Genomic DNA, 57,671 nt, shown 5'->3' on the forward strand with positions numbered 1-57,671 from the left:
AGTTGTGGGTGGATAAAAACCCGCTGGATCCTGATCCTGAAGACGGGATACTCAGGTATTGCGGGAATCTTGAGAAAATTCCTGAACTGGGAAATAAAGAATATAACCTGAGGTTGTTATTTTACAACAATACCCTGACAGGACAGATATCTGAAAGAAATGGACCGCTTTTTTACATAAAAGCGATAGTCGACCCCCGGTTCGGAACGCCGTTGTACTATGTTTATTCAACAGCTGATGAAAAGCCAACAGGAGCACACATGGATAATGATCAATTTGTCGTGCTACCATCTGGCGAATCAAAAAATGTTAACGATTTATCTCCGGAAGAGATTAAATTGGTCATAAACGAACGGATTAAGCGAGATAAGCTGGCGGGTAACAGACCAGACAAAACTCCGGTAACGGAAACCCCGTTATCACCGGGTATTGTTCTCCTTGCGGTGGGAATTGTTGCTGCCGGATTGCGTTTGAAGAAATCCGGATAATTGTTAAAATGCTGGAATGAACCAAATAAAAAATATACCTCTCATAATATTGATTTTACTCGTCGTAGTTTTACCGGTATCAGGTATACATGAAACCGTGACTGCATCTGACACTCTATCGGAATCCAGCATTCCAACAACTCCAATCTGGTCAGACTTGATCGGGACTGAAAATATCCTGGTTTCCTGTTCACACGATGGCCGGTATGTTGTCGCGGGATCGAATAACGGTTTTTTCCGGATGTATAAACGGACGGGGGAAATACTCTGGACTTATGGAAATTCCAGTACATCCGTCACATCGGTTTCAATTGCCGGCACAGGAGAATATGCTGCTGCTGTATTCTACCACCCATATCCTGATATTGGAGAAACCGTTTATTTCAACCGGAATGGAACCGTATTCTGGAAACTTCCCCAGATTTCACAACTACGAAATACTATTGCGATGTCGGAGAATGGATCAGTTGTCGTAGTATCCATCGATAAGACGCTCAACCGGCTTAATTCAAGCAGGGCAATACTATCCAGCACTGCGATGCCAAAAGATATCTGCCGGATTGCGATTTCAGATAACGGAACTGCCAGTGCAGTTGCATCCAATTCCCATTGTCCCTGGCGGGGCGCATTGGGGAGTATTTCGGGTGTGGATTCGGATGGAAAGGTTTCGTACAGTTATCCTATAGATTTGTCATTTATCGATATCGGGATGTCGGGTAACGGTGAAACGATTGCCGGAATTGATGAGAACAAGCTCTATGTATTTGACAAAAAGGGCACATTGTTGTGGAATTATTCCAGCAGTCCGTGGTTCAGATCGGTTGCTGTTTCATCAGATGGGGAATACATTTCAGCAGGCTCTCAATATTATGTCCGGTTATTCAACAGGAGCGGGGCACTTCTCTGGAATTATTATGACGATAAAGGCTGGGTCAATGCAGTTTCCCTCCCGGAAGGTGGTAACTTTGTGCTTGCCGGCTCTTCGAACAAATTATTGTTATTCGATAAAACAGGAGCACTGCTCTGGCACTATACTACTCCATCCGATGTAATGAGCGTCATATCCTCAAGGGACGGGAATTATTTCGCGGCAGGCACGAAAGATCATGTGTATTTCTTTAACCGATGGGGTAATACAACGATTATTGAAGAACCAAAAAATGCAGATGCCGGAATGTCCAAAACTGAATCCACAAAGGATCAGCCAAATGCAACCCTTACGATCCAACCCGCTCCGCTTTCCGGAATCCTGCCGATCATTGCAATCAGTAGTGCAGGAGTCTTTTTGGCTTCGATTAATAAAAGAAAAAGAGAGTGACTTCAGGAAGATGAAGGGGGACTTCATTTTTTACGGATTGGATTCGAAGAGAATTCAAACAGTTTTCGGTGGGATTGGTGGCGGAGTATTTCGGGAGGCCGGTGGTTTCGGTGTCGAGGAAGAGGAGCATTTGATTTTGAATTTGGTGGAGAGGGTATTTGGGGTTGGTGGTTTGGGATACCCGGCACGAGCTGATTATTGAGAGTCAGGGGGGACCGGAGACAGGAGAACCAAAAAACCACTAGTAAAAAACCTGTCTCGTCAATGCATTAATAATAAGAACAGACCAACCACAATCATATTGGAATGATATGGACACACTCGTACTCCTCCGTCAGCATGAACCGGAACTGAAGAAACGGTTCGGCGTTGCGAAGATTGGTATCTTCGGCTCATTCATCCGAGGAGAGGAGCGGCCGGAGAGCGATGTAGATGTACTTGTCACGTTTCGGACCGGAAAGAAGACCTTCGACAATTATATGGGATGCAAATTCTATCTGGAAGATCTCTTCGGGCGGAAAGTCGATCTTGTCATGAAGGGGTCGATAAAAAAGCGGCTGAAACCCTATATTCTCGGAGAGGTGGTCTATGCGTAGATCACATCTTCATTTTCTCGATGATATCAAAGAAGCCGCGGGAAAGATTCAGGACTATACGAAAGGAATGTCGTATGAACAGTTTCTCGCGGATCACCGCACCCAGGATGCCGTGATCAGGAATTTTGAAGTCATCGGTGAGGCTATAAAGAACCTGCCCGATGACGTTAAGGCCCGTTACCCTGCAGTCGAGTGGAAGCAGGTAGCCGGGTTGCGGGACGTAATTGCCCATGGCTACTTTCACATAGATTTTGAAGTTATCTGGGAGATAGTCACGGACATGATTCCGGGTTTTAAGAAAGATATTGCAAAGATCCTGCGGGAAGAAACCCGGCGTGAAAAAGAAGCTCAGACGTGATATTTTTTCACCAGGCGTTCCTTTGTCATCCGCACGAGGCCCCGGGTGCTATTTTATTTCAAGAGTTACCCTCGCTGTGAAGCATTCGGGTTCCGGGAATTTTTGTGGAGAGAGGTCATGGCTCACTAATGAGATCCGTTTTACTTTTTCAACCGGATCGCGGCTGAAATTTTTTGGAACGGAACGCTGAAAAAACTTTTAATCGCGATCATTTTGAAATGAAAAAATTTTCAGCACGAAAACGATAGCGGCTGGAAAAATATCAATCAAAGCCCGGTTGATCCAGCTGATGCAAAAGAACAAGCCCGGGGTTATGCAGAGAATCGGAAAGCATCATTCGTTCTCCTATCCAACGGAAGAGAGCACTAGCCTGGAATTATGCGAGATCTGAGCAACGTGATACAGACCGTATTCAGCGCCTTTCATCTCGAAATAATCTGATCCGCACAAGAAAAAAGAATCTTCAATCTCCCCTGCCCATCCATTCACTGCAATGTCCGGCAACGTGTCCGGTTATTCCGGGCTCCATTCCGCACGCAGGGTATTTTCCGGATCGGCGAACCGGATTTCGGCGCCGTACTGGTCCCCGCTGATCACGATCCCGTTGAGAAAGTCGATCGTGGTCAGGGTTGTGCCACAGGCACTGGCAAGGACCGGCAGGGTGGTGACATCGTGAGCAACCACAACCAGCAGATCGGTATCCTCAACGCCCGGGAATGATACGAGTTTCCGGAGTAATCCGTTGCTGTACCGGTGCGGGTTGTGGAGGGTATGTTCGGGAATCTCCCCGCTGAGCCATTGCCGTATCAGGGTGTGCCAGCCCAACTCTTCCCAGAGTGCACTGAAATTGCCGGGATCAACAATAACACTCTCAACGTCCGGGAGAATTCCGAGATCCCGTGTATTGTCCGGAGAGGAAAATCCCCGCCGGATAGATTCGGCAGTCATACAACAGCGCCGGGGGGCGGTGTACCCGAGGAGGAGGGGTTTGTCCGGGACGATGTTTCTGAGTTTCCTGCCGAATTCCTCTGCTTGGACGATCCCTTCCGGCGTTATTGGAACGTCCTCGTGCAGGCCGTCAGGGATACACCGGAGCGATTCCCGTACCGAATGCCGGATCAGGGGTCCTGCCGGTCCCCTGGTGTTTTTTTAAAAGTTCCAGGATATAATCGCCGTGATTCATTTCACACTACAGATAACCGCCGTGATCGTACTAATGATTGATGGTTCATGCCGGATTTTTGTTGTGAGGAAAAGGGATCGTCACGCTCTTTGCCGCACAGTGCCCGGAATCTCCGGCCCGGGATCTCCTTATGGGGGTTGTACAGGAGATGGGGCTTATTGGGGGTCGCCATCTTCTTTCCCGGATGGGCCGGGTTCCGTAGAGCGGGGAGGTTGGGCATCCGGGGATGACGGGGAGGTGAGGTCGTATTTGGGCGCATTTGTACAAGCGATCGCAGATTTCCATGGGGTTTAGGCCGGTGACAGGGAATTCTTATGAAATTGACAGGTATTTCACAAAGAATATAATCACACACTCCATGCTATTACTGAGATAGTATGGAATTTCTCCTAAAATCTGGTGATCGACAGATGAAACTTGCTGTCCTGATCGATGCAGACAACGCCCAGCCTGCTGCAATCCAGGGTCTTCTCGAAGAAATCGCCAAATACGGGATTGCCAGTGTGAAACGGATCTATGGGGACTGGACTTCGCAATCAATGACGGGTTGGAAAGATAAACTTCTTACTTATTCGATCCAGCCCATACAACAATTTCCCTACACTACCGGAAAAAATGCCACTGATTCAGCAATGATCATTGATGCAATGGATTTACTTCATACCGGAAAATTTGATGGATTTTGTTTAGTGTCCAGTGATAGTGACTTCACCCGACTGGCAACACGTATCCGGGAGGCAGGCCTCGTTGTTTATGGATTTGGTGAAGATAAGACACCAGAACCATTCCGACGGGCATGTGATCTTTTTATTCTTACTGAAAACCTTCGTCTGCCCAGTGAAGAATTAGCCGATGAGAAGGAAGAGGATGTCCAAGTCCACACCATCGAACGAAAATCCACGAACCAGTTGAAGGGGGATACCCATCTTGTTATGCTTCTCCGTAGAGCGGTTGACGATTCCGCTGATGATTCCGGATGGGCCAACCTTGCTACGGTCGGTGCCACGATCCTGAAAAAACAAAGCGATTTTGATTCCCGGTCATATGGGTATAAAAAGATCTACGAGCTCATCAGGAAAGTTGATCTTTTTGAGATCGAGGAGAGACAAAAAGAGGATTCTCCCTCAAAAATAATCTTTGTAAAAAACAGAAAAAAGCAAAGTGTTGTAAAGAAATGATCTGATTTTTAATGATACTGTCGCATCTTATCACCGTAGGTGGGGTAGAGCCCGTCTTCTCCAATCCGGGTTCAGAATGGCCTTGTATCAGTTATTTTGGTGGAAACCCGACCGGCCTGTTTCGGCCTTTTTTTGGGGGAGTTTTCCGGGAAATTGCGCTCTTGTCCCGGTCTGGCCAACGGACGATTTTGCGCTGAGAAAAACCGGCCTGTTTAGAACCTGTTTCCTTTGAGGACAGGGAGCTGCTGCGATGTTCTGGTCGCGGGAGGGTGGAGTTGAAGAAACCCGGGTTTTAAAGATCCCTGTCAGGGCAGAGGTTTATCGGCCAGATCTCTCCATCCCTTCGTTTCCCGGGCATTTCGGAGCAGTATACCCCGCAAATCAACACTTCTCAGACGGGAGATGAAGAATCGTGAACATCTGCCGGACCCCCTGTTATGCAAAAAACTCCAGGAGTTTTGTATCAAACATGGGGTTGTCGGATCCCAATACGGGCCCATATAGGGCTTCGTTCCGGAAAAATGGTGAATCGGAGCCTGGATAGGACCCGGATTCGGGATGGTCAAAACCCGGAAAAAATGGGTTTTAGGGAAGGGGATTATGGAGGGTTTTACGGCGCAGGTGACGGGGATTACGGTGCCCGGTTTTAGTACGGGCCGGGAAATTTTTACGGAAAAAAGTTTGGGGAAATTTTCCGGGATTTTTTTCAAAAAAATTTGAAAAAAAATATTCCATCTCCTGCTTGAAAAAAATTACCCAAGGGCAAAGGGTTGATTAAAATTTTTTTAGTAAGGTCCGGCTAAAATTTTCGCGCAAGGTCTGATTGAAAATGAATGTGAACGAACCGGGAATCCGGAAGATGATTGCATCCGGATAGCCATTGTTTTTGCTGGAGAGGTTTCACGCGAGCAAGTGTGTACGGAAAGAGCGTTTGAGAAATTGTATGCGGGGAGTGGTGGGGTCGGATGAAAATTTTTTATCGCGATCAGGGAAAAACCAAAAAAAAGAAAAAGTAAGTTATTTCATCACAGTCCACAACCGGAACATATGGTTGAACTGGATCCCTTCTTCCATCAAATAAATTCATGGTCCTTCACCAAACACCGGGTCTGGAACCGGTGCAAACGCCAATATTATTTTGAATACATTGCCCCGTATGTTAAATCCCAGCCGGTTGTTGATCCGGAAAAAATCCGGTGGCTCAAGAACTTCACTTCCAAATTTGTTGTCCAGGGCCAGCTTATTCACGATATCATCGATAAGCAGATTCAACTCCATATCGACAATAAGCCGATGAACCTGGTCGAAGCGATGAATGAATTCTCGAAAAAAGTTTCGCTCTACAAAAATATTGGCGGCGAGACCTTCACTGAATACCACAACGGCGACAAGATTCCTGATTCATTCTATGCTACCATCAATGAGAATGGAAAGACTTGCCTGCAAACTTTCTTCAGGATGTGGATGGGTTACCAGAACCAGGAATGCCTCCGGCACGAAGAGTTCGATCATTTCAAGATCGGCGATGTAGGTGTAACCGTCAAAGTTGATTTTGTCGGGAAAATGCCGGACGGCATGCTTGTACTCACCGACTGGAAAACCGGCAGGGACGATGATGAGAACGAGACAGAACTCCAGATGGCAACGTATGTGCTCTGGGCGATGCAGTATTACCGGAAAAGTCCTGATGAGATCCGCACGGAACTTGTGTTCCTGAAGACCGGCGAGACGAAACCATATGCCTTTTTCTGGGAACAGGTATCCGACGTACAGGAAATGATCCCACGGGAATTTACGGAGATGAACGCGAGTTACGAGTACCCTGATTTCTCTGCAAAGCCTTCACCACGCGAGTGTATGAGTTGTAAGTTTGCGGAGGTTTGTCCGGATGCGGCGATTGGGAGAAAATGACGGGACACTATTACAATGTCAGGGATCGGGGTTAGTCCGGGCCGGCATACCGGAAAATTATTTCACGGGTAACGGATTCCAGACACTGATCCGTGAGATGTTTCCAAAATCCCTGTCATACGTTGCAAGAGTCGTGATGGCATGCTCATCCATGCAGGCAAGATGAAGGGCGTCATTGCTCAACAGCCCGTATTCCTGCATGAGGAGAAGCGATCGCGCAAATGTTGTATCAGAGATCCCGCAGATGTCCAGATTTCTGATATTCATGATATCTTCGGTCAGCTCCCACACCATCTTTGCATCGCGCACCACTGCAGGATTCTTTTTCAAGTAACTGACGGCTGATTCAGGACTGATCCTACATTCACTCACCACATAGGCAATGAGAAGACGATGGAGGACTTCGTTCAGGACAATTACTGAGGTCGTTCCGTGAAAAGTGCCGCTTTCAACCTGTGAAAGAAAATAAGCACTTGGTTTAGATTCCCGGGTATTCCCAAGAATTGTATGCAGGAAGATATTGGCATCGATAAATACGGTAGTGCCACCAGGCATTTATGCCGGCTCCAGGGACGGATCGGAGATGATCCTGCGGACGAGCTCAGGATCTATATGCGTAAATTTTCCCTGCATCCGCTCAACGGGTGATGTGGATCCGGTCTCCTTTCCGGTGGCACTCTTCCGGAGTTTCTGCCGGGGCGCTGCCACCGGTGATTTAAGGTCAGCAGGCATTTTCGCATGTACGGTCATAGCGTTACGGATCTATATGCGCCCGGTAAATATTAATCATGCGATGCCGGGATATTGAAGGTTACAGTACGGGGCATTGCGAAAGAGACGTGCCAGGAAATGAGATTGGCTACACAGCGTGTAGCGGATTGAGCAGGAGAAATCTGGATTGTGCACGCATTGAGTGCAGAATTGTTGGTGAATTCGTTGTGACGGTGCGAATCCCGGGATCTGGTTGTTGCATAGGAAAAACAATGAAGACTGGCCACTCAAACCGGTCTTTCCCATTCTATCATTCCTACCCGATAATTCCCCTCTTCCGTAATTCAAAATAACATTTTGCACAGGCTTCCACATCTGCGCCGGCATTATGACTATCGGTGAATTCCTTTTGAAATAATTGTATATGCAGCTCGTTCAGGGTCGGCCACTTGTATCCATATCCACTGGCCTTGGGAATCTTGCACCACGAGACGATCTCCCGGGGTTTCATCGTGCAGACGGTTTGTTTCTTCATAAGATTCGTTTCCAGTCTGCACCGCACGAATTCCGTGTGGACGATCGGCAGATCGAAATCGAGATTGTGGGCGATGACTTTCGATGTCTTCTCAACATCGGCATTGAATTGCGGGAGTACTTTATGCAGTGACACACCTTCCGTCTTAGCCCGCTCTGTCGTGATGTTATGAATCCTGGCAGAGTCCATCGGGATGGTGAAGTCCGTCGGGTAAATGATGAAACTGTTCTGGCTCTGGCGGTTGCCTTCTTTGTCGTAGAGCGACCAGGCCAGTTGGACTACTCTCGGCCATTTTTCTGTCGGGTCGGTGGCGGAGTATTTCGGGAGGCCGGTGGTTTCGGTGTCGAGGAAGAGGAGCATCAGAAGTATTCTGGTGTGGGGCTATTTGGGGTTAGCGAATTGAATCGAGTTAATTATCAATGAGTTAGTATATTCTCATTATTAAATTGTCAAATAGGAAATATCATGGGGCTTATCAAGGAACTCAATGGGTTTGTAGCGAATATCACTTACGATGATGCACTATCTTCTCTTTTAAAAGGAGTGATGGACGCTCAACTTACTGAAGAGCCAGCTCCAAGGAACTATTACTATATCACTCATGTAACTAATCCGGCTCAAGCTTACTTTTCAAGAATTCATCCGGATATTAAAAAACCTCAAGAGATCGCTAGAAAACTCGCATATGGAAAACAGTTGCATAATTTTGCTGGCCTCTGGTTTAAGAATCTCCCGGATTTCTGTGCAGAAGAAGGCCTACTTGACAGTGCATGGGTAAATATTCCAGGTGTTCGGGGTAAAATTGATCACCGGCTTGGTGATTCACTCCTTGAATTTAAAACAAAAGACACTATTCCTAATACTTCCGAGGAGATAATTTCAACTTATCCGCAGGATCTTGAACAAATTGCATTTTATTCTGTAATTCACCCATCAAGTCCAAAAAATAACTACCTTGTTTTTATGAAAAATTCAAAGCCTTATGAGATTAAAGCGTTTAAAATTGATATCAAGGACAAAGGAACGATAAAATCAATTTTACTCTCCCGAATAAATCTTCTCGATGAAGCCTTTGAAAATCAGGATCCCTCAAAGTTAGGTCGATGCCGGTACTTCGACACTGGTTGCCAGTATCACCTTCAAAGTCTCTGTTCATGTTCTGAACTTGCCCCACTAAATACGAAGCCTCTTCAAAAATCTGTGGAAATTACTTACGACGAAAACTTCACTAAACAATTGATTAAAGTTAGGGAAGAGTCGGGAATTCCTAATGTTTTTTGTCTCACAACCAGGGATATGCTTGTTCCAAGGAAACATTACATGGAGACCGTATCTGGCATGGAATCCCCATTCGATAACGAAGAAGTGTATGAATATAAAGCCTGTTTGTGGGCATCGGTTGGAAATCTAAAAAGGCATCATGGAATTGATTTGGATAAAGCTGAGAGACAATCGGTAGCTGAATCATTGCGCGATCCTCGAGCCCGAATTGGATTCCGCTGGTTAAAAATAAAAAGTTCTGTACATCGTGATGGGGAAATCGTACCCTATATCGAAAATGTCAGCATGAGAGATGAAATGAAATACACAAAGCCATCTCAGTACCATCTGGCAGAATTAGGAATAATTTGTGCACTTCACGGAAAGAATAAAGGACTGATAATCAGAGTTTTTCCAAAATTAAACAAGCTCGTTCTTGTTTACCAAATAACTTATAAAAATCAAGAGGAGATGTACCGAAAAGTAAAATCAATGATTGATCTCACGGAGAAATCTGAAGAAAATGAAGAGATATTAGCTTTGCCTCCATGCCCACCATTTATGAATGATAATGGAAAATGCCCATTAATGGCACAGTGTAATATCAAAGGTGTAAAGGGCTGCAGATAATTTCGTTGTTATTGAGGAAGAGCTAATGGGAATATTTGACTTTTTCAAGAGAAAAGAACCGAACGTTGAAAATAATAATCAAATTCTCCTGATAAACAAGATAAATAATCAACAAAATCCATCACAATCACTTGTCCCGTTTTTAGGTAAATTTCTCATTCCTGAAAATATTCGCCAATTACTGTGGTTTGGGGACGGGAAATATAAAAATTACAGCCCAGAGAATGATCAAAAAATATTATTTGAAAATGAGTTGTTCCGGGTAACTTTTTCTTTTCAAACCGAACCCAGTTTAATTTTCACTGGATTGCCAGTTGATTATAATACAAATGCAGATAACGTCGAGAAGTTAGGTTACTATCCATCTTATGGACAACTCAATCCCAGACAGCGATTTATTTACCTTAAGTGGCTCTGTGATATCACGAAACCGGTGGATATCGGGTACGTTTTTATCTATTATTATGGATTGGAACGACATTTAGTCTCAGGAAAGTATTCTGATGCAGTAAATACAATTTTAACTCTTCGTCAACATCACAAACATCCCTCGTTTCTTTCATATTCTGCAAATGCGCTCGTATTGTCAGCCATATTGTATAAGGATAAAGACACGCTGATCAAAGTTTTGGATCTCATTGACGATATCAGTTATTGTAGTAATGTTAGTATCCTTGGAAAATTCTTGATGCATTTGGATTTGACAGCAGGTGAAATTATCTCAATTAGTACAGTGGTTGGTTTCACCAATAAAAAATACATCAAAGATTACCCGGATCTTTTCCAGAAAACACTTGAATCAAACCTGATGAAGGAATTCGGAAAAAATTCATACCCAATCTATCAATTAAAAATGCAATACCCTTCGCAACATATCATGTCATTTGCGAATATTTCTTTTGATCAGGATATCCGTTCTCCAATATTACCTGATCTGATGCACAGTCCCGAATTTTCATCATCAATTCATACTCTCTTAACAACAACACATAGTGATGTGAAACAATCCCTTATGGAAATGCGGAAGTCGGGATCAGCCCCGCAACCAAAATCTGCTGAACCAGACAATGCAGGTCCGAAACCCGAATGTCCATATTGTCATAATTTGTTAGACAAAATACCCCCATCAAAGAAAAAATGCCCATCGTGTAATAAAATAATTATTGTTCGAACTGATCCTGTGGAGAAAAAGAAAATTTTGTTACGGGAGGATCAGATTGAAGAGTTTGAAAAGAGATTGCAGGAGATCCGAAATCATAAAACCATCCAACGAATTCTCTCTTATCTTAATGCTGATTCAACACAATTCGATCAGACAAAAGAAAATCTAAAATTAAAATCCGGTAAGGAGCCAACGGACAATGAAGTCGTATTGAAAATAATTAATCAAATCGGATATCGTCACTTTAAAAATCTCGATATGGGTTTATTTAGAAATACAATTCTTTACAGAGGAGATGTTTTCAAATCTTCCGGGGATTTACATAATGCCTTAATCTCATATCTCGAATTATGTTACATTGACCTGAACGGCCCTAATAACTGCGGGAGTTCAAAGAATTATCCCGAAATATTAAAAGAATATCCTCCATTTAATCCCAATAATTCTGTCGATGCGTTTCTCGCTCCTGGGATTTTAGATTATATTAACAAGATATCTGAGGAGTTGAATCTCACAAAAGATCAAGTCAAAGAATTATTTTTTACCCACAATTTGAAAGTAGAAACGGCTAGGAAATTACCCCTTTCCGTTCAGGATGCATGGGTCAAACTAGAATCCGCAATTCTCCTTGAATAATTTTTACATATCCTAATACAAAAAAGGGGATGGGATTAATATCACATCTTAATTTACGATTAACATCATCTCATTATAATGACGTTCATCATCGATTTTCATCAATTCTAAAATATCATTCAATACTTGAGGGGTTTCATCCAAGTATGATAAATCTCCCTCTGTATCTGCACGAATATGATCACTATGAGAATTTGCATCAGTATATCGCATAATTCGAGTTTTTTTCTCTTTACTAATTTTTGATTTTTCAAATTGATTCCCAAAATTCCCAACTTGGGTTGGATACCTAAAAGCAAAAAAGGATTCTAGCAACCTTCGCGAGATGTTAGGGAGAAGATAATAATTCTTTAATTCCTGTTTTGGTGAAATTGCATGATAATGAACGAGACTAAATAGGTAATGATATTCTGAAGTATATTTTTTCAGGAGATCGTCAAGGGGATGAAGCTCGGCTATTCTGCAATTATCGACAAAAGTATTTTTTATCATATACATACTGGATTTCTCAGATCTTGATTTGTGTGTCAACAACCAATTTTTTACTTCCTTAAAGAAGGAATAGTTGTGAGTGAGAACGATTAGTTGTTGAGCACATTCTGTCCGATTTTTTAGAAAACTAAAAGCATTGTATAAGGAATTTGAATCAAGACTTGAAATGGGATCGTCGATAATGATTGTACTATTTTCAAAATCAAAATCTTTGTCACGGAGAGTTTTTAGGAAGTATATGAAAGAAACAGCCGTTTTCTCCCCTTCACTCAATGCTTCCGCAACCACTCCATTTCGCAATATCTGATATCCTTCACCTTCGAGATCAAATCTGATTTCCTCGTGACCGAGATAATTTCTGAGGTCTGTATTGATTTCCTCGGCAGGAGTACGATGTTCAATAATTTTCTTTTCTAACTCAACAATTTGATTAGTAGTTGAACTGTATTGCACCTTATTTTTTTGATCTTCTTCTCTAGTAGTTTCAAGGGTTATCAACATCTCAAAATAGTCGTCCAGTCTTTCTGCCACAAGATGGTCTTCGAGTGTTTGTCTGGCATTCAGTATTGCAGTAGTAAAATTTTCAGTCTTGGAATTGTGCATATTGATTATAGAATTAATCTCTTCAATAGTATCAGAGAGTTTAATTGCGGGAAGTGGGTATTGCATCTCCATTCGAACAAACGGATTCTTTCTTTTTTCATCAAGATCATTAATTAATGAATCAATGAATGTGGTATAATCGGAGAGTTCTTGTGTCAATTTTTGTTTATTCTTTTCAAAATCTGATGTTATTTCATCATAGAAATCAGATTTACTTGGCAACAGAATTGTCGAGTTCTGCTTTATTAATGTAAATTTGGAAATTAATTGATCAATCTTCTGGAGAAATTTCTCATATTCATCATTGAAATGACCGTCCAATTGTTCAATGAGATCCGAGGGCAATTCCCGTTCGCAGAAAGGACACGCCTCAAGATTCTTGTCTTTAATTATCAATAAACCCTGAGCAACCCAGGTATTTAATTTACTATCTCGGTTCAATCGTTCGATAACTTTTGCGGTGACCGTCGTTGTTAAAATAATTCTTGATTCCGATTCTAAATCAGTTAATCGGGGGATATCTAATCGTATTGAAGAAATTTTTTCTCTTGATTTCGAATTTGTGATCAATTTCAATTTATCAACATCATCGGGTGGTAAAATCTTTTTACTGAAGTCTTCTTTCTCCAAAAGACTGCATCGCGTTTTGAAGTTACTTTTATCGTAATTATTATACTTATTTTCTCCAGCAGAATGCAGGAAATCTTTAATTTCTTTTGCTTTTGTCGAACAATATTTTTCAATTCTCTGTGATTGTTGACTTAAAGCGATCTCATCTTTCTCAATAGTGTCAAAAAGTTTGTATTGTTGTTTTTTCAATGATTCCAGAGTTTTTTTAGTTGCAATATCTTCACGACCCAGATAAAAGATTGGTGAAATTTCTCCCGTCGCTGTGAAAATATTTTCTTTCACGAAATCCTGATTGAAAACTTTTAGACTTAATGTTACTTCAGAAATATTCTTTTCGGTTATGGTTCCGTTTTCAGTAACGATATTGAACGCTCCACAATCGGGAGACATTTCGCATAGTTCAATTTGACGTAAAAAATTTGAAAGGGTGGTTTTTCCAGATCCATTCCAACCGTAAATTAAATTGTATTTGTTGAAGTCATCCAAATTTTTATTATTCCATACAAAATTTTGAAAAATATGGAAGCTTTGGATGGATTTTATTCGTTTAATCATTATTTTCTCAAAATTACTTATTGTGACTGGATACCTTAATATTTCCCAATTTATCTTACAGGATTCAATCAATCACTCATTTTTTGTTAGCGAAAATTTCCCAGTCTCCGTAAAATATAAGGCCCCTACAACATTCCCCCCAACGATCTGTTGACCCGCCACAACATAAATCACAATCGAATTCTCGTATTTTTTTGTGAATACAGCATATTCCTCCGGTAGAACTGCCTCGCTCTTGTAATCGATCACAACCCAGCTCCCATCATCCATCTCACACAGCCGGTCAATCTTCCCCGTCACCGGCCGCCCGTCAATCATAACAACAAACGGTACCTCACAATAAGACCGCTTCACCCGCTTCATCAGATCCGAATTTAAAAACGCCATCAGGATCTCCTCGCACTGCCGGACATGCTCCTCCGAGTACTCGCCATATTCCCGGAGAACCGTTGCAGCATCCCGGCCCCGCAGCACCTCATGAATGATCGTGCCCTTCTTCGTCCCTTCAACGTCCGGTAAATACTTCGATACAACCTTCTCCCGGATCGTTACCGGCTCCGTCTCGCTCGCCTTCTCTAAATCAGAAACCGAGATTGGCTTCACGATCTCCGGTCCGACAGAATATTCCTGTGGAGTCCAGGTCCCAACCTTCCCCGCACATTCCACCGGCACAACAACCAGCGAAGGTTCGACCCGCCCGGTCTCGGCCGCGATCGATTCCGGATCTGAGACAATCGCAAGCCGAAGACCATCCGGCAACACAAGTCCCCCGGTCGCAATCGCATCCCCGGTCACGCCAAGCGCAGTGAAGATCCACTCAATCCGGGACCGGGCGAGATCGTATGACAACCCAACACCTTCCGGCATCGTCCCGCTCATGAACAGATGATCCCTCGCCCGGGTCAGAGCCACGTACAATAAACGCTTCCGCTCGGCCCGTTCCTTCTGCCGCTGCTGTTCACGCAGAGTCAAAAGAACAGCACTCTCGGTCATCTCGTAATTGTCATCCGGGTTCGGGACCTTCACGCCAACCATGAGGGGATTGTCACCGATCATGATCGGGGGGAATTTCTCACGGAAGCCATTACCCATATCCGGCACGAAGACAATGGGGAACTCCAGGCCCTTGGCCGCATGAACCGTCATGATGTTGACGGCATTCTCCGCAAGGGTATCGAGTGGCGCCTCACCCTCCCGTTCGTCCTCGTCCATTGCCATCCGGAGATCAGCTGTGAAGTCCGCGAGTGCGTATCCTTTCGGATCCTCTTCGCGAACACGGGCCATCGCAACAAGTTTCTCGATGTTGGCAAGGATCTGTTCGCCGGCCGGGAGCGCTGCATACACAGTGTAGACCCCGGACTCAGCAAGAATCCTGCGGAGCAATGCGACCAGCCCAACATGACCGGCGTACTGTTGCCACGAGATTAGAAGATTGCGTGCGTGTGATGCAGTCCCGGGCCCGGTCTTCTCCGCGTAAACTCCAAGCTTGTCCCAGAAAGTAATCCCGCGTTCCTGCGCAATGCGGAAGAGTTCCGTATCCGGAAGGCCGAAGTACGGGGACCGCAGGATACCGGCAAGGCTGACATTGTCGTGCCGGTGTTCAAGGAACGAGAGGATGTTGCAGAGATCGTATACTTCCTGCCGGTGGTAGAAACCGGTCCCCCCGTGGACATAGAAGGGGATCCCATACTCGCCCAAAGCTGAAAGGTAGTAGGAAAGATTGGTCCGCGCTTCAAGCAGGATCGCGATATCCCCGTACCGGGCCGGGCGTTCGATAAACGTATGATCCGGCTGCTCTTCGTACACAAAAAGCGGCTGCACATTGACGATAGTGTAGATCCGTCTCGCCACAATATCGGCCTCGTTCCGTTTCGTGCTGGCTGCATCATTACCTTTTGGAGGCAGGAGCAGCTCAACCGAGCCGTGATGATCAAAACGGCCCTGGGATATTTTCACCGGCTCGTACCCGAACTCCCACGGTTTCTCAGCCGAGGCCAGCAGCCGGGAGAAGATGAGATTCGAAAGACCGATCACTTCCTTCGTGCTCCGGAAGCTGATGTCGAGGTCTACCACCCGGCCCTTGCAGCCTGCAGTGATAATCTCCTGCGCCTCCTTGAACCGGGTCACGTCCGCGTCGCGGAAGAGATAGATTGACTGCTTGGGATCGCCGACAATGAAGAGACAATCCGTTTTCGGGGACGGCATCCCGATGATGGCGAGGATGATATCGAACTGCGACAGGTCTGTGTCCTGGAACTCATCAACAAGGATATACCGGAACCGGGGCATGAAGTGTTTTGTCACAAGTCCGCTCTGTTCAAGGAATAATTTCCGTGCATGGAGTATCAGGTCGGAGAAGTCGAGTCCGCCGAGTATTGCCTTCCCGCTGCCGACAAGCTCTGCATACCGGGAAAAGACAAGGGACAACGACTTCAGAAACTCTATCGATCCGGTGATGACCGGATCAGATGCGTTAACCGTCATCCGGAACAGGGAGTATTTCCGATCCAGGATCTCTGAAAGATCTTTCCGGGATTGTTTGAACTCATCGAGATCATCAGGCTTCCAGACCTTCTTGCTCCCGACATTGCCGGGTTTCTTCCTGGCAAGTTCGAGCGCTGCCTGACAGAATTCCCGTGAGTCTGCGGGTTTTTCAAGCACATAGAGCAGCGGCCGGATCTCATGAAGGAATACAGCCGCCTTGTCATTCACCCTGTCATATATGGATGCAAGATCGAGCAGTGTGTGGATTCGGGATGAGAACGAAGGATCCTTCCGCAGCAATGCAATCTCTTCATCGCGGAATTTTTCAACCTCGATCTTCCAGACATCGAGCACAAGGTTCTCATCTTTACCAAGAGCTGTGAAGAAACTGGCATATCGTTCCCGTTTTCCGTACATTGCAGAGAGTATCGTCTTCAGGTTGTACTGATCGGTGATGGAGAGTACATGGACTAGCGCGTCATTGACCGGTCCCTCCTGCCGGGTATGGATCAGGTTCTCGTATGCTATGCTGTGGATGCGGGAGACCTGTTGTTCATCCAGAACAGCAAAGCCGGGTTCCAGGCCAGCCTCAATCGGGAACTCCCGTAGCACCTGCGCACAAAATGAATGGAAGGTCTGGACCGGCGCGATCATAAAATCTTCCGCAGCCCTCTCCCACTGCGGGCCTTCCTGTTTGAGAATCTCGGTCCGGATCCTCTCCTTCATCTCAGCTGCTGCCTTATCGGTAAACGTGAGGGTAAGGATCTGCGGCACGCTCACTCCCTGTGTTTTCAGGAGGTCGATGTATTTCTGGACAAGGACGTAGGTTTTACCGGTTCCGGCACCGGCTGTTACCACCATGCTCTTGTCATGCAGGGTAATTGCCTCACCCTGTCGGGGTGTCGCGCCCATATCAGGTCTCCTCCCCGGTCTCTAAGATTCGATAGGGATCGAAACGGCAGATCCGTTTGAAGTCGCAATACTCATTCGGGCATTTCTCTTCCGGGGGGAGTGGGAACCGTCCGTTCCGTATCCCGTCAATGTACGCGAACGCACATTCACGGGAGTGTTGGATCGTACCCGGGAAATCCACGGACGGACGGAGCCGGGAGATCATCAGGTCTTTTGATGATGAGTCTGCAAGGACAATATTCCGCTCGACTTCGCGCCGGATTTTGTAATATCCTCCGCCAATCCCGTGCAAACCGGTGATCTGCTCGAAGGCAAGCAGGTAAAGCGGCAGTTGAAGGGCAGTTCCCGCCACGATATCCTTTGCCTTGGGATGCGATGCTCCGGATTTATAATCATAAATGAGGAACTGCCCCTCCGGAGTAACATCAATCCGGTCTATCCGGCCCCGGATGCGCAGTTTCTCCGTGCCATCCGGTGACGCGAGTTCAACCGGTTCCAGTGACGATGCGGGATCATCCAAAGCATCAGTTTCCATTCCGAAAGAGAACTCGAAACGAGAAGGCACAAGTGGCGAGTCGGATTCCTGCGTTTCGCTCTCAAGGAATCGTTCGAAATAGCCGGGACCGGTATTCCGGTTCCCAAGCATCAGGATCCTTGTCGCATCCCAGAGCGGGCTCTGGAATGAATACTTCTCCAGTTCGGCACTTGCCAGATGGATAATCATTTCAGTTGCATCCGCAAGCGATGACAGAGTGATCTTCGTATTGCCGGCAGCACGCCATTCCCGGTAAAATGTGCTCAGGACATTGTGAATGGCTGTCCCACGATCGCTTGCTGAGAGGTTAGGTTCCACTTCCGGCAGGGCCTCAAGACCGATCACCCGGTTCAGGAAATACGCAAAGGGGCAGGTTGCATAGGTCTCAAGGCTTGTAGGGGACCAGACGTGATCAGCACCATATTGTTCTGCAAGAGCAGCACTGATCGATTCATCCTTGGAAAGAATCCCGTCATATGCTGAATCGCATTCGGCTCTCCGGTAGAACCGTTCCATATTGATATGTTCGGTAAGATCGCTGATGTTCAGAGAATCCGGAATCAGGTTGAGAACGGTACAGACTTTCTCATCGCGAATCCCTTTCCCTGCATCAATCGCCGTAGTCCTTCTGGATGCAACAGGATTTTCTGTCGAAGCAGGCCATGGGCAGTCTCCGGTTCGCATCCGGACCCGTTCGAAAAATGCCGATGTGAGCAGGAGCTTCTCACCATCGGCAAGCGGGGCGCTCAGATAAATTGTGGACTTTGCAGAAAGCAACGCTGCAATGAAATAATATTGTACCTCCCGAAGGATCTCGGAGAGAGAACGGGTTCCCATCCGGACATTTTCCAGTGAATTTGTAAAGGGAAGCCGGGTTGTCAGACTGGGAAAAACTCCCTCCGTAAGACCTCCAATAAATACGACCGGGAATTTCATATGCTCACATTCACGGATACCAAGGAGAGTAACACCATCGTCGTCCTGTCGGGCAGTATCGTCGGGTTCCTCAGAGATAGAAGAGAGCAGCCGGGAAAAATCTTGTGAAGATATTGGCTCATCCGCCGGCAACCATGCGATATGCTCCAGGCCCTGAAGACGCGTAAGGAATTTTTTCCTGTTTCGGATCTCCCGCTCCTCAAGGAGTTTATCCGGTGCACCGAACATGTATGGGATATCCCATGACTCAAGGAATTTCTGGTAAGCGAGGATGTGATCCCGGAGTATTTTCTTTTCGGAAAGCGAATCCAAGTCACGAATAAGAATCTGCATTCCCTCTCGTACTCGATTCACTGTGTGCAGAGATATTCCCCGGAAATTCTTCGCCCGATCAGGATCCTCCATCTGCTGATGGAGCCAGTCCAGTTGTTTCATCCAGGGAGGATGAGGCCCGTCTATTCCGGCATACCGGGAAACGAGATCAATTTCTTTTGCATCAAGACCGGACGATCCACCGGGTACTGGGCCTTTATGAAAGAACGGGCTCCCAATGAACCGGACAACATCCTCACGCACATACCCGCTGGAGGCGAGGCTGGCGATTCCGATAAGGAACTGGACAATCTGTGCCCGTGAAAACCGGGGGCCGACCGCCGCGTTCCACGGGATCCCAAAATCGGAGAATACCTCTTCGATAAGTGAGAGATCCCCCCGAAGATCCGGGAACGCTACTGCAATATCGGAAAGAGGTATCCCCCCCGAATTCAGCCGGCAGATTTCTGCTGCAATCTTGTATACTTCAGCATAACGTGTTGGGAATGTCTCCACGTTGAAGAAATCTCCTGCTGCAAAGATTCCGCTCTCGGAAAACAGTCCGCTGATTTGATATGCTGCTGAGGAGGCATCAGATGAAGGGGGGATTCCGGGCCGGTTTCCTTCAGCAGACCGGGTCCTGAAAATATTCCGATCTATACCGTCCGGTATGAAAATGAAAACTCTCCCGACATGGACCTGTATTGTCTCGAAGAGATCCTTTTCGAGCGGCAGAGGCTCATGGAACCCATAGATGAAAACCGTGCCGAGCAGGGATGATTCGGAATGGTTCAGGAAATCAATAGCCCATTCAAGGATTGTGTTCCCGTCATAAAGGTCTAGTTTTCTGAGCCGACTCCGGTATTCGGTAATGATGGTATCGAGCTGATCGCTCTTCTCGCTTTCAAGATCCAAAAGACATTCAGGGAACGGTACCTTCCGGGTCAGTGTTACATTCATGAAGGTCATGAGATCGTCAACCGTTCCGGAAGACGCACGATCACGGGATTTGAAAAGAGGGACTTCAATTTCAGGATCTTCGAGAATCTGTGTGAGCAGGAGTTTTGCTTCCCCTTTTGACACGAACCTTTCTGTGGTGCGATTCTCTTCGAAAAGGATCTTGCAGAATCCCTCCAATGTACAAATCCGGGAGGGAATGAAGGGAACATTATTCGCTGTCAGGTACCCGGTGACGTGAAGAACCAGTCGCTGGGTGGGAAGCAGAAGCCAGCTTGAGAACGGATCTTCCTTTGCTTCAGAGGCAAAATTATTAATAACTGACTCTAGCTGTTCCCCAGGAAGTCCAAAAGTTATCTGGTGAGTGGGCATGTGCGTACCGGTAAATGTGCATTACCTGAATGTTAAATTCACGATTCCAATTTTTCCTGCTAACGAAGGTTTGAGCACCCCGGACCGTAAAGCCGGCTCCTCCCACTCCCAATCTTTTCAACCTGGATTTGAATCGGAATCCTTTCTTTTAATGTAGTAACATGGGAAATCATCCCGATGATCTTTCCTTCCCGCTGGAATGATGAGAGCGTTTTAAGTGCAGTCTCAAGAGTATCTTCATCCAGTGCCCCGAATCCTTCATCGAGAAACAGAGAATCAATCCTTACATTGTGACTTGCCATCCCGGAGAGTCCAAGCGCAAGAGCGAGACTTACAAGGAACCTCTCCCCGCCGGACAGGTTTTTTGTTGTACGGATTTCTCCGGCCTGGTAATTGTCTATGATATCAAGATCGAGCGGAGATTCCTTATTTTGAATAAGGAGGTAACGATGTTCGCTCATAGCCCGAAGATGTCGGTTGGCCTGCACCATGAGGGTCTTAAATGTCAGTCCTTGTGCAAATACTTTGAACTTTTTACCATTAGCAGAGCCGATTAGTTCATTAAGTTTCTGCCATCTAACGAATTCTTTTTTCTGTTTGATAATCTCTTCCGTGAGAACCTTTTGTTTTTCTACCTGCTCGTCATATTGTTCGAGTTGTAACTGAATCCTTCCTATATCTATGCGAAGTCTATCCATACGGGCCTTATCATCGTCGATGGCAATCGCGAGGTCTTCGCGTTTTTCCTGAGTAAGAGACCGCTCTCGTTCTGCCGTCAGTTTTACCGTCCGCTCTTTGAGACCAGCGTCAATTTCAGTCTCCTCGCGCACAATGTCTTTTTCGAGTTTTTCTAGTGCAGTGAGCCGATTTGGTGGCAGCCTGGCGGAAAGGAACGATTCTTCGTTCGAAAAACCGGCTCCGGTAAGGGCACTTGAATATTGTAACTCTTTTTCCTCAAGAACAGATAGACGTGCAGATATTTTTGCGGCCAGGGCTTTGATCTGTTCCTCACAGGTATTCTTCTGTTTATCAACGAGATTTTTTGCATCAGTTGCAGCAGCAAATTTTCCTTCTGCTTTTTCCACTATTTGGATTACCCGTGCTTCTTCGACTGAGGGGTCTTTCTCATTGTAGAGTTTCTTCCGATCTGCCGAATATTTCTTGAAATCCTCATCAATCAGGGTAAGTTTTTCCGAGATCTCATTGAAGCTCTTTTCTGCCACCAACAGAAGTGACCGGTTCTTTTCAATCATGGCTTCGCATTGCTGTAACGAGTTTTGCAGATCCTGACATCGTGAAAGGTTTTCCACGAACCTATCACGGCGGTCAGTCAACGCTGTGAGGATTTGATCAGCAATAGGGGCATGATTGAAGATGATTATATCGTATTCTTGTATTGATTCAAGGAGCGTCGCATTCTGCCGCTTAAATTCCGCGTCCGTTGCAGCAATTTCTTTTATAAGTCGTTCTTTATCCCGTGCTTTTTCATCGCGGATAGAGAGCACCTTCTCATATTCTCTTTGGATTTCCGCGAGAACATCCTTTTCCCTGCCGACTTGACTTTCACCTTTCTGTATCTCCAGCCCTTTTTCTTCAGCGCGGATCAACGTCTCACGGGTTTTTTGAAGCAGTTTCGTCGATTCAACTAAAGCTGTTGCGATTGCAGGTTTCGGGTTGTTCCCGACCGAAAGACCGAGATCGCGGCACCCGTCATCTAAGTCTGATGTTGCCTTTCTGATTTTCAGCACAAGACCCTGAACGGAAGACTCGCCAGCTCGGATTTCTGCATCGTAACGCGCGAATTCCACTTCGATATGGCGGAGATTTTTCTGAAGTTCTTCTCCCTCTTTTTTATACTCGTCATATTTTTTTTGTGCGTCATCTGTTTCCGGTTCGATCCCTGCGCATAAGGGGTGATCAGTTGAACCGCAGAGCGGACAGGGAGCCCCGTTGTGGAGTGTCTTCCGTGCTTCTTCATAACTTTTAATTTGGGCGATGTATAACAGATTTTTTTCTGAAACTTTCACAAGTTGAACTACCTTTTCCAATTCTTTTTGCAGGGAACTGTATCTCTGCCGGTCCCTTGCCTGTTCAGCACGGGAAGTATTGATGGTTTTAGCGTGTTTCCCCCGTTCGGCTGTGTCTTCTTCAAGACGAGAGAAAAGATCCAGAAGCAATTGGATATGATTCCGGCGATCGCTTTCCCGATCAGCAAGTACACGCAGCTCAGCAATATCCCGGTTTCCGGTTATCTCGGCAAACTCCTTTTTTGCCCGGCTTAATTCAGCAATGATATCCATTACTTTTTTTGCCACATTATCCTGTTCCGTTTTTCTTAGGAATACGATCTGCTCTGCATCCGCAAGAACATTCTCGACCTCGTGCAGTTCCCTTCGCTTCTTTTCAGCCGTCTCCTCGGTACCATGTATCTGTCGGATGGCGGATTCAATTCCCGAAAGGGACTCAATCAGTTTCTGGTCACGGGGGTGCACTCCCAGATATGCTGTTGCGTTGGAAAGGCTCGGCCTGATATCCTTCAACTGGGATTCAGCTGACTGAATAGCCTGTTTATATTTTTCTCTTTCTTCTTCGGCTTGGCGTTTTTCCTTCTCGCGCTCATCCCGTTTTGCGAGAGTCTCCCTGATTCGGCCGTCAAGATCACGGACTCGCTTGATCAACTCATCTTCCTTTTGTTTTTCATCAACTGCTATGGTCTGATGTTCCAATGCAATCTGAAATGCATGAAGTACGTTTGTATACGCAACGCAAAATCCGCCGAGTTCAACTTCATATAATTTCTTTTCTGTAATTTCCTTTTCCTGCAGAACACGTAGTGTAGAAAGCCCGGAATAGATCCCTTCGAGGTCACGAGCTTTCCGGGCAAGGTGGAGGGTATCGAGGTCTTTTCTTGATGCCTCTTTTTGTGTTGTAAGTTCCAGATGTTTTCGCTGCAGATCCGAGATTTCCGTTTCTAGGGTTGCTATGATACCCAGCCACGCGGTTGCATCCTCAAGACATTTTAGGTTGGCAGAGATCTCCAGTATCTTTTTCTCATGCTCCCGTTTCTCATTCCGGAATGCTTCAGCCTGTTCCGGGGTCATCATTCCGACAGTATCCACTCTTGCCTTCAACTCGTCAAGCCGTGCCTTTTCCAGTCCAAATCGCTCGTGGACTTTTATCGAGATCTCGCCGTAGATTTCCGTGCCGGTTACCTTTTCAAGAATCGTCCCGCGTTCGTCAGACTTTGAATCAAGGAATTTGTCAAAGTCACCCTGTGCAAGAAGAATGGACCGGGTAAACTGCTGGTAATCCAGCCCCGTAACAGCTATAACTTTTTCTTGAACCTTTACCTGTTTTGATTCAAGGGGAACGCCGGTTTTTACATCAACAATTTCATGCTTCGAGGGTTGTAATTTCCCATCCGGCTTTTTGTCCGCTCGCCGCTGACTCCACATGCACCGGAAATGACCTTTGTCGGACTCAAATTCAACTTCAGAAAAATATTCCCCGGTCTGGAGTGACATAAGCTCGCCAGCATTACTTGAGATCTTTCCCAATCGCGGTGTGTGACCATATAATGCAAGACATAATGCATCAAGAATCGTGCTTTTCCCAGCCCCGGTAGGTCCGGTTATCGCAAAAATGCCTGATGATATATATTCAGGATCGGTAAAATCGATCTTCCACTCACCAGCGAGAGAGTTCAGATTTTTAAAACGAAGTGAAAGAATACGCATCTTACAGTCCTCACTCAGCGAGCGTATCTTCCTCGTTCATCTCATGAAGGATCTCCAAGAATGCATCCATCAGCTCCTGTCGATCTTCAATAGGGAGATTCTCCGCATCTATGCAGCGTTGGAATACATCCATCTCGGAAAGGACTTCAAGAGATTCACTTTCTTCTTCAGACTTGAATTCATAATTTCCCACATCCAGAGGTTTTGTCCGTATGAGCACGACATTGGTTCCATCTGTTAACTCGCGAAGCTGAGCCTGTACGGTGGATGCGGAATGTGTCCCGGAAAAGAGCACTTCAATCCAAACATTATGATCGAGTTTAATGAGAGATCTGATTTCATTTTCAACAGACCTGATATCACCTTTAAGAGTACGGATGTCCTGGAATTTTGGTACAGATATAGTACGGATTATCCGGGATCCAGATTCAAAATCAATGATCACAACCTGTTTTTGCTCGCCCGCATCTCCAAATCCAAGGGCAATCGGCGATCCACAGTATCGCATTGAATCTTTACCGGAGATGATTTGAGGTACATGGAGATGTCCGAGTGCCAGATAGTCGATCCCGTCACACAGGTTTTCCGCCTTGATTCGTGCAAGGTTTCCAACATAGAGTTCACGAACGCCATCGTCATCAACGGTCTTCCCCCCGGAGACAAACAGGTGGCCCATTGCAACAATCGGGATTTGTCCTCCAAGTTCATCCCGCTTTGCTTTAGCAATCCCAACAACCTGTAGGTAATGTTCCTGGACCCCTTTCTCAAGTTTCTGTGTTTTGTCTTCAATGCTTTCGCCCGGTTCAGAAAGGCGGATATCCCTGTCGCGGAGATATGGAACGGCACAGACAATAAGTGATGGCTGGTCCTTGTCATCATCGATTACAAGAATCTCGTCTTCCGGATTATCCGGTATCGATCCAAAAACATGAATGTGAAGATGTTTTAAAAGTTCCTGCGGCGCGTTGATCAGGGATGGGGAGTCATGGTTGCCGGCAGTAATAATGACCTGAAGACCCGGTATTGCAGTGACGATGTTAAGAAATTGATAATAGAGTCCCTGTGTTCGGTTACTGGGCGTACTTGTGTCAAAGATATCTCCAGCAACAAGGAGCACGTCAATCTGTTCTGTCTGTATCAAACGGGCCAACCAGATTAAAAACGCCTCGAACTCTTCATGCCGCTTGTGTCCGTAAAGCGAGCTACCCAGGTGCCAGTCAGAGGAATGGAGAATCTTCATGGGAAAAACACATTTACCGGCAGAGATCTGCTACACTTTTTAGTTGATCGTTGCTGGTGAATTATTTATCCTTTTATAACAGGATTCTATAGTCTTGACTCAACACAGAAAAAATGACTGGCAGCAGTACTAACTTAAAACGAGGAGCGGAGGAACAACCTCCTTACCGCGTTGCGCACGCAGGAGTCCCGGTTCCCACAGATCCTCCTCATCTCCCACATCTCGGAGATCCAAGGAGAGTTTGCAAATACGCTGATGGTGGAGATGGGTACCGACAATTCGAACCGGGTGAAAGAAGTAAAGTGAGACGAGAGGAGGGACCGGCCATGCATTCCGGTCCCAGGATAATGAGTAATGCCGCACTGTCCGTTCTGTTCCAGCGATAAAGTTTACCGCCTGCTCGATACCCTGCGCTGCAAGCGGTGCAAGAATATCTGGAAAGAGGGCGGGGACTCATCCGCTGTGAGCGGCCCTGCGGTCCCGGACACTTCTCTGAGGATCAGGAAACGGACCGAACCCCTGGAAAAACGTATGGCGAAGAAACTGGATGAATGCCTCACCCGGTGCAGCGGAAAATTTTGTATCACAACAATAGCTTGGCAGGCCAGCGATATTTCAGAGGAACTGTTCAGGAGATATATCAGACAATGCGTGAAAAACCGGACTCTCGCAGAAACGAAAGATAGCTACGGGCGGACATGGTATTCACGGCATGGCACGAAGAGTAAAAAATAGGGGATTCACCGGGAAAAAGGGGAGATCCAGACCCTTGACCGGGGCGAAGCAATCATCTCCACGATTGGCATCCCGTTTCCGGTCTCAACGCGGATCCACCGGTACGAAGACTACATTGCCACGCTCAATGCGGAGAAGAAGCGGGATATCCGGCAGGGACTCTCGACCGGGTTCTGACGGACCATCCTGGTTTAATAGCATTATCATACAATTTACATCCAGACGATTATGACCGGACACCCCGACCATCCTCCCCACATCATCCCCAAGGAACGGATCGGCAATCTTATCGACGCGATATACGCGTTCTCCATGACACTGCTCGTCATCACCATCAGCGTTCCGCCCAAGTACCTGCACACGGAGATTGCAGAACCGGTGCAGGACATTCTCACAAACGTACTCCCGGATATCCTGCACTACTTTATCGCGTTCATCATCCTCGCGCTCTTCTGGTACTTCGAGCACCAGCGCTTCCACCACCTCCAGCACCTCGACCGCCCGCTCCTTGTCATGAACATCGCGAGCCTCGCGTTCGTCTGCCTCATCCCGTTCACCACGAACGTGGCGGGTGACTTCCCCTACGATATGTTCGGTGCCATACTCTTCGAACTGAACATCTTCGTGATCGGTATGATCGCCTTTGTCCAGTGGATCTATATCATGAGCAGGGGGACATACCTTACCCCCCGCCTGGAACCGCACTGGATCCGGCGTGAACTCCAGTGGGCGCTCGTCTTCCCGGCGCTGGCACTCATCGGGATCATCCTTGCAGTCCTCCGGCAACCGGCGACATCCGCCATCTTCCTTCTCGCACCATTTATCATGGCAGTCCTGTTCTGGAAAGACCCGGTGAAGGCCGCCAGCTCGAAAGATCAGTAACAGAATATTCTTTTTAGGTTACAACACGGGAACCGGAAAATTTCCTGCCCATGTTAAAAAAAAGATTAGTGCCCCTTGAGGGGGTTGAATACGTTCTCGTAGATCATGTCGCTGCCGGTATTGTGGAGCCGGGCACGCTCGGTCTTTTCCTCCACAAATGCCATGAGCGGCAGTTCCATATTCTGGCCGGGAACATGGCCAAACATCTTCTCGAGCTCGACCTGCTGCGCGTGCATGAACATGGCGTTGGGGATCTCCGCGGGGCAGAGTTCCTGGCACTGGCCGCAGTTCACGCAGGAGTCTGCAATATGTGCGAACCGGATCAGGTGGAACATAAAATTCGGGGGTATATCCCCGGGCGTTACATAGGCCGGGTTCTTTGTCGTGCAGTCTATGCAATAGCAGATGGGGCAGGCGGAGATGCAGGAGTAACACTTGATGCAGCGGGAGGTCTCGGTCATGATCGTCTTTAACCGGTCCTTGCCTTCTCCGAGGCCCTCGAAATCGTGCTTTCTCCACTTCTCGCCGAGTTTCATCATTGCGCCCTCGACCTTTCCGCGGATCTCAAGGCCCTTGGGATTAGGTGCCTCGGTTGCGAGGACGCCGGATTTTACGGCGCCATCGAGAAGTTTTGCACCCTTCTCTGAACAGACCTCGACAAAGGTTGCCTTTCCGGCACGGGGTCCGATAACTCCCCAGTTCCCGCAGGCAAGGTCTGCCTGGCGGGGGACTTTCATCTTGCAGCGGCGACAGTTTGACCTGCGGCCATAACCGGCCTCTTCGAGTTCGTCAACAGAGATACCCTTGTGTCCGCCTTCGTACTCGATGATGAACTGGCCCTTGTCGATTTCTTCCTTGTGGACTTTGTCCGGGTCAACGTCATATTTGGCAGCGATCATCTTCCGGGCAATGACCGGGCTGACCGATCCTCCGCAGTTAACACCGATCATGATGATGTTGTCGAGGTTGATCTGCTTGCGCTTGGCAAGTTCATAGAATGCCATCGCATCGCAGCCCTTGACGGTAACACCGATCTTCATGGTTTCGGCGCCATCCAGGTACTTCTTGATGAGCTTGGGCAGGAGCAGGGTACCACAGTGGAGCGACCCGGCGGTCTTTGCCAGGTCCTTGGGGTCCTTGATCAGGACCGGTTGTGCATCGTACAGGTCCTTGCCCTTGGTGATGGCGAGTACCGCATCGACTGTTTTTGACTCAAGTGCATGCTTCCAGAGGGAGGTAACTGCACCACCGAGCTCTGCTTTCTTCTGGATCTCTGCGTCGTTGGTCCATGCATAGAGCATATCGCCTTTCTTTGTCATGTTATGCTCCCTCCGTCTTCTCAAGTTTTACCGCTGCAGCCGCAAGCGGCAGGGAAACGACCCCGGTCTTGATCCCGGTAGTTACGTTCGCGGTCATGGTGACTGAACCGTCCTTACCGGATACCTTGACTTTATTCCCGGTGCTGATGCCGAGTTTCTGCGCATCGGCCTTATTGATCGTGACTTTTGCCTCGGGGAATTCACGGACGATCGATGCGGTGTTCAGGGAGAGGGTCCCTCTCGGCCACTGTGCCGCAACAGCGAACGGGTAATCGGCGCTGACTGCTTCACCGGCCGTGTACCCGACTGCTGCGAAGGTCCCTTTCCCGTCTTTTGTGGCAAACTTGTCGGCATAGAGGAATGCTGAACCAAATACACCGCCCGCTGCGGGCCACTGGATGGCCTCGGGCTTCTCGAGCATTGCATACGTGATGCCGGCATAGTCCGGGACGTTCTTTACAATCTCTTCGAAGATCTCGTCAGCGCTCTTGAAAGCAAAGCCCTTGTCGGCACCCATGGCCGTTGCAAGCTCGCAGATGATCTGCCAGTCTGCCCGGGAGGAGCCGATCGGCTCAACAGCCTTCCGTACGCGCTGGACACGACGTTCGCTGTTGGTCACGGTGCCGTCGCGCTCAGTGAATGAGGCTGACGGGAGAAACACATGGGCCTTTGCGGCGGTCTCGGTCATGAACATGTCCTGGACCACGATGAAACCGACCTTGTCGAGAGCCTCTGCGACTTTTGGACCGGCGGAAGCAATGTTCTCGCCCATGACATAGAGCGCCGTGATCTTGCCGGCTGCTGCCGCTTCGATCATCGCGGGGACGGCGTGTCCGTTATCCGCGGGGACGCAGCCCATATCCATGGCACCCTGCGCATTGCTCTTGGCGCGGAGGAGGTTGACACCCGCTCCTGCAACACCGACATTGCCGGTGAGGAGTACAAGGTTTGCCGACGCGCGGAGGATATCGCCGGATACTGCTCCGGCAGAAGTGACGACCGATGCGGGGCTGGATGCAGTGAAGATCTCGGCTGCCTGAGTGACAATACCTTCCGGAATCCCGCAGATCTTTGCCACTGCTTCGGGTGTGCACGGGGCGACTGCGGCCTTGCATTTTTCGAAGTCCTTTGTCTTTTTGGCAATGAAGTCCTTGTTCTCCTTGCCTGCCTTTATGATAGCTGCTGCGACACCGTTGAGGAACGCGACTTCCGTACCGGGGTTTATTGCGATATGGAGGTCTGCGATCTTCGCTGTGGCGCTGGTCCGGGCATCGGCAACGATGACCTTTGCGCCATTCTTCCGGGCCATGATGATCCGGCGACCTGCAAGGGGGTTCTCGTCTAGCGGGTTGCTGCCGATGACAAGGATTGCCTTTGCATCCGAAATGTCAGTGATGGAGTTGGTCATGGCTCCCTTGCCGAATGCATCGGCAAGACCCCTGACAGCGTCTGCATTGCAGCCGCGGCCGCAGTAGTCAATGCTGGCGGTCTTAACCACGTTCTGCGCAAAGTTCTTGAAGACGTAGTTGTCCTCGTTGCAGGTGCGGGCCGATGCCACGCAGCCGATCTCATCGCCCTTGACGGACTTGAGATGGCCTGCGATCTCCTTGTACGCGTCTTCCCAGCTTGCCTCGACAAATTTGCCATCCTTTTTGATCAGCGGGGTTGTGATACGCTCGACGTTATTGACAAACTCGAACGACCTGTTCCCGCGGATACAGACCTTGCCCTCGTTGACCGGGTTGCGGTGCCAGGGCGAGATGCCCGTGACCTGGCCATCCTTGACAACAAGGTTGATCCCGCAGCCGGTGCCACAGTAGGGGCACGTGCTTGGTACGTATTTCAGATCCATGTTCTGTCCTCGAACACTAGTAGTTGGAAAAAAACCATTATTAAATGAATAGGGTTTATTTCTGATTTTTGATGATTATCGGTGGGTATTTATTGGGGGATTTATAAAGGTGTATTCAGAGAAAGCCAAAAACGCGCAGCATTAGTGCACAGCACATACAATAACCGGAGAATATACCCATGCGCCCGCCCCGCATTCCCCCCATGATGAAAGACCTCATCCAGACCGCGGTCATGGTGTTCGATAACCTGGAATTCACGGCATGCACCAGATGCCCGAAATGCGGTGGTACTGTACAAGGATATGATACAAAAACCAGGAAGTTTGCCACCATAAAAGAGGATGAAACAGAACGTACTATCAGGGTCCGGGTGAAGCGGTTCACCTGCAAATCCTGCGGGGATTTATGCTACGCTGACGAGCCGTTCTACCCCGGCACCCGGATCGGTTCACCGGTCATAGATCTTTTTTCGTCCCTCTCCACGACCATGCCGCCCAGCCGGGCGGCACGGGTGATTGATTCGCTGGGAATCAGCGTGAACCGTACCACCTGGAAAAATTATACGGGCATTCGGTTTTCCGATATTCCTGAAATGGATATGTTCGGGATGAGGCTGCCGGTATGCATGATGGAGCTGTCCAACATCGCTGCCCGTTCCAGTGACATATTCCCTCCCAATGCTCTGGAGATCCTGGCGGCATGTGGTAACCCCTCGACCAGGCACATTCCCGGGGTTCGTGAACGATAATTGACACTGAACCAAACTGGGCAGTAAAACCGGTATTTTCGGGTTATGCTCTCCGGTGTAGGGGGGCCTCACCGGAGCATCTGCCCATTAGCAGCAACCTATCCTTTTTATATAACTCCTTCTGTAATACCAAGTATAAAATTTTCAAACCGAGGTGTGAGTATGAAAGCAGAAGATGCAAAGAAGATCATTTCAATCGCAATCGACAGGGAAGTCGAAGCGTACACGTTTTATAGAAACGTTGCCGACAAGGTAAAAGACAAGAACCTGAAAGCACTCTTCGATGAACTGGCCGGGGAAGAGAAAAAACACCGCGAATTCCTCCAGGCATTCTTAACCAAAGATGTGAGCAAGATAAAATTCTCCGCAGGCCATGACTACAAGGTCGGGGATGCACTCCCATCACCGAAGCTGACCGCGAACCTAAAGCCGCTTGATGGCCTGGTACTTGCGATCAAGAAGGAACTTGAGGCCATGCAGATGTATACCCAGTTTGCCAAGGCTGCTGACGACATGGAAACCCAACTGCTCTTCTCCCAGCTTGCCAACATGGAGCGGGGACACAAGGCACGGCTCGAAGACCTTTACACCGAAATGGCATTTCCCGAAAATATCTGGGTGTAACATCCGTATAAACCCCGGTGCAATTCCTTGCACCGGGTCCTTTTTTCAATCAGGTAACATTCCGATGAAAATTATCCGGATACCGATTCAATTATCCGGGAAAATACCTGCAATATCTGTCGTAATCCGGGCTAACGCCCGGTAAAAAAAAGAGAGATTATTTCTTTGCAACCGGGTTGAACACGTTCTGGTAGATCATGTCGCTACCGGTGTTGTTCAACCGGGCACGCTCTTCCTTCTCCTCGACATATGCCATGAGCGGAAGTTCCATGTTGACGCCCGGAGTATGGCCGAACATCTTCTCGAGTTCAACCTGCTGGGCGTGCATGATCAGCGCGTTCGGGATTTCTGCTGCACAGACTTCCTCGCACTGGCCGCAGTTCACGCAGGAATCGGCAATGTGCGAGTAGCGGATGAGGTGGAACATGAAGTTGACCGGCAGTTCGCCCGGGGGAACCATGGCCGGGTTCTTGGTCGTGCAGTCGACACAGTAACAGATCGGGCAGACGTCGATGCACTGGTAGCACTTGATGCACCGGGAGGTCTCGTTCATGATCTTCTTTAACCGGTCCTTGCCATCGCCGAGGCCTTCGAAGTCGTGCTTGCGCCACTTGTCGGCGAGCTTGAACATCGCGCCCTCGACCTTTCCGCGGATCTCGAGCCCCTTGGGGTTCGCCGCTTCGGTTGCGAGAATGCCTTTCTTGACTGCGCCGTCAAGGAGTGCTGCACCCTTCTCGGAGCAGACCTCGACAAAGGTCGCCTTGCCGGCCTTGGGGCCGATGACTCCCCAGTTACCGCAGGCAAGGTCTGCCTGCCGGGGGATCTTCATCTTGCAGCGGCGGCAGTTCGGGCGACGGCCAAAGCCGGCCTCTTCGAGTTCGTCGACAGAGATGCCCTTGTGGCCTCCCTCGTACTCGATGATGAACTGGCCCTTGTCGATCTCTTCCTTGTGGACCTTGTCCGGGTCAACATCGTACTTCTCCTTGATCATCTTACGGGCAAGGACCGGGCTGACCGACCCTCCGCAGTTGACACCGATCATGATGACATTGTCAAGGTTGATCTGCTTGCGCTTGGCGAGTTCGTAGAACCCCATGGCATCGCAGCCTTTAACAGTCACCCCGATCTTCTTGTCCTTTGCGCCGTCAAGGTACTTCTTAACGAGCTTGGCCATCAGGAGCGTACCGCAGTGAAGTGACCCTGCCGTCTTTGCAAGATCCTTGGAGTCGGTAATAACGACCGGGACTGCATCATAAAGATCGTAGCCCTTCGTTACAACAAATACCGCATCAACGATCTTGTTGTCAAGTGCATGTTTCCAGAGGGCCGTTACAGCACCGCCAAGCTCTGCCTTCTTCTGGATCTCGGCATCATTGGTCCATGCATACAACATATCGCCTTTCTTTGACATGGTTTAAGCCCCCGTAATCTTCTCGACCTTGACAGCACAGTGCTTGAGCTCCGGCATCTTGGACATCGGGTCGAGCGCCGTGTTGGTGAGGTTGTTGGCACCATTGGCAAAGTGCATCGGCATGTACAGTACCTTCGGGGCAACATCGTCCGTTACCCGGGCAATGGCGATCGTCTCGCCTCGGCGGCTCGTTACCTTGATCTTCTCATGCTGCTTGATACCGAGCTCCTTTGCATCCAGCGTGTTGAGCTGGACGTAGTTTTCCGGCACTTCGTAGTGCAGGATCGGGCAGCGGTCGGTCTGGGTCCTCGTGTGGTAGTGGAAGATCACACGGCCGGTCATGAGCGTGTACGGGTACTGTGCATCCGCAACTTCTGCGGGCGGGCGGTACTCGATACCGAACATCGTTCCCTTGCCGTCTGCGGCGGAAAACTTGCCGATGTGAAGGATCGGGGTTCCCGGGTGCTCGACGGTCGGACATGGCCAGTGCACTGACTCGGGTTTACCGAGCTTCTCGTAGGTACATCCGAACATAGACGGGGTAACTGCTCGCAGGTCATCCCAGACATCCTGTGCAGACTTCCAGTCAAAGCCCTTGAGGCCCATCTTCTTTGCCAGCATGCCGATGATCTCCCAGTCATACTTCGACTCGCCGGGGCCGTCAACAGCCTTCCGGACACGGTTGATGCGCCGCTCGCCGCTGGTGAACGTGCCGTCCTTCTCCGCAAAGCAGGTGCCGGGCAGGACAACGTCTGCATACTCGCAGCTCTCGTTCCAGTAGATATCCTGCATGACAAGGAAGTCGAGCTTGTCGAACATCTTCCTGACATGGTTTGAGTCGGGGTAGGAGACTACCGGGTTCAGGCCGAGGACATACATCGCCTTGACAACATCGCCGCAGTCATTGATCTGCTCGGTCAGGGTTGAACCGTACCAGTCGGGCAGGGAACCTTCTTTTAAGAACCAGGCCTTCTCCATCTTTGCGCGGTTCTCGGGAACTGCAACGGCCTGGTAGCCGGAGTAGACATTCGGGTATGCACCCATGTCGCAGGCGCCCTGCACGTTGTTCTGGCCACGGAGCGGGTTGACACCCACTCCGGGGCGACCGATGTTGCCGGTTAAGAGCGAGAGGTTGCCCATTGAACGGACATTGTCGGTACCGGTGGTAAGCTCGGTGATACCGAGGCAGTAAATGATAACCGCGTTCTTTGCCTTTGCATACTGGCGCGCAAACTCCAGGACCGTCTCTTGAGGGACACCATGGATTTTCGTAGCGTCAGCATACTTCTCGACCGTCTTCTTGAGGTCTTCGAAACCTTTCGTGCGCTCCTTGATGAACTCCTTGTCCTCGTTGCCTTCCTTGATGATATAATACATCATGTTGTTGGCGAGGGCGATGTGGGTCGACGGGTTGAACCGGATCCACTTGTCCGCAAGGCGTGCCGTTGCACTGAGACGCGGGTCAACGACAACGATGGGGATTCCCTTCTTCTTCGCCTGCATGACACGGCGCCCGGCAAGCGGATGGGCCTCGACTGCATTGGAACCCCACATGACGATCAGGTCGGAGTTCAGGACATCCTCGAACGGGTTGGTGGCTGCACCGGAACCGAAGGAGAGGGATAGACCGGCAACGGAAGGTCCGTGGCAGATACGTGCACAGTTGTCGACGTTGTTGGTCAAAAACCCGCAGCGTGCAAACTTCTGCAGGGCATAACAGTCCTCATTCACGGTACGGCACGAAGTCTGGAAACCGAGGGCCTTGGGCCCGTGCTTCTTCGCGATCTCCGTGAAATTCTTGACAATCAGGTCAAGGGCTTCGTCCCAGGTGGCTTCTACGAACTTGTCACCCTTCTTGATTAAGGGCTTTGTCAGCCGGCCGGGTTTCTGGACCGATTGCCAGCACACCGCACCCTTCGGGCAGAGCTTGCCTTCGTTGATCGGGGACCGCTTAAACGGTTCTACGCCAACGAGCGTGTTGCCCTTGGATACAAGGTTCAGGCCACAGCCGACCCCGCAGTAGGGACATGTCGTCGTTGTATACTTAAGAGTATTTAGACTATCACTCATGGTAGCACCACACTCATGGAGGCCCGGGTCAAAAAGTGACGGGGACGCCCATGTTATACACACCTCTGAATTTTTTAATGCAAAATTGGATAATCAATTTTGCTTAATATTTGATCTCGGTAAAATGTTATTTATAGATTATGAGATCAACCTAAAAATGGTGATTGGTTTGGGGCAGAGGGGTTGTTTTTGAGAGTGGACCGGGAAAACCGTGGCCGTGCAACGCGTTATTGTTGTGCAGCTAGTGAATCGCGCAAACGCGAGGCCGTTTTATGAGGCTCCGCCCGTTCCCTCCCATCCTCACCAACATTATCCATGCGGCACTTCTGGTATGCGAGGGAACCAGGTTCCATCCCGGCAACACGTGCGGTACCTGCGGCGGCTCACTGTCCGGGTATGATGAGCGGAAGAAACGGTTTGCGATCCTGGTTGAGGAGGATAAAACCTGCCCGGTCAACGTGATCATACAGCGGTCCTCCTGCCGCAACTGCGGGAAGATTGTCCTCCCGGAGGAACCGTTCTACCCGGGCACCCGGATCGGATCGCCGGTCGTGGATCTCTGCCGGTCACTGTCTGCAGTTATGCCTTACTCCCGGGTTTCCATGCAGCTCAGCCGGATGGACGTGGTGGTGGACCGCTGGAGTGTCCGTCATTATGCAAGGATGCCTTTGCCAGCGGTCGCGTCCATGGAGGTATTTGGCATGCAGATACCCATTTCGATCGTATCTCTCTCAACGCTTGCCGGGACCGTGCGGGAACCGGGACATCTTGACATGGAGGATGTGCTCATGGCATGCAACCGACCATCCATGGTTCCACTGACCCGGGAACAATCGGATCGAGAGAATGAAGAGCAAAATTTCTGATCACTCCCATCGAAAGTAACGGGGAATATCGTTACATCAGATCGAGCACGCAAAGTAACAGCCACAATGTCTGGATAATACCTCCGGATAAATGACGCCAGTTACCAATCATAAAAAGTTTATCAGATGTGATGCCACGGATTAACATGACCGGTAAGCACGATGATCAGGAAAGAAAACTCAAATCCGTGATGGATACCCATCACATCAGCCCGCAACTGCAGGACCAGATACAAGAACTGACTGCATTCCACACCTACCCGGCACCGGGAGTGCTCATCGGGGCATTCATGGTGGATTATGCCCTTGAACTGCTCGGGATGAGCCCGGACCTGAAACTATATGGGGTCTGCGAGACACCCAAGTGCCTTCCGGATGCACTGCAGGTAATGGCACACTGCACCACCGGCAACAACCGACTCAGGGTTGTCCCCATCGGCAAGTTTGCCATCACCCTCAACGGTCATTCAGATACGGAGACAACAGAAGCAGTACGGGTTTACGTGGACCTGGCAAAACTGAAAACCTATCCGGTCATCGATACCTGGTATGCAAACAGCCCGGCTTATGACAAGCATACCATGAAAGATAAACTCCAAGATGAGATCTTTAAAGCAGGGCGGGCGATTCTCGCATCTGAAAAAGTGAGGGTGAAAGTTACCCCAAAGAAGAAATGGAAATCCGTCACCTGCCCCGGCTGCGGCGAGACGGTCCCCGATTACCTGATCGAAGGCGACCACTGCGGTGCCTGCGGCTCCATGAAATATTATGAGCGGTCGTCCTGATACCGGTAACAGGTACCGGGATTAACCATCTTTTATAAAGAACGGGACAATCCCGGTCGCGTCATTTTTCACGGACATCAAAAATTTGAAGGCCGGGGAGGCCGTATCAGGTTACCCGGGTCAGCGCGCCCGTGCCAAGATCGTAATAGAGCCCGTGGACCGCAATTCGTTTCTCATCAACCGCTTTCTTAAGGAGCGGGTACGTATACAGGTGTTCGATCTGTAGCCGGACATTCTCCTGCTCGATCAGTTTGTAACGCTCCTCCTTCTCCAGTTCAGTCTTCGGAACGGCGATTTTCGCATCCACCCGCGTCTTTGCATCACGGGCATTGTTCAGCCAGAGCGGGATGTAGGAATCGTTGCTCTCCTGGTCAAGGGCGCGGATGGCGCCGCACTTCGAATGCCCGCAGATTACAACGTCATTCACCTTCAGGTGGGAAACCGCATATTCCAGCACGGTTGCAAAGTTCCAGTCATGGATCGGCACGATGTTGCCGATGTTGCGCTGGATGAAGAGTTCACCGGCCCGGGCCTGTGTGATATGCCCGGACTGGAGCCTCGAGTCTGAACATGCGATCCAGAGCGTGCTCGGGTGCTGGCCCACTGCGAGCTCCTTGTAATAGTCAATATTCGGGGTAAAATCCGATTCCCGAAACCTCAGGTTACCTAGTAAGAGATTATCGATCATGCCACACACCTCTGGTTATACATATGCCGGTTTGTGCCAGCCTATGCCTATTCTGATACTTGGCCGGGACAGGAAAGAATGTTTCGATTTGTCGAAGGTCATCAGACCTGAGACAAGAGAAGAATTACGCAGTAATTCTTCGACATGCGACAGGACATCATTCCTGGAGCACGAGAAGAACGCTGATGCGTTCTTCGAGTTGCTGAAGGCCATCAGGCCCGAGAAAGGAGACATAAACCTACCCTCGATCTCCCGATAACATTCCCGTAGCAATTACCCTTATCGTGCATAAACAATAATTGATAAAAAACAATGGTGCAGATTTCCGGTGATTCCATGCCACACGGCCGTACCGGCCCGGCAACTGACGAGAAGGAGTGAACGATGGCAACCATCTCCGCGCCGGCTGATAGTGATCGTTATTACGAGGACCTGACGCTCCTCACCCTGTACAACCTTGCTGGCGAAGAAAGCAGCGGATTTCTCGACATCCATCCAAAATTCATAAAACAGATCGGGAAATTCATATTCTCCGAAGGGACAACAACGGTGCCCGGCCGCGTGATCGAAGCCGTGGAAGTCCGCGAGCTCACACCCGCGGAGATGGTGCGGGCCGAGAAGGAACTCTGGATCCATTACCACCAGCAGAAAGCGGACCGGAATGTTGACCGGCTCTTTGCAGTTTTTGCCGGCCAGCGAATCATCGGGGTTGCCCGGTGTTCCCGGCACGAGGACGGGCTGGAAGTGGATGCGGTGTATGTCCTGGACGAATACCGGCTCCGGGGATTTGCGCGGTCGGTCATGATCCTGCTGATCGAGGAGTGTGGCCGGAACGAGACGCTCTTCATGCACTCAAAAACCGAACTGGTAAATTTCTATGGCAGTCTGGGTTTCCGGCTGATTCCGGAAGCGGAGCTCCCCAAATCAATCCGCGACCGGTTTGATTTCTGCCTTGGCGATCTCAATGGGATCAGCGTCTGCCCGATGCGCCGGGAACCGGGTTCCTCGGAACCTGCTGGCGCTCTTTCATCCTAAACAAAGTGGACTTCGTTTTTTCAATAACCAGAAAAAACCTAAACCTCCACCAGGCAAGATGCAGGACATCAGGAAAAGAAATGTCCAGATCTGATTCAGGTCTGGACAACGAAGTGTCCTTTCTTCTTGTCAGTGACATCCTCGACCGCTTCCATGGCACCAGTGATCGTGCCGGTGGTATCCCGGATGAGCGAGGCAGTGATATGCAGCCATTTGCCCCCGACACTCATATCCGGGAAGAAGTCCGTGTACTCGTACCGCCCGTCAACAGGGATATCCGTACGGGCTTTTTCGAACATGCGGGAGATTGTATCCCGGTCCCCATTGATCAGGAGATCGGCAAGACACGGTTGGGGATTGGGATAGAATGCCTTCCACTGACAGCTCGTCCCGACCACTTCTTCTGCCTTGATCCCGGTCATGATCTCCAGGGCCCGGTCCCAGTACACGACCTTGTGGTTGCGGTCGATGAAGAACTGAGGAGAAGTTGGGATTTGAAAGATCGTGCGGAGGAGCCGGTCGCGTTCAGCCATCGCTTTCTCCGCGTGCGTGCGCTCCGTGATATCCTCCAATATCAGGGTGATGCCGGGCACGCCATTTTCGAGCACGGTCGGGATGAACCGGCTGTCAAAGTACACATCCGTGCCATTGCGGATAACATGGATCTCCTTCTTCCAGGTGGGGCCGCCGTTGAGGAGGACAACAATCTCCCGCTCTTCTGATGCCGACAACAGCGGGATTGGCAGCGCGCTCAACCGTGAATGGAGGATCGTCTCCCGGGAAATCCCGGTAAACCCGCAGAACGATCCGCTGGCCTGCACGATCCGCAGGTCATTGTCAAGGACCAGGATCAGTTCCCGGGCATGGTTCAGGAGATCTCCCACCGGGACCCGGAGGGAGAGCGTGTAGAGCTTGGCATTTCCTACGTGGCGGACATCGAGCTGTCCTGCCGTTGCCATGACCTCAAGGTACTTTGCAACAGAGTTCCGGCTCATCGAGACCGTGGCAGAAATCTCCTTGATACTCATCCCATGGGGGTGTTCCCGGAGTACTGCGCGGATCTGCGCTGCTTCATCCGTATCCTGGATGTCAGCCATGGGAGATCTCCGGTACGGGACAGAATAATCCCGGTTTTTTCGTCATGATATCATCGCATTTTTTTATCCGGCTCGTATGACTGCCGGCGCAAACATGTGCCAAGGCTTAATTAGGGGATGTGTTATACATATACATTGTGCATAGTGTTTGTGCACTAGCGCACAGCATACCGGTCAAATGTGGGGCATGATCCTGCCTATTCCTTGGTTGATATACACACCTCTGAATCATATCACCATTCATCAGGACTGCCCCCCATAGTAATTATTACCCGTGAGGTTTTTTTCTTTCGTATTGTTTCTGACGGTCATAGCGGATCCACTCGATGTCTCCAACTCACGATCTATATCCTGATTGTTCAGTGCAAATGCACAGCGCTTGACGCATGCATTCAGTTTTTATGGACACGCTCGCCCACACGGGTTATTAAGGGTTGAATATTTTCAGGGCAAAACTCTGCCCGAGAAGCAGGACCGGTTGATCTTTTGCCGATGCATTCCACGCAGTGGCAAACAGAAGGAGAAGGGCATTGTCGAGCGATACTTCAAACCGGTCATTGAGCTGGTCTGCCGGTGACAGTGGTTTTGCCAGGACGGCAGCATCAGATGCAGAAAATTCAATAAATTGTTCCGGTTGGTCCGTTGACTCATCGAGCAACAGGGCCTGTTCCCGGACAATGGCAAACGCAGTTACAAGAGGTGGACATGGATTCGTTTCCGTAAGACTGACCGTTGCGGCGCCGGCAGCCTGCGCGGCTTCCCGGTATTCCCCCTGGGCAAACCGGGCAAACGTGACTGCCGCAGCATGTGCTGCTTCCAGTGGGATCCCCGCAGCCTGTTGTCGCACGGTCTCGCAGTAGGATTTTAACGGTTCTTTTAAGGATTGTCCGCCATTTTCCGGAGTATGTGCCACACCAAACCGGAGTTTCAGGCGGACGAGCAGGAGGGTAAGGCTCACTGCATACAGTAGTATCAGGATGATGCCAACCGAAAAATCCGAGGGCATTACAAAGAAGAAAACGGAGTAGATCGGGGTCGTCAGTGCAACGATATCCTTGTGTGGCCTTATCCATGCAAGGTAGGCAAGTATGAATGACCCGATGATACACCCGGTGGCAAAATACCGGAGATCCACGGGATCTCCACCGGAGCCGGAAAAAATAATGGCAGCCAGTGCGCCACCAAGGGAAAATACCGGTACTGCCAGTTCCAGCAACCATATCATGGAGCCCGCTTTTTGTCGTGTTTGAACCATAATTTCACCTGTATTCAGCATCAGGACTTCCGGATAACTATATTATTTCCGGCTGAGGTGATTCGGAGATCCCAAGATAATATCTGACCCGGACAAGAGTGCTGACATCAGTCATTGGATTTTTTTTTCTTCCTGATGGACACGCAGTTGATCACCGGTTCTCCGGCAACAAGGTAACGGCGAATAACCTGCCCCAGCACTTCCACAACATCATTGACCTTGACATCTTCATCGGGACTGGTAAACATCTTGACCGAGATCGCACCGGACCGGTCTGCAACAAGGTACTGGGGACGGTTCAGGAACTGGAAATGCACCCGTTCCACCACCCCTTCAATGCGCACCGGCTTGCCGACCATATTCTCATTGATGAGCTTGACCCTCACCGTTTTTGCCTCGGCCTCATAGAGGGGAGTTACCTCTGCATACTGGCTCCGGCTCAGGTAATTAAGCGCAACGGGAATGACAAGCAGCAGGAACAGGCAGGGGATGAGCCAGATGAGATTCGATCTCACATCAGGACTGAACACCGATGCACTAAGTAAAAAAATGGTAAAGATAACAAACACCGCAATGGTGATGTAGGAGACCTTCACATCGATATTTCCGATCTTCATCAGAAAGACTGTTTGCCGTTAACCTACTTCAGTGCTGCGATTACGTTCCAGTATACAATACGGGGTATGAATAAAAAAAGGACCCCGTGTTTATCCCGGTGAGATGGTTCCGGATCACGGGGCTGGAAAATGAGGCGACAATATGCAGGGGTGAGGAATCATCACCTCTGCTATTGCGATTGTGGAAACATTGAGATTGGTATCTCTGTTTTTCATAAAAATGATTGGGGTGAGACATTACTTCAGCGCTGCGATCTCTTTCCGGAAGGATACCCAGTACAGGACACCGACAAAGAGCATTCCGCCGACAATGTTGCCGATAGTGACGATGACGATATTGTTTGTGAACATCGTTATCCAGTTCAGGCCGGCATTGATCTTGGCGGGGTCTGTGATGAATCCCTGTGTTAAGATACCTGCGGGAATGAAATACATGTTCGCAACACAGTGTTCGAATCCACTGGAAACGAAGGCCATGATCGGGAACCAGATGCCGAAGAACTTGCCTGCCGCATCATCTGCACAGATTCCGAGCAGGATTGCGAGGTTGACGAGCCAGTTACAGGCAATTGCTTTAAGGAATGCAGACCACATGCCCATCAGTCCGACATAACTGACTTTTGCACCTGCAATGGCGATCGCTCGCGAACCAAACCCGGTAACGGTTGCTACACCTGCCGCATCGAACGACACGAGAGGACCGTATGCCATGATATAGGCAAAAACAATCGATCCGATCAGGTTGCCGATATAGACAAAAACCCACAGGTTCAGGACCTGCATCCAGCTGATCTTGTGGATGAACGCTGCCATCGGGGCGAGCATTGCGTCGCCCGTGAAAAGCTCAGCACCGGTAAGGACGATGATAATAAGCCCAACCGGGAACACGGCTCCCGTGATCAGTTGTGAAAAACCTGCACTCGCGGCACCATACCGCAGTGCGGCATCGCTTGCCATAATCCCTGCACTGCACATTGTTGCGAGAGCAGCACCCATGGCGATATAGGCACCAGCCATGAATCCGCGAAGGAGCATATTCCAGGCGGGCAGGCCGACTTTGTACTTCCCGGCGTCTCCTGCTTTTGCGCAGATCGCTACCGGTGGATGAAACACCATTTTTTAACACACCTCTGAATCAATCACCTATACCAGCTACTAACAATACGGGTCTCGTATAGGTTAATCAAATTCTCTTGTATGTTGTTATTAATAATTTTCGAATTGTTCGCCGATCAGGACCGATTTTTCCCGGGAAAATCCGGGCGCGCCAGCGCTGTGCAAAGAAGCGGAGCATTAACTTCTTTTGATTTTCACAGTTTTTGTTTAACGACGTGACGATATATTAACAACCGCAGGTATTTCCCCATTTTGGGGGGCTTGATTTTGATTCCACCGCGCATCAGGAAAAGATAAGGCGTTGATGAACACGGACTGAATACGAGCGGATCCGGGCATATCTGACTTTTTTCAACAAGTTTTGGCATCCCGCCGGCATGATGTGGCAGTTCCACAATATTCAAACCTGAAAAAAGGAATAGTATCGTACCCATTTTCCGGGACGTTCTCATGAAGTGTTCAGCAATCACCGGGGATATTTTCGGCAACCATGACTGCAAGGGGCATAAGGAGTGCCACGACCGTCTGGTCTCGATACTCACCCGGCTGCCGGAAAACCTGAAGACTTATACACCGACACCCGCTTCATTCGAGGACCTCCAGCGCGTTCATGTTCCCGGATACCTGACATGGCTCGAAAAACAGTGCGTGAAACATGTCGACTTCTGCATGCTCGATGAATATGTATATACGGGCGGCTACCTCGAGAATAACCAGATCGTTCAGGGCTTCCTTGACCCGAATACATATATCAATCCCTGCTCCTACGAGGTTGCGACCTATGCGGCAGGATCCGCGATCGATGCCGTAAACCGGTCCGTAGACGGGGAGTGCTGTTTTGCACTCGTGCGGCCACCGGGTCATCATGCAGAGGCGGACCGTGCCATGGGCTTCTGCCTCCTGAACAATGCTGCCGTTGCGGCCGCACATGCCCTCACTCACGTAGACCGCGTCGCGATCATCGACTGGGACGCCCATCACGGGAACGGCACGCAGAATATTTTTTATGACAGTAATAAAGTTCTCTACTGTTCGGTACACCAGAAGGATACGTTCCCCCACACGGGTTTTATCGAGGATACTGGCAGGCATGAAGGCGAGGGTTTCACGATCAACGCCCCGCTGGTCCGGAACTCCGGCATGGCCGACTATTTCCCGGTCTTTACCGAGATTTTTATTCCGGCGCTTGAGCGGTTCAAACCGGATCTGGTCATCGTTTCCGCGGGCCAGGACGTACTCTCCGACGACCCGCTCGAATGCATGAACCTGGTACCTTCAGATATCGGCACGCTCACCGCACTGGTACGCGATGCAACCGAACGGTCCCTCACCTTCGTACTCGAAGGAGGATACGGACTTTCACATCCCGAGTCCATCCGTACAATTTTTGATACCCTCGGAAAAAGCACCCCTGCGGAAAAACCGACGGGTTCCCCCCATAAAACAACAACGGAGACAATCACACTCTTAAAAAAACTCCACTGTTTATCCTGACCCCAGGGCGGGAACATCCGGCAACTCCCGGAAAGATCCTGAAATGATATCAGGAGGACCAGTATGCCCGGCACGTTTCCGGATAAAACCGTTAAACAGATGAACCGTTCAGGACAATATTCTGTATGGACCGGAAGATACCACTCCTGCTTGTATCAGGAATTATTCTCACGCTTATTTTGTTTTTTTTTATCAATGTCTATGCAGCAGGCATCGTCTTCATCCTCATTGTAACCCTGGCAATGTCCTTATTCATCATGCAGGACAGCGGAACCCTGCCGGATGTTGTTGCGGAACTCAGGGAGGATGCAAAAGGGATTATCATACGAAATGCCGGCAATTCCGATGCCGTGAAAGTGCATGTGGCGCTCGTACCGGTAAATATCGAGTTCGATATAACTGTTCTCGCTCCCGATCAGATCAACGAGTATCCGCTCGAAAAGATGATAGCCGAAGTTAAAGCAGTTGTCACGTTCGAGAACGTGATGGGCGATGCCTTCTCACGGTCATATAAATTAAACGCTGATGGCAGCGGGTTTGACCCGCTCAAACCCATGATCCCCCTCTTCCGGCAGAAGTGAAAAGATTTCCCGATAATATTATTCCTTTTTCCGGCTCTTGACTTTTTATCCTACAAGCCCACGCGACGGCGCATCGGCTGGACCTCGGCTCCCTCAAGATTCCCTCCAGCCCAGGTATACCGCTCGCGGATCACCGGTGGAAGTGCACTTTCCGGGATCGGATCAAAGCCGAACTGCTGATAGAAACTGGTGAGGTGCCGGACAGCATACATGTACAGGTCGTCATTATGGCAGGCTTCCACCAGTCCACTGACTGCAAGGCGGGAATATCCTTTCTTCCGGAACGAGTCCGTCGTGAAGATCCCGTCCACCTCAAGCCCGTCTTTATGCCGCCGACACCGGGCAACGGAGACTACCTCCCCGTCATCGAATACCGCAAAGATCCGGTCCACAGCAGGATCCCCGGTTGTATCGTGATAATCCAGCCAGACGTTATCGGCAAGGGCAAATTCTGCGGCACGCAGTTCACGGACGTAAGGCACAGCACTGCCGTTTTCAACGGAGGGTGAAGATACTGAAATAAATGGTTGAAGTCGGTCCATGCGTGTCACCGCTCCATTCCCTCGATACGATATCCTTCCGACGGTATGATAATTTCAAACCGTGCACCTTCCCGATATATACCGGTCTCGCGGAGGGACATACCAGTGAGGGATACGATCTCATAAGAGAGGAAGAGCCCCTTCCCGTACCGGTCTTCACGCTGGACAAAGAGGGTGCCTTTTTCCGCATCCGGAATCCCGGTCCCGTTGTCTTCAATGATGATCGCACAGTTGTTCTCCCGGATATGGTACGTGATGATGATCCTGGTTGATCCTGTTGACTCTTTCAGGGCATTGTGAAGGAGGTGGTAAAAGACCGTAGGAAGATGAGGGTCTGAGAAGACACAGAGCCGCTCGGTCCATGCATGGAAAGTAACCCTCCCAAAATCAAGCCGGGCCGCCGCAGTCTCGATCGCGTCCTGCACGACAATCCATGCGGGAGGGGTGACACCAATATCACGGAACTCCCGGGAGGTGTCGATCTGGCGCCGGATCGCATTCGCGGATTCTTTAAGGTCAGCAATATATGAGATGATATCGGGAGCGCCAAACTTCATGACACCGAACTGGAGCTTGCCGTACAGAACCGCCAACGTCCGGGACATGTCATGACGGAGTATCCCGGCAAGAGTATTGAGCCGGTTGCTGGTGTTCTCAAGCGCGGTCTTCGTCATCACCTGTTCAGTGACATCGCGGACCGATTCGATGGCCCCGGTGACCTTCCCGTTTGTGTCCATAAGCGCAGTGGCGGAAAACCGGAGGTGGACTCCCCGGTCCCCGTGAAAATGCGGGAGGAATGCTTCCGATACGAGGTTTCCGGCTTCCTGCCGTATCTGTGGGTATTTCTCACGGATGTGTTCTTCGTTGCTGACAATCAGTCCTGCCAGCATAAGGCGGCGCTCGCCATAAAACGCGAGCGCATACTCATAATTGTCCCGGTTGAGCATCGCAGCCTTTGGCCGGCCGGTCATCATCTGAATGGCGCGGTTCCATGCAATTATCCGGCCTTCCTTGTCGATTGCAAACGTCGCATCCGGAAGAAATTCAATGATGTCCTGGAGCTGCTGTTCTGATCTCGCAAGGTTCCACGATAAGAAGGATACCACGCCTCCGATAAGAACAAGGATCACTATACGCATGACAACAACCATTCCCGCCAGAATCTCCAGCGGGAGAAAAAGAAATGACACGATCCCGTAAAGGGACGCAATTCCTATACTGAATGCCAAGCCGCGGCGGGGATACCAATAGGATGCGAGGATGACCGGGAAATAGAGCAGGTGAGGAAGGACCACGGTAAAATTATTCATGATCCCAAACAGGTTCACACCGAGCGTGACCACTGTCAGTGAAATTAGCGCAAGGATACGATTGCGGTGGATGGGATGCGAGAGGATTGCAGAACCGGGAATCATCATGGAATGGGATTACCTGTGTACGTTCGTTCGGTGTTTACGCGCAAAAAGATTTCCCGTTAATCTGTCGCCAAAAAACAGGAATCATCTTTAGACGGATACGACAGTACCGGATACCGGGTCACACGGCATTACCTTTCACGTTACGGAGAGTATTCTCCGGACAATGGATCTCGAAACGTGCCCCACTACCCGCAGTCCCGGTCTCGCGGAGAGTGATAGCGGTGATGGCAAGGATCTCCCGAGCCAGGAAGAGACCGAGACCGTTGCTCATACCGTGTTCGTAACTGAATATCTTCGCTTTCTTCCCGTCCGGAATACCGACACCATCATCCTCGCAGACAATGACCGTGCCGGTTGCACCGGGATGGAGACTGAACCGGATGTTGGTGGCTTTTTCCCCATATTTAACGGTATTTTCTACCAGATTTGAGAAGACTTTCCCGATGAGCGGGTCCGCATATAATTCAGTTCCCGGGGAGATATCATTACATAATTTTATGCTTGCAGGGAGCACGTCCTTTGCAGCAGCCTGTATCAGAGTATGGACATCCTGCCACTGTGGCGATTTGACCCCTACTTTCTGGTAGTCTCCCGTGAATTTCACCGAGTTGAGCGTGCGGGTGGCAATCGCCGCTGCGCTGGTCACATGTTCCCAGGCTTTCTCCGGTTCCTTTGATTGCAATGACAGGGCGTTTTCGAGTGATTCATGCTGGGAGGTGAGCTGGTTGATCACATCATGGCGGGTGATGCTTGCCATCAGGTTCAGTTTTTTATTGGCTTCATCAAGTGCCTTTTCAACTCTCCTTCGTTCATTGTTCTCTGATTCCAGGCTGGTGTTTGATTGCCGGAGATCGGTAACCGCCTGTTGCAGCTGTTCGTTGACCGAATTGAGCTGTTCGCGTGCCTCTTCAAGCTCGGCATTTTTCCTGACTGCAACTTCATATGTCGAGAGAAGGATACGGAGGATCCGCATCCTCCCGGCAGTGATATGATACATTTTATCGGATACCGAGATCTCCATGGGAGATGCCGGACTCTCCGGTTTTGACAGGGGAATTGACTCAAGTATTGTACTAATCCGTGACCGGATGGACTCGGGGTCGTACGGCTTGATAATAAAATCATCTGCCCCTGACTCAAGTCCCCTGATCACATCAACCGGGTCAAAGAGCTGGGAAACGAGGATCACCGGGATCGTTGCCGTCTCCGGATCCTGCTTGATCCGGTGGCAGAACTCATACCCGTCCATCTCCGGCATGATGATATCCGACAGGATAATTGAAGGGCGGTCCACAGCCGTCTGTTCGATGGCTTCATTTCCATTCTCCGCCAGTATAACGCGGTATCCCTCGGTCTCCAGGATATGGCGGAGATATTCTGCCTGTGTCCGACTGTCTTCAACAACCAGGATCTTTATCAATCTCTTTGAGGGTTTCTCCATTAGGATTCACCATGTGCACTGTGTCCACGCAGTTTCCGGGCGATCAGCAGTTCCCGGACGACAGCGAGAAGGTTGTCTTTTTCAAAACTGTTCTTTACAATATAAGCATCGGCCCTGACTGTGATCCCGTGCCTCTGGTCATCAGCAGAGTCAAGAGACGTGACGAGCACCACCGGAAGGGTCATGAGCCGGTTATCGGCACGGATCTTCTCTGTCAGTACGAACCCGTTCATACGGGGCATATCAACATCTGAAACGACCATATCAAATTCATGCTCCTTAAGCATTGCGAATGCCTGCATGCCATCAACCGCAATCTGGACCTGGTAGCCCTCCCGTTCAAGGAGCATCTGCAGGAATGCACGCGAAGTAACGGAATCTTCCACAACGAGAATTCGCGGTGCTGCCTTGTCGGTGTATGCAGACTGGGTCGGAGGACCGCCGTACCGGAAGGATTCCTGGATGAGCTCTGGAGGATCGAGGACCAGGGCGAGCGTTCCATCTCCAAGAATCGCAGCCCCCGAAATCCGTTTGACCCGCCGTAGCAGGCCCCCGAGAGACCGGACTACAATCTCCTGGACGCGGATCACCTCATCAACCAGACATGCGACCTGGCCGGCGCCATAGGCTATGATCACGAGTGAGACATCTCCTTCTTGTCCGGGGGGAGGGTCGGAATGGGGTACTCCCAGAATGCCTGAAAGATTGAGCACACCAATCTCCTCATCGTTGAACAAGATGAAAACCCGGTCTCCCTTGCGGATGATGGCATCCGCCTTTACCCGGAGGACCTGGCGTACCAGCTGCATAGGAAGAACATACACCTGGCTACCTGAACGGACAACGACCCCACGGAATGTCACCAGTCTCACCGGGACCCGGATTGTGATGGTAGTTCCTTTTCCGAGTTCGGATGAGATAGTAACATACCCTCCAAGACGCGTGACTGAATCTTCGACAATGGCAAGACCGAGCCCCCGTCCGGAGATATCTGTAACGATAGAGCTGGTGGACAGGCCGGACCGGAAAATCAGCCAGATCGCTTCCATGTCCGTGAGCCTGGATTCTTCCTGAACAGTGATAAGCCCGGCCCGGACTGCAGCCTTCCGGATAATCCCGACATCTATACCGGTTCCATCATCGGATACTTCAATATCCACCTTTCCACCAGCGAGGGGAACGACATTTATCAGTACCTTACCCCGGGGGGCTTTGTTCCGGGTTTCCCTGATGTCCGGGTACTCGATACCATGATCGATACTGTTGTAAATCAGGTGCATGAGAGGGTATTTGAGTGCATCAAGAATACGCCGGTCCACCTCAATCTCCCCCCCTTCGGTCAGCAATTCAACCTGCTTTCCGGTATTCCGAGAATATTCCCGGACAAGCCCGGGGAATGTATTAAGGATACTTGAGACCGGTAGCAGGACAGCATCATGGATCAGATCGGATATCCCGGATGTACTGGCTTCCAGTGCCGAACGATCTCTCTCCGTTTCACGGATATGTTCTGCCAGGTCATGCTGGAGATACGTGACGAACTCGCGATCGTAATCAAGAAATTCCACCAGCCGTTGGAGCGGGAGGACAAGGTCGGAGGGGAGGGTGGTCTTTTCGGATCCAAACGAGCTTTCACGGATACGACGGATGTCGGATGATATTGTGGCCTGGTTCCATCGCCAGAGGGTAAACCGTGCAATCATCTCTTCCAGTTCCCGCAAGCGTTGGGTCATAAAGAGCCGGGTTGTAAGCAGGTCATCCGAACCTGCGATAAGAAGGTCAAGCTTATGCGCGGCAATCCTCACAGTCCCCCCCTCCGTAACATGTCTGCTGGAAAGATCCTGCATGATAACCGGAGGAATATCAGGACGGGCACGTCCCTGCAGAAGGGAATCGAGGGGCAGCGCTGCTGTCACGGAAGAAGATACTGCATCCTTCTTTTTCCGGGCGCAATTTTGATAACCGGAACGGGGTGGAATTACCGGCATTCGGGCGGTCTTCGCGAATGCCGGTCGGTCTCCGGCAGGATCAGTCCCACATTCTTCATTCCGGGAGATTAATCGGATAGCGGCAACTATATCGACCGTGGATAATCCTTGCGGTTTCTCTTCCTTTAAGAGCGACTGTATCCCGTTCACTGCCTGGTGAAATATATCAAAAGCATCCGCATCAGGGAAATAAACACCTTTTTTCATCCGGGAAAAAACATTTTCAAGGTTCTGGCAAACGGATTCTATCTCTTTCTGGCTGACTGCACGGGCTGCTCCTTTTAAACTGTGCGTTGTCCGGTATATCCGCTCAACAAAAGAGGGATCCGCTGTTGGGCCGGCTTTTTCCAGCTCAAGCAGCAGGTTCACCATATCGCCGAGATGCTCTTCCGCTTCGTCACGGAATGTAGCAAGCAGCCGTTTTTTAAATTCAGCATCCGTTCCTGTCATGGAAGGTGCACTTCAGACATGGTACTGGACGGTGAGTTTCTTTAAGCGAAGGCCAAGCTCATGCAGGTCTTCTGCGGTCTTCTCCGCCTTCCGTGTGATCTCAAGGTTTTTCTGTGCCGCATCGCGGATCTTTTCCATAGCGAGCGAGATCTGGTCCACACCGGCAGCCTGGTCGTGAATGGACGACGCAATCTCGATGGCCTGTCTCGAGGATTCTGCGGTAGACCGGGTGAGCACTTCGATTGCTTCCCGGGCATTGCTGGTCAACCTCACAGCATCAGCCACGGATTTTGTCCCCCGCTCTGTAGAGACCACGGTTGAAGAGACCCCCCGCTGGATATCCGTCAGAATAGTGCGGATATTCGCGGTTGCCTGTTTTGACTGTTCGGCGAGATTGTGGATCTCGTGGGCAACCACCGCAAAACCCTTGCCGAACTCACCGGCCTTTGCCGCTTCAATGGAGGCGTTGACCGCCAGCAGGTTGGACTGCTCGGAAATATCTGTCACCGTTGCAATGATCTCGCCGATTGCCTGGCTCTGTTCGGAGAGCCTGATAACGTTCATCCCGATCATATCCATCTGCCGCTGGATATGGTTCATACCATCGAGAATCTCCTCCACGGATTTCTGGCCGTCACCGGAGACATTCAGGGCATTCATCGCCTTTTCGGAAACCTCTTTGGTCTTCAGGTTCATTACGTCGGTCTTTCTCCGAACGCTTTCTACCGTATCAGAAGTGTCGTTCACCGTTGTTGCAGTTAAGGAACTGGCAGAAGATAATTCGGTAGTGATGGTCAGGATCTCGCTGGAGGCTGAGGACAGGACCGAGATCCCCTCGTACAGTTCCTCGTTGATCAGTTTCATCAGGCGCTGGAGTTCGATACCGATGGTATTGAGTGCATCACGGTACGCAACAAATTCACCGGCAACCGGGATCTTTTCATCAAATCGGGCAGTAAAGTCACCGGATGCATAAAACCGGGCAAGGCGCATTGCTTCATTGACTGGCTCCGTGATTGTTTCAAGAGTCTTGTTGAAACCAGCAATAATCATCCGGTACCCGCCACGGAAGGCATTCTCGTCGCCGCGAACCGAAAGGTCGCCGGCCCATGCAGCATCGGTGAGCTTGATCGTTTCCTTATGCAGGTGATCCAGCGAATCCACCATCATCCGGAGAGCGGGCCGGATCTCATCATATTCATCAACAGGAGCCGGGAATTGCTCGATATATTCACCGTTGGCAATTTTTTTGATATCGCCGACAACATTTGTCTGGAGGTCATCAGCAAACTCATCCATGGTCGCCGACATGATACCAATCTCATCCTTCCGCTTGAGATTAAGACGGGCAGAAAGGTGGCCGTTCCTGAGTTCCTTGATCATCAGGACAACCTGCTGCAGGGGTTCAGAGATGGACCGGCCAAAGAGGACTGCAACGAAAGCGCCAATTGCCATAGATCCAATAACCAGGGCAAAAATCGTATTCCGGATCGTATCAATGGGGCCGGAAAAGTCCGAGAGATCAGCACGTGAAACGATATACCAGTCGAGAGGTTCATAATACGTGTATGCATCCAGTACACGTGTCCCATCAACATCGTGAGGGATGGCTCCCTCCTTTTTTAAAAACATCTCCTTGACATAGTCCTTGTCCGCCCAGTTCTGGCCCTGGAGGGTGGGGTGAACAAGCACCGTTCCTGAACTGTCAATGACGTACATGTACCCATGCTGACCTACAACGGTATCACGGATACTGGTCTTGACGACATCAAGGGTCTGTACGGCTTCAGTACCGACAAAAAGGACTCCAATGATCTTCCCGCTCGGGTCCTTAATCGGCTCATACGCAGTAACATAATCCTTCCCGAAAAGGTCTCGCCTGCCATAATATGTTTCGCCGGTATTGACGGTATAGTCATAAACGTCATCAGTCAGATGTGTCCCGACAGCTCTCTGTCCATTGGTATCAAGGACATTGGTGGAAATGCGGACGGCATAACTGTCATTGTACACTTGGAAGACCGTCGCAGCGCCACCGACCATTGCCTGGACTTTATCGACAATTTCATAGTTATCGTTAACCACATACTGCTTACCGCTGCTATCGATGAGAGTCATATTCCGGTTAATAATATCCGGCGTCCCTTTTCCGTAAAAATTCTGTTTTGCCACATTGAGGTCGCTGTTGACTTTATTACGTGTCAGTTTGTAGACATCATTGGTCCATCCCTTCATATCCTGGACCTGTGTCTCCAGCAGGGACTGGGTCTGTTCGCTGATCACACTGCTCGAGCTGGTATATGCCACGATGCCAAGGAGCAATGTCGGGATAATTGCCAAGAATAGACAGATTACGAGGATCTTTGTCCCGACTTTCATGTTGGAGAAAAATTCAAGCATTCCCTACCACCGTTGATGTTCCGGATAATCTCCCTGATTGAATAGACTGATCGCATATTGCATAAACATAGTGATTCAGTTCCAGATTCCTACTGGCAATAAGCGGCATTTCCTTGTTGCATATGGTGATGGCCAAAGCCCTTTCTCCAATACGCATTACGTATCCTCAATGATCATCTTGGGATCGGCAAAGATGGCTGCAGTATCAAGAACGATAAGCGATCCACCGGCAACTCCTTTAACATAATCGCTCCGGACCGCGGCTCCGGGGTCCGTAGGTTCAATACGGTCCAGTTCAATGGTACCGATCCCGGTTATATGATCTGCAAGTATGCCAAAAGAGAGTTTATGATCTGTCAGTACAATCACACGGTTCAGGTCGGTGAGACCTTTTTCAGGAATGGCAAGAAGGACGCGGAGATCAACGAGAGAGATAATTTCGCCCCGCACCACACAGATACCGGAGATATATTCCGGCGTCCCCGGTACTGGAGTAATCTCCCCGGTCAGGATCACTTCACGAATATGTTGCATCTCAATGGCATATTCCCGGTATGCCAGTCGGAATTTGAGAATTTCGATAATCTCGGTTTCTGATAATCCCTCCTCCGGTTGTGCAATTTTTTTTGCCCGCTCATCAAGGAGTGAATCGATAAGTGAGGCACCGGTGAATTCGCCGGGCCCGGGTTTTTCATCAGGGTCACACGCTCCATCCCGTTCATAGGCACCTTGTATTACTGAATGATCTGGCACGCGTGCTCCCGCCGCAATCATGCTGGAGAGATCATAAATTATGTGTATTCCATCAGCAGTCAATTTCACTCCCGGTATTTCCGACTGATTGGAGGCTGTACTCACCAGTGACTCGTATGATAGCGAAATTTCCTGTACACCGGATGTTGCGTCAACCCAGAGGGCAATCTCCCTGCTGCCGGCATGTGCAATAATCAGCATATCGGTTAACCGGGGAGAGACAACGGTAACACCCAACAAGGCACGCATCGAGATGACCGTAATCTCCTTTCCGTGATGGTTTATCGTGCCGGCCTCCCAAGGTGGGGCAAAGGGTTTTTTTTTCAGCCGTACCATGCGGATAACATGGGATGTATCTGCAAGTGGGATCGCACCGAGGATTTTCTCAATAGAAAAGAGCAGTAGCTGTACCATGAGGAATCCCCTCTTGATCTTGCATTGGTGCTTATGCAATAAAAAAGGTAAGGAATACTGGAATTCCGATACCAGTTATGTAAATTTATAAAAAATATGTTAACGCGTTTTTCTGGTTGAATCAAGCCAGGAGTAACTGATTGTAACAATCGTCATTTTTTAAGCAGACTTGAAAAAATGGATATGAATATTCCGGATTTGTCAATACAGTGGTTCAAAAAAAAGGATCAGTAAAGCGGCTGGACGGGGCTTATCGCTCCCGGGACAGTTCTTGAAAGGGAAATAACAGCACCAACTGCAGGCTGGAAATTCACGTTAATTTTCTTATTAACTTTGGCTGTCGGGGGCATGCCGATTGAAAGTACCCATATCTCGTTTGGTTCGAGCAGGCCGTTGGGAACGGTATTGAGATCGTTGATCTTCTGGGAGACACACCATCTCCAGTTTTCAGAGGTTGTCTGATCTGAGAATACATGGTCACAGGAACTCAGATCTGTATTTGTACTGATATTCGGGTTCCTGCCACCAGCAGTATCAGAATAGGAAATGACCATCTGCTGAATATCCATAGGAGTCCCACCAGCAGTGAGTGCAACACTTGTATTAATGTAGGTCAGCCGGGTTGGCGTAGATGCAACAGCTACTCCCATAACATTACCAACAATCTCAATACTGGAACTTGCCTGGGCAACACCGGTATGCACGGTTGCCTGTGCAGTCTGGGTTGTGAAGAATCCGGCACCAAGTACAACATATGAGAACACGGCCGCAACCACAACGAATGCGATAAGAACGATTGCTGCTTCAAGGCCGGTAAAACCATTTTCAGGGGATTTCAATACCTCACCACCGTTTAACGAATACTTGGCTATGATCACCAAATGCTTATACAAATTTTATTTAATGATATATAAATCTAAATGCCTTTGCTGTTCAATGATAGGTGTGATGTTTTTTGAGACTTCAAAAAAACGCGAATCAGTAAAAATGGAAAATAAACCAATCTTAAATAATTCTATTAGTAGGGTAAAACATGGTAGTGTCTCTATATTGCTGTAAAATAAGCAGCCGCCGTATCCAAAGAGATCATCTCATTCTTCACAGATAAATACCGGTTACCGGTGATCCATTCCTCGTTGATATCGATGAGGATCGAACCGGAAAGCCTGAGTAACGAAGCATCATTCGGGAAGGCCCCGATCTTTCTGCTTCGGCGTTTGAGTTCCTTATTAACTCGTTCCAGGAGATTGGTAGTCCTAATCTTCTTCCAGAACTCCGGAGGAAATGAACGATAATTCATCAGGCCGTGCTGGAACCGGTGAATCGTGTCAGCAGCCCGGGAGAATCCCCGTTCATCGAGTTGAACAGCGAACTCCAGCAATCGATGGGAATCACTTAGACATTCCTTCAATGTCTCGGCAATTTCCTTGTGATATTTTCGAGGAACTTTCCTGAGGACAGCACGGATAAAGTGTACGTGACACATTTGCCATGAAGATCCTGGAAACATTGTTTCTGCGGCAGCCCGGATCCCCTTGTGACCATCCGAAGTAATGAGATCAACCTTGGAAAGACCTCTCTCCTTTAGGTCCGAGAAGATCCCCTCCCAGGTTAGTTCGTGTTCTGCATCAGCAATGCTGAAAGAAAAGATCTCACGGTATCCATCTGCCCTCACACCGGCTACAACAAAAAGAGCTTTGCTGACATACCGGACTCCGTCTCTCACCTTGAAATACGAAGCATCAACGAACAAGAATGGAATATGGGAGTCAATTGGCCTCTCGATAAACTCATGGACTTTTTCATCGAGTTCCTGAGCAACCTTCGACACGTACGATGCCGAGATCTGGTTGACTCCTAGATGCGAGATCACCGTCTCAACGTTACGTGTCGATACTCCCTGAAGATATGATTCGATGATCGCATTTACCAGGGCTTTCTCGGTCCGGGAGTACCGCTCGAAGACTTTTGTCTCAAACGGGATCTCCCGTAATTGTGGTTTTAAAAGATTGAGTTCTCCGAATCTCGTCTTCAGTGAGCGTTGACGATACCCATTCCGGTGCGCCCTTCGCGAACTGGACCTCGCATAGCGCGGTACTCACGCCTGCTGAGCCACTTCCTCATTCATCACATCGTTCAGGAACCACGTGATGAGTTGCTGCATTCCCTTCTCGTTATCGGTAAGATAATTTAGTACGATATCTCTTAGATTCATGCCCTGTTCCTCTTTGTTTGCAATTCACTGTTGGATACAGGGCATCTTCACTTTTACAGCACTTCGTGTACACTACCTAAAACATTCTTGAAGATAAGATGATTGGCGGCAATAAAAAGTAATGCGAACCATATTTGACTTCATCGAATAGATTAAACAAATAAATCTGTTTATTGTTGAGGTATAACTGCAAACCTGCTTTATGATATTGTATCAGTATGACCAAAAAAAAAGAGTGTTAATAAACGGACTGAACTGAGTTAATCGCACCAGGGATCGTCCTCGTTATTGGAAGAAATGCACCGACTGCCGGTTGTAAATTAACGGTGAATTTCTGATTTACTTTGGAGGATGATGGCATTCCAATTGAAAGAACCCAGATCTCATTTGGTTCAAGCAGATCGTTGGGAACTGTGTTTAAATCATTGATCTTCTGGGAAACACACCATCTCCAGTTTTCAGAGGTTGTCTGATCTGAGAATACAAGGTCACATGAGTTCAGATCTGCATTTGTACTGATGTTGGGACTCCTTCCACCTGCGGTATCAGAATATGATATGACCATCTGTTGAAGATCCATGGGAGTCCCACCGGCCGTGAGGGCAACACTTGTATTGATATATGTGAGTCGGGTCGGTGAAGATGCAACGGCGATTCCCATAACATTACCGACAACCTCAAGACTCGAACTTGCCTGTGCGACACTGGTATGGACCGTTGCCTGGGCAGTCTGCGTTGTATAGAAACCTGCACCAAGAACAACATATGAAAAAACTGCTGCGACAACGACAAATGCGATTAGAACAATTGCGGCCTCAAGGCCGGTAAAACCATTTTCATTTGATTTTAACAATTCCATGCGCCTTCTGTAACATACCACCTTGATAGGAATATGCTATATAATGGATACCCTTACCCAACCAAATAGTTATGTATTGTATCTTTTACTTGTATTAAAAAATAATTTTTATTTTAAGAAACAATAAGGAGTCAATGATCCGATTATGCAAATCTGAATTAACACCAATTTAAAGTGAGGCGTCCAGCTGTACGAAGCCCGTTCTCCACCGGTCCTTCTCTCACTTCTCACCAGGTACTCAAAGGAAAAACCCGGTCACGCAAGGCAATTTCCTTAACAGCAAA

General features: G+C 49.2%; 45 protein-coding genes and 1 pseudogene (1 of these 46 running past the window's edge). 18 read left to right on the top strand and 28 right to left on the bottom strand.

What is annotated here, in order from left to right; genetic code table 11:
• The 5 genes from M0R30_RS13250 to M0R30_RS13270 all read left to right on the top strand — a co-directional run.
• A partial coding sequence (locus M0R30_RS13250; protein WP_292547694.1) for a hypothetical protein occupies nt 1-488 on the top strand: 488 nt, incomplete at its 5' end.
• A gap of 16 nt (nt 489-504) precedes the next feature.
• Nucleotides 505-1,806, top strand: coding sequence for a WD40 repeat domain-containing protein (locus M0R30_RS13255; protein ID WP_292547696.1), 1,302 nt, complete (start codon nt 505-507; stop codon nt 1,804-1,806).
• Between the two features lie 10 nt (nt 1,807-1,816).
• Nucleotides 1,817-2,008: a hypothetical protein gene (locus M0R30_RS13260; protein WP_292547697.1), complete on the top strand. Its 192-nt coding sequence runs from the start codon at nt 1,817-1,819 to the stop codon at nt 2,006-2,008.
• 109 nt (nt 2,009-2,117) lie between these two features.
• Complete coding sequence (locus M0R30_RS13265) at nt 2,118-2,402, top strand: nucleotidyltransferase family protein (protein WP_292547699.1); 285 nt, start codon at nt 2,118-2,120, stop codon at nt 2,400-2,402.
• A complete protein-coding gene (locus M0R30_RS13270) occupies nt 2,395-2,760 on the top strand; it encodes a DUF86 domain-containing protein (protein ID WP_292547700.1) in 366 nt (121 codons plus the stop codon). Before M0R30_RS13265 ends, M0R30_RS13270 begins: the two co-directional genes overlap by 8 nt.
• A 513-nt stretch (nt 2,761-3,273) precedes the next feature.
• Here the strand turns inward: M0R30_RS13270 and M0R30_RS13275 are convergent.
• A complete protein-coding gene (locus tag M0R30_RS13275) occupies nt 3,274-3,882 on the bottom strand; it encodes a histidine phosphatase family protein (protein ID WP_366513138.1) in 609 nt (202 codons plus the stop codon).
• Between the two features lie 471 nt (nt 3,883-4,353).
• On the opposite strand from M0R30_RS13275, the gene M0R30_RS13280 reads away from it, so the two are divergent.
• Entirely contained in the window at nt 4,354-5,121 is a 768-nt protein-coding gene (locus M0R30_RS13280) for an NYN domain-containing protein (RefSeq protein WP_292547702.1), read from the top strand.
• Nucleotides 5,122-6,168: 1,047 nt separating this feature from the next.
• Nucleotides 6,169-7,032, top strand: coding sequence for a PD-(D/E)XK nuclease family protein (locus tag M0R30_RS13285; RefSeq protein WP_292547704.1), 864 nt, complete (start codon nt 6,169-6,171; stop codon nt 7,030-7,032).
• A gap of 57 nt (nt 7,033-7,089) precedes the next feature.
• On the opposite strand, the gene M0R30_RS13290 is transcribed toward M0R30_RS13285, so the two are convergent.
• The 3 genes from M0R30_RS13290 to M0R30_RS13300 form a co-directional block, all read right to left on the bottom strand.
• Nucleotides 7,090-7,587 (bottom strand): PIN domain-containing protein, encoded by a 498-nt coding sequence (locus tag M0R30_RS13290; protein ID WP_292547706.1) that lies wholly within the window; start codon nt 7,585-7,587, stop codon nt 7,090-7,092.
• The gene (locus tag M0R30_RS13295) at nt 7,588-7,764 is read right to left on the bottom strand and encodes a hypothetical protein (protein WP_292547708.1); all 177 of its coding nucleotides are present in this window, start codon (nt 7,762-7,764) and stop codon (nt 7,588-7,590) included. It abuts the gene before it with no gap.
• A 295-nt stretch (nt 7,765-8,059) separates the two neighbouring features.
• Complete coding sequence (locus M0R30_RS13300; protein WP_292547710.1) at nt 8,060-8,638, bottom strand: 3'-5' exonuclease; 579 nt, start codon at nt 8,636-8,638, stop codon at nt 8,060-8,062.
• A gap of 105 nt (nt 8,639-8,743) precedes the next feature.
• On the opposite strand from M0R30_RS13300, the gene M0R30_RS13305 reads away from it, so the two are divergent.
• Both M0R30_RS13305 and M0R30_RS13310 read left to right on the top strand, forming a co-directional pair.
• The gene (locus M0R30_RS13305; RefSeq protein ID WP_292547712.1) at nt 8,744-10,168 is read left to right on the top strand and encodes a hypothetical protein; all 1,425 of its coding nucleotides are present in this window, start codon (nt 8,744-8,746) and stop codon (nt 10,166-10,168) included.
• 25 nt (nt 10,169-10,193) lie between these two features.
• Nucleotides 10,194-11,966, top strand: coding sequence for a TerB N-terminal domain-containing protein (locus M0R30_RS13310; RefSeq protein ID WP_292547714.1), 1,773 nt, complete (start codon nt 10,194-10,196; stop codon nt 11,964-11,966).
• A 48-nt stretch (nt 11,967-12,014) separates the two neighbouring features.
• Here the strand turns inward: M0R30_RS13310 and M0R30_RS13315 are convergent, their stop codons facing one another.
• The 5 genes from M0R30_RS13315 to M0R30_RS13335 all read right to left on the bottom strand — a co-directional run bounded on the left by M0R30_RS13315 (nt 12,015) and on the right by M0R30_RS13335 (nt 25,731).
• Nucleotides 12,015-14,246, bottom strand: a complete 2,232-nt coding sequence (locus M0R30_RS13315; protein ID WP_292547716.1) for an AAA family ATPase — start codon at nt 14,244-14,246, stop codon at nt 12,015-12,017.
• Nucleotides 14,247-14,318: 72 nt separating this feature from the next.
• Complete coding sequence (locus tag M0R30_RS13320; protein WP_292547718.1) at nt 14,319-17,642, bottom strand: UvrD-helicase domain-containing protein; 3,324 nt, start codon at nt 17,640-17,642, stop codon at nt 14,319-14,321.
• 1 nt (nt 17,643) lies between these two features.
• Nucleotides 17,644-20,508 carry a PD-(D/E)XK nuclease family protein gene (locus tag M0R30_RS13325; RefSeq protein WP_292547721.1) on the bottom strand — a complete coding sequence of 955 codons (2,865 nt, stop codon included), beginning with the start codon at nt 20,506-20,508 and terminating at the stop codon, nt 17,644-17,646.
• A gap of 305 nt (nt 20,509-20,813) precedes the next feature.
• Nucleotides 20,814-24,491, bottom strand: a complete 3,678-nt coding sequence (locus tag M0R30_RS13330) for an AAA family ATPase (protein ID WP_292547724.1) — start codon at nt 24,489-24,491, stop codon at nt 20,814-20,816.
• 10 nt (nt 24,492-24,501) lie between these two features.
• Entirely contained in the window at nt 24,502-25,731 is a 1,230-nt protein-coding gene (locus M0R30_RS13335) for an exonuclease SbcCD subunit D C-terminal domain-containing protein (protein WP_292547726.1), read from the bottom strand.
• Between the two features lie 354 nt (nt 25,732-26,085).
• Between M0R30_RS13335 and M0R30_RS13340 the strand changes: the two genes are divergently transcribed.
• Together M0R30_RS13340 and M0R30_RS13345 are read left to right on the top strand one after the other, a co-directional pair.
• Nucleotides 26,086-26,466 carry a hypothetical protein gene (locus tag M0R30_RS13340; RefSeq protein ID WP_292547728.1) on the top strand — a complete coding sequence of 127 codons (381 nt, stop codon included), beginning with the start codon at nt 26,086-26,088 and terminating at the stop codon, nt 26,464-26,466.
• A 228-nt stretch (nt 26,467-26,694) separates the two neighbouring features.
• Nucleotides 26,695-27,348 (top strand): TMEM175 family protein, encoded by a 654-nt coding sequence (locus M0R30_RS13345; RefSeq protein ID WP_292547730.1) that lies wholly within the window; start codon nt 26,695-26,697, stop codon nt 27,346-27,348.
• Nucleotides 27,349-27,413: 65 nt separating this feature from the next.
• Here M0R30_RS13345 and M0R30_RS13350 read toward each other — a convergent pair whose 3' ends face one another.
• The gene (locus tag M0R30_RS13350) at nt 27,414-28,667 is read right to left on the bottom strand and encodes a Coenzyme F420 hydrogenase/dehydrogenase, beta subunit C-terminal domain (protein ID WP_292547732.1); all 1,254 of its coding nucleotides are present in this window, start codon (nt 28,665-28,667) and stop codon (nt 27,414-27,416) included.
• Nucleotide 28,668: 1 nt separating this feature from the next.
• Nucleotides 28,669-30,519 (bottom strand): molybdopterin-dependent oxidoreductase, encoded by a 1,851-nt coding sequence (locus M0R30_RS13355; RefSeq protein WP_292547734.1) that lies wholly within the window; start codon nt 30,517-30,519, stop codon nt 28,669-28,671.
• A 179-nt stretch (nt 30,520-30,698) separates the two neighbouring features.
• Here M0R30_RS13355 and M0R30_RS13360 point away from each other — a divergent pair, with 179 nt between their 5' ends.
• On the top strand, nt 30,699-31,268 hold the full coding sequence (locus M0R30_RS13360) for a hypothetical protein (protein WP_292547736.1): 570 nt from the start codon (nt 30,699-30,701) through the stop codon (nt 31,266-31,268).
• Between the two features lie 162 nt (nt 31,269-31,430).
• On the top strand, nt 31,431-31,892 hold the full coding sequence (locus M0R30_RS13365) for a ferritin family protein (RefSeq protein WP_292547738.1): 462 nt from the start codon (nt 31,431-31,433) through the stop codon (nt 31,890-31,892).
• A 157-nt stretch (nt 31,893-32,049) separates the two neighbouring features.
• Here the strand turns inward: M0R30_RS13365 and M0R30_RS13370 are convergent, their stop codons facing one another.
• Nucleotides 32,050-33,303, bottom strand: coding sequence for a Coenzyme F420 hydrogenase/dehydrogenase, beta subunit C-terminal domain (locus M0R30_RS13370; RefSeq protein ID WP_292547740.1), 1,254 nt, complete (start codon nt 33,301-33,303; stop codon nt 32,050-32,052).
• Between the two features lie 3 nt (nt 33,304-33,306).
• Complete coding sequence (fdhF, locus tag M0R30_RS13375) at nt 33,307-35,373, bottom strand: formate dehydrogenase subunit alpha (RefSeq protein WP_292547742.1); 2,067 nt, start codon at nt 35,371-35,373, stop codon at nt 33,307-33,309.
• A gap of 272 nt (nt 35,374-35,645) precedes the next feature.
• On the opposite strand from fdhF, the gene M0R30_RS13380 reads away from it, so the two are divergent.
• Both M0R30_RS13380 and M0R30_RS13385 read left to right on the top strand, forming a co-directional pair.
• On the top strand, nt 35,646-36,239 hold the full coding sequence (locus tag M0R30_RS13380; protein WP_292547743.1) for a hypothetical protein: 594 nt from the start codon (nt 35,646-35,648) through the stop codon (nt 36,237-36,239).
• A gap of 146 nt (nt 36,240-36,385) precedes the next feature.
• Nucleotides 36,386-37,024 carry a formylmethanofuran dehydrogenase subunit E family protein gene (locus M0R30_RS13385; RefSeq protein ID WP_292547745.1) on the top strand — a complete coding sequence of 213 codons (639 nt, stop codon included), beginning with the start codon at nt 36,386-36,388 and terminating at the stop codon, nt 37,022-37,024.
• Nucleotides 37,025-37,130: 106 nt separating this feature from the next.
• Here M0R30_RS13385 and M0R30_RS13390 read toward each other — a convergent pair whose 3' ends face one another.
• Complete coding sequence (locus tag M0R30_RS13390; RefSeq protein WP_292547747.1) at nt 37,131-37,712, bottom strand: carbonic anhydrase; 582 nt, start codon at nt 37,710-37,712, stop codon at nt 37,131-37,133.
• 384 nt (nt 37,713-38,096) lie between these two features.
• On the opposite strand from M0R30_RS13390, the gene M0R30_RS13395 reads away from it, so the two are divergent.
• Nucleotides 38,097-38,747, top strand: a complete 651-nt coding sequence (locus M0R30_RS13395; protein WP_292547749.1) for a GNAT family N-acetyltransferase — start codon at nt 38,097-38,099, stop codon at nt 38,745-38,747.
• 95 nt (nt 38,748-38,842) lie between these two features.
• Here the strand turns inward: M0R30_RS13395 and M0R30_RS13400 are convergent, their stop codons facing one another.
• The 4 genes from M0R30_RS13400 to M0R30_RS13415 all read right to left on the bottom strand — a co-directional run bounded on the left by M0R30_RS13400 (nt 38,843) and on the right by M0R30_RS13415 (nt 42,832).
• The gene (locus M0R30_RS13400; RefSeq protein ID WP_292547751.1) at nt 38,843-39,844 is read right to left on the bottom strand and encodes a PAS domain S-box protein; all 1,002 of its coding nucleotides are present in this window, start codon (nt 39,842-39,844) and stop codon (nt 38,843-38,845) included.
• 427 nt (nt 39,845-40,271) lie between these two features.
• Nucleotides 40,272-41,069 (bottom strand): hypothetical protein, encoded by a 798-nt coding sequence (locus M0R30_RS13405; RefSeq protein WP_292547753.1) that lies wholly within the window; start codon nt 41,067-41,069, stop codon nt 40,272-40,274.
• Nucleotides 41,070-41,206: 137 nt separating this feature from the next.
• On the bottom strand, nt 41,207-41,716 hold the full coding sequence (locus tag M0R30_RS13410; protein ID WP_292547755.1) for a nucleotide-binding protein: 510 nt from the start codon (nt 41,714-41,716) through the stop codon (nt 41,207-41,209).
• A 237-nt stretch (nt 41,717-41,953) separates the two neighbouring features.
• Complete coding sequence (locus M0R30_RS13415) at nt 41,954-42,832, bottom strand: formate/nitrite transporter family protein (RefSeq protein WP_292547757.1); 879 nt, start codon at nt 42,830-42,832, stop codon at nt 41,954-41,956.
• A 450-nt stretch (nt 42,833-43,282) separates the two neighbouring features.
• On the opposite strand from M0R30_RS13415, the gene M0R30_RS13420 reads away from it, so the two are divergent.
• Nucleotides 43,283-44,326 carry a histone deacetylase gene (locus M0R30_RS13420; protein ID WP_292547759.1) on the top strand — a complete coding sequence of 348 codons (1,044 nt, stop codon included), beginning with the start codon at nt 43,283-43,285 and terminating at the stop codon, nt 44,324-44,326.
• 125 nt (nt 44,327-44,451) lie between these two features.
• Nucleotides 44,452-44,907 (top strand): hypothetical protein, encoded by a 456-nt coding sequence (locus M0R30_RS13425; protein ID WP_292547761.1) that lies wholly within the window; start codon nt 44,452-44,454, stop codon nt 44,905-44,907.
• A gap of 50 nt (nt 44,908-44,957) precedes the next feature.
• Here M0R30_RS13425 and M0R30_RS13430 read toward each other — a convergent pair whose 3' ends face one another.
• The 10 genes and pseudogenes from M0R30_RS13430 to M0R30_RS13475 all read right to left on the bottom strand — a co-directional run.
• Nucleotides 44,958-45,449, bottom strand: a complete 492-nt coding sequence (locus tag M0R30_RS13430; RefSeq protein WP_292547762.1) for a GNAT family N-acetyltransferase — start codon at nt 45,447-45,449, stop codon at nt 44,958-44,960.
• Between the two features lie 5 nt (nt 45,450-45,454).
• Complete coding sequence (locus M0R30_RS13435; protein WP_292547763.1) at nt 45,455-46,867, bottom strand: PAS domain S-box protein; 1,413 nt, start codon at nt 46,865-46,867, stop codon at nt 45,455-45,457.
• A gap of 118 nt (nt 46,868-46,985) precedes the next feature.
• Nucleotides 46,986-48,308, bottom strand: a complete 1,323-nt coding sequence (locus M0R30_RS13440) for a response regulator (RefSeq protein ID WP_292547765.1) — start codon at nt 48,306-48,308, stop codon at nt 46,986-46,988.
• Nucleotides 48,308-50,746: a response regulator gene (locus tag M0R30_RS13445; protein ID WP_292547767.1), complete on the bottom strand. Its 2,439-nt coding sequence runs from the start codon at nt 50,744-50,746 to the stop codon at nt 48,308-48,310. The genes M0R30_RS13440 and M0R30_RS13445 overlap by 1 nt, the downstream gene beginning before the upstream one ends.
• Before the next feature lie 12 nt (nt 50,747-50,758).
• Nucleotides 50,759-53,146 carry a Cache 3/Cache 2 fusion domain-containing protein gene (locus M0R30_RS13450; RefSeq protein ID WP_292547770.1) on the bottom strand — a complete coding sequence of 796 codons (2,388 nt, stop codon included), beginning with the start codon at nt 53,144-53,146 and terminating at the stop codon, nt 50,759-50,761.
• Between the two features lie 156 nt (nt 53,147-53,302).
• Nucleotides 53,303-54,313: a chemotaxis protein CheW gene (locus M0R30_RS13455; protein WP_292547772.1), complete on the bottom strand. Its 1,011-nt coding sequence runs from the start codon at nt 54,311-54,313 to the stop codon at nt 53,303-53,305.
• 227 nt (nt 54,314-54,540) lie between these two features.
• Entirely contained in the window at nt 54,541-55,191 is a 651-nt protein-coding gene (locus tag M0R30_RS13460; RefSeq protein WP_292547784.1) for an archaellin/type IV pilin N-terminal domain-containing protein, read from the bottom strand.
• Between the two features lie 167 nt (nt 55,192-55,358).
• Nucleotides 55,359-56,528: pseudogene (locus M0R30_RS13465) on the bottom strand (IS256 family transposase).
• 238 nt (nt 56,529-56,766) lie between these two features.
• On the bottom strand, nt 56,767-57,387 hold the full coding sequence (locus tag M0R30_RS13470) for an archaellin/type IV pilin N-terminal domain-containing protein (RefSeq protein ID WP_292547774.1): 621 nt from the start codon (nt 57,385-57,387) through the stop codon (nt 56,767-56,769).
• 227 nt (nt 57,388-57,614) lie between these two features.
• Nucleotides 57,615-57,671, bottom strand: partial view of a hydantoinase/oxoprolinase family protein gene (locus tag M0R30_RS13475; protein WP_292547776.1) — the end only. It continues 894 nt past the right edge of the window; 57 of the gene's 951 nt are visible here — the last part of the coding sequence; the start codon falls outside the window, past its right edge; it ends in the stop codon at nt 57,615-57,617.

Origin of the sequence: Methanoregula sp. (assembly GCF_023227875.1) — an archaeon.
Taxonomy (GTDB): Archaea; Halobacteriota; Methanomicrobia; order Methanomicrobiales; family Methanospirillaceae; genus Methanoregula.

Excerpts from the sequence above, each read along its gene's own strand:
- M0R30_RS13255 (WP_292547696.1), top strand. The coding sequence starts at position 505 with ATGAACCAAATAAAAAATATACCTCTCATAATATTGATTTTACTCGTC.
- M0R30_RS13260 (WP_292547697.1), top strand. The coding sequence starts at position 1,817 with ATGAAGGGGGACTTCATTTTTTACGGATTGGATTCGAAGAGAATTCAA.
- M0R30_RS13265 (WP_292547699.1), top strand. The coding sequence starts at position 2,118 with ATGGACACACTCGTACTCCTCCGTCAGCATGAACCGGAACTGAAGAAA.
- M0R30_RS13270 (WP_292547700.1), top strand. The coding sequence starts at position 2,395 with ATGCGTAGATCACATCTTCATTTTCTCGATGATATCAAAGAAGCCGCG.
- M0R30_RS13280 (WP_292547702.1), top strand. The coding sequence starts at position 4,354 with ATGAAACTTGCTGTCCTGATCGATGCAGACAACGCCCAGCCTGCTGCA.
- M0R30_RS13285 (WP_292547704.1), top strand. The coding sequence starts at position 6,169 with ATGGTTGAACTGGATCCCTTCTTCCATCAAATAAATTCATGGTCCTTC.
- M0R30_RS13290 (WP_292547706.1), bottom strand. The coding sequence starts at position 7,587 with ATGCCTGGTGGCACTACCGTATTTATCGATGCCAATATCTTCCTGCAT.
- M0R30_RS13295 (WP_292547708.1), bottom strand. The coding sequence starts at position 7,764 with ATGCCTGCTGACCTTAAATCACCGGTGGCAGCGCCCCGGCAGAAACTC.
- M0R30_RS13300 (WP_292547710.1), bottom strand. The coding sequence starts at position 8,638 with ATGCTCCTCTTCCTCGACACCGAAACCACCGGCCTCCCGAAATACTCC.
- M0R30_RS13305 (WP_292547712.1), top strand. The coding sequence starts at position 8,744 with ATGGGGCTTATCAAGGAACTCAATGGGTTTGTAGCGAATATCACTTAC.
- M0R30_RS13310 (WP_292547714.1), top strand. The coding sequence starts at position 10,194 with ATGGGAATATTTGACTTTTTCAAGAGAAAAGAACCGAACGTTGAAAAT.
- M0R30_RS13315 (WP_292547716.1), bottom strand. The coding sequence starts at position 14,246 with ATGATTAAACGAATAAAATCCATCCAAAGCTTCCATATTTTTCAAAAT.
- M0R30_RS13320 (WP_292547718.1), bottom strand. The coding sequence starts at position 17,642 with ATGGGCGCGACACCCCGACAGGGTGAGGCAATTACCCTGCATGACAAG.
- M0R30_RS13330 (WP_292547724.1), bottom strand. The coding sequence starts at position 24,491 with ATGCGTATTCTTTCACTTCGTTTTAAAAATCTGAACTCTCTCGCTGGT.
- M0R30_RS13335 (WP_292547726.1), bottom strand. The coding sequence starts at position 25,731 with ATGAAGATTCTCCATTCCTCTGACTGGCACCTGGGTAGCTCGCTTTAC.
- M0R30_RS13340 (WP_292547728.1), top strand. The coding sequence starts at position 26,086 with ATGCCGCACTGTCCGTTCTGTTCCAGCGATAAAGTTTACCGCCTGCTC.
- M0R30_RS13345 (WP_292547730.1), top strand. The coding sequence starts at position 26,695 with ATGACCGGACACCCCGACCATCCTCCCCACATCATCCCCAAGGAACGG.
- M0R30_RS13350 (WP_292547732.1), bottom strand. The coding sequence starts at position 28,667 with ATGACAAAGAAAGGCGATATGCTCTATGCATGGACCAACGACGCAGAG.
- M0R30_RS13355 (WP_292547734.1), bottom strand. The coding sequence starts at position 30,519 with ATGGATCTGAAATACGTACCAAGCACGTGCCCCTACTGTGGCACCGGC.
- M0R30_RS13360 (WP_292547736.1), top strand. The coding sequence starts at position 30,699 with ATGCGCCCGCCCCGCATTCCCCCCATGATGAAAGACCTCATCCAGACC.
- M0R30_RS13365 (WP_292547738.1), top strand. The coding sequence starts at position 31,431 with ATGAAAGCAGAAGATGCAAAGAAGATCATTTCAATCGCAATCGACAGG.
- M0R30_RS13370 (WP_292547740.1), bottom strand. The coding sequence starts at position 33,303 with ATGTCAAAGAAAGGCGATATGTTGTATGCATGGACCAATGATGCCGAG.
- fdhF (WP_292547742.1), bottom strand. The coding sequence starts at position 35,373 with ATGAGTGATAGTCTAAATACTCTTAAGTATACAACGACGACATGTCCC.
- M0R30_RS13380 (WP_292547743.1), top strand. The coding sequence starts at position 35,646 with ATGAGGCTCCGCCCGTTCCCTCCCATCCTCACCAACATTATCCATGCG.
- M0R30_RS13385 (WP_292547745.1), top strand. The coding sequence starts at position 36,386 with ATGACCGGTAAGCACGATGATCAGGAAAGAAAACTCAAATCCGTGATG.
- M0R30_RS13390 (WP_292547747.1), bottom strand. The coding sequence starts at position 37,712 with ATGATCGATAATCTCTTACTAGGTAACCTGAGGTTTCGGGAATCGGAT.
- M0R30_RS13395 (WP_292547749.1), top strand. The coding sequence starts at position 38,097 with ATGGCAACCATCTCCGCGCCGGCTGATAGTGATCGTTATTACGAGGAC.
- M0R30_RS13400 (WP_292547751.1), bottom strand. The coding sequence starts at position 39,844 with ATGGCTGACATCCAGGATACGGATGAAGCAGCGCAGATCCGCGCAGTA.
- M0R30_RS13405 (WP_292547753.1), bottom strand. The coding sequence starts at position 41,069 with ATGATATGGTTGCTGGAACTGGCAGTACCGGTATTTTCCCTTGGTGGC.
- M0R30_RS13410 (WP_292547755.1), bottom strand. The coding sequence starts at position 41,716 with ATGAAGATCGGAAATATCGATGTGAAGGTCTCCTACATCACCATTGCG.
- M0R30_RS13415 (WP_292547757.1), bottom strand. The coding sequence starts at position 42,832 with ATGGTGTTTCATCCACCGGTAGCGATCTGCGCAAAAGCAGGAGACGCC.
- M0R30_RS13420 (WP_292547759.1), top strand. The coding sequence starts at position 43,283 with ATGAAGTGTTCAGCAATCACCGGGGATATTTTCGGCAACCATGACTGC.
- M0R30_RS13425 (WP_292547761.1), top strand. The coding sequence starts at position 44,452 with ATGGACCGGAAGATACCACTCCTGCTTGTATCAGGAATTATTCTCACG.
- M0R30_RS13430 (WP_292547762.1), bottom strand. The coding sequence starts at position 45,449 with ATGGACCGACTTCAACCATTTATTTCAGTATCTTCACCCTCCGTTGAA.
- M0R30_RS13435 (WP_292547763.1), bottom strand. The coding sequence starts at position 46,867 with ATGATGATTCCCGGTTCTGCAATCCTCTCGCATCCCATCCACCGCAAT.
- M0R30_RS13440 (WP_292547765.1), bottom strand. The coding sequence starts at position 48,308 with ATGGAGAAACCCTCAAAGAGATTGATAAAGATCCTGGTTGTTGAAGAC.
- M0R30_RS13445 (WP_292547767.1), bottom strand. The coding sequence starts at position 50,746 with ATGACAGGAACGGATGCTGAATTTAAAAAACGGCTGCTTGCTACATTC.
- M0R30_RS13450 (WP_292547770.1), bottom strand. The coding sequence starts at position 53,146 with ATGCTTGAATTTTTCTCCAACATGAAAGTCGGGACAAAGATCCTCGTA.
- M0R30_RS13455 (WP_292547772.1), bottom strand. The coding sequence starts at position 54,313 with ATGGTACAGCTACTGCTCTTTTCTATTGAGAAAATCCTCGGTGCGATC.
- M0R30_RS13470 (WP_292547774.1), bottom strand. The coding sequence starts at position 57,387 with ATGGAATTGTTAAAATCAAATGAAAATGGTTTTACCGGCCTTGAGGCC.